The sequence below is a fragment of the Pantoea sp. X-Soil-MYKO-1785 genome, from assembly GCF_059730675.1.
Map to the genome: position 1 here is coordinate 2,742,071 of NZ_AP036000.1, position 57,671 is coordinate 2,799,741.

Annotated in this window: 41 protein-coding genes (2 of these 41 running past the window's edge); 11 read left to right on the forward strand and 30 right to left on the reverse strand. The window is 54.4% G+C overall.

Going from position 1 to position 57,671, the window contains the following annotated elements; all coding sequences use genetic code 11:
- From AC6I8D_RS13195 to wbaP, 25 genes are all read right to left on the reverse strand, one after another.
- Nucleotides 1–746: the 5' portion of a hypothetical protein gene (locus AC6I8D_RS13195; RefSeq protein ID WP_497820327.1), read on the reverse strand. 457 nt of this gene lie to the left of the window's left edge; 746 of the gene's 1,203 nt are visible here — the first part of the coding sequence; its start codon is at nt 744–746; its stop codon lies beyond the left edge, outside the window.
- Nucleotides 743–2,110: a glycosyltransferase gene (locus AC6I8D_RS13200; RefSeq protein ID WP_312055496.1), complete on the reverse strand. Its 1,368-nt coding sequence runs from the start codon at nt 2,108–2,110 to the stop codon at nt 743–745. The genes AC6I8D_RS13195 and AC6I8D_RS13200 overlap by 4 nt, the downstream gene beginning before the upstream one ends.
- A gap of 181 nt (nt 2,111–2,291) precedes the next feature.
- Nucleotides 2,292–3,701: an NADP-dependent phosphogluconate dehydrogenase gene (gene gnd, locus AC6I8D_RS13205; RefSeq protein WP_046288219.1), complete on the reverse strand. Its 1,410-nt coding sequence runs from the start codon at nt 3,699–3,701 to the stop codon at nt 2,292–2,294.
- Nucleotides 3,702–3,841: 140 nt separating this feature from the next.
- On the reverse strand, nt 3,842–4,951 hold the full coding sequence (locus AC6I8D_RS13210; RefSeq protein WP_497820328.1) for a glycosyltransferase family 4 protein: 1,110 nt from the start codon (nt 4,949–4,951) through the stop codon (nt 3,842–3,844).
- On the reverse strand, nt 4,948–6,111 hold the full coding sequence (locus AC6I8D_RS13215) for a glycosyltransferase family 4 protein (protein WP_497820329.1): 1,164 nt from the start codon (nt 6,109–6,111) through the stop codon (nt 4,948–4,950). The genes AC6I8D_RS13210 and AC6I8D_RS13215 overlap by 4 nt, the downstream gene beginning before the upstream one ends.
- The gene (locus tag AC6I8D_RS13220; protein WP_497820330.1) at nt 6,087–6,989 is read right to left on the reverse strand and encodes a GDP-mannose 4,6-dehydratase; all 903 of its coding nucleotides are present in this window, start codon (nt 6,987–6,989) and stop codon (nt 6,087–6,089) included. The genes AC6I8D_RS13215 and AC6I8D_RS13220 overlap by 25 nt, the downstream gene beginning before the upstream one ends.
- 1 nt (nt 6,990) lies before the next feature.
- Nucleotides 6,991–8,031: a GDP-mannose 4,6-dehydratase gene (gene gmd, locus AC6I8D_RS13225; RefSeq protein ID WP_312055492.1), complete on the reverse strand. Its 1,041-nt coding sequence runs from the start codon at nt 8,029–8,031 to the stop codon at nt 6,991–6,993.
- A 48-nt stretch (nt 8,032–8,079) separates the two neighbouring features.
- Complete coding sequence (gene cpsG, locus AC6I8D_RS13230) at nt 8,080–9,462, reverse strand: phosphomannomutase CpsG (RefSeq protein WP_312055491.1); 1,383 nt, start codon at nt 9,460–9,462, stop codon at nt 8,080–8,082.
- A gap of 14 nt (nt 9,463–9,476) precedes the next feature.
- Nucleotides 9,477–10,895 carry a mannose-1-phosphate guanylyltransferase/mannose-6-phosphate isomerase gene (locus tag AC6I8D_RS13235; protein ID WP_312055510.1) on the reverse strand — a complete coding sequence of 473 codons (1,419 nt, stop codon included), beginning with the start codon at nt 10,893–10,895 and terminating at the stop codon, nt 9,477–9,479.
- Between the two features lie 550 nt (nt 10,896–11,445).
- On the reverse strand, nt 11,446–12,459 hold the full coding sequence (gene galE / locus AC6I8D_RS13240; RefSeq protein WP_312055490.1) for a UDP-glucose 4-epimerase GalE: 1,014 nt from the start codon (nt 12,457–12,459) through the stop codon (nt 11,446–11,448).
- A gap of 42 nt (nt 12,460–12,501) precedes the next feature.
- Nucleotides 12,502–13,404 (reverse strand): UTP--glucose-1-phosphate uridylyltransferase GalF, encoded by a 903-nt coding sequence (gene galF, locus AC6I8D_RS13245; protein ID WP_031375337.1) that lies wholly within the window; start codon nt 13,402–13,404, stop codon nt 12,502–12,504.
- Between the two features lie 278 nt (nt 13,405–13,682).
- On the reverse strand, nt 13,683–15,023 hold the full coding sequence (locus tag AC6I8D_RS13250) for a lipopolysaccharide biosynthesis protein (protein ID WP_031375336.1): 1,341 nt from the start codon (nt 15,021–15,023) through the stop codon (nt 13,683–13,685).
- A complete protein-coding gene (locus tag AC6I8D_RS13255; RefSeq protein WP_312055489.1) occupies nt 15,020–16,243 on the reverse strand; it encodes a glycosyltransferase in 1,224 nt (407 codons plus the stop codon). Before AC6I8D_RS13255 ends, AC6I8D_RS13250 begins: the two co-directional genes overlap by 4 nt.
- 4 nt (nt 16,244–16,247) lie before the next feature.
- On the reverse strand, nt 16,248–17,510 hold the full coding sequence (gene wcaK, locus AC6I8D_RS13260) for a colanic acid biosynthesis pyruvyl transferase WcaK (protein WP_031375334.1): 1,263 nt from the start codon (nt 17,508–17,510) through the stop codon (nt 16,248–16,250).
- Nucleotides 17,511–17,684: 174 nt separating this feature from the next.
- On the reverse strand, nt 17,685–19,901 hold the full coding sequence (locus AC6I8D_RS13265) for a phage tailspike protein (protein WP_312760261.1): 2,217 nt from the start codon (nt 19,899–19,901) through the stop codon (nt 17,685–17,687).
- 88 nt (nt 19,902–19,989) lie between these two features.
- The gene (locus tag AC6I8D_RS13270) at nt 19,990–21,024 is read right to left on the reverse strand and encodes a glycosyltransferase (RefSeq protein ID WP_312055487.1); all 1,035 of its coding nucleotides are present in this window, start codon (nt 21,022–21,024) and stop codon (nt 19,990–19,992) included.
- A gap of 46 nt (nt 21,025–21,070) precedes the next feature.
- Nucleotides 21,071–21,823, reverse strand: a complete 753-nt coding sequence (locus AC6I8D_RS13275; protein ID WP_312055486.1) for a glycosyltransferase family 2 protein — start codon at nt 21,821–21,823, stop codon at nt 21,071–21,073.
- A 78-nt stretch (nt 21,824–21,901) separates the two neighbouring features.
- Nucleotides 21,902–22,819 (reverse strand): glycosyltransferase family 2 protein, encoded by a 918-nt coding sequence (locus tag AC6I8D_RS13280; protein WP_312055485.1) that lies wholly within the window; start codon nt 22,817–22,819, stop codon nt 21,902–21,904.
- Between the two features lie 75 nt (nt 22,820–22,894).
- Nucleotides 22,895–24,073 (reverse strand): acyltransferase family protein, encoded by a 1,179-nt coding sequence (locus tag AC6I8D_RS13285; protein WP_497820331.1) that lies wholly within the window; start codon nt 24,071–24,073, stop codon nt 22,895–22,897.
- Nucleotides 24,074–24,108: 35 nt separating this feature from the next.
- Nucleotides 24,109–24,813, reverse strand: a complete 705-nt coding sequence (locus AC6I8D_RS13290; RefSeq protein ID WP_312760269.1) for an SGNH/GDSL hydrolase family protein — start codon at nt 24,811–24,813, stop codon at nt 24,109–24,111.
- A gap of 17 nt (nt 24,814–24,830) precedes the next feature.
- A complete protein-coding gene (locus AC6I8D_RS13295) occupies nt 24,831–25,970 on the reverse strand; it encodes an EpsG family protein (protein WP_312055482.1) in 1,140 nt (379 codons plus the stop codon).
- 280 nt (nt 25,971–26,250) lie between these two features.
- Nucleotides 26,251–28,428, reverse strand: coding sequence for a tyrosine-protein kinase Wzc (wzc, locus tag AC6I8D_RS13300; protein ID WP_312055481.1), 2,178 nt, complete (start codon nt 28,426–28,428; stop codon nt 26,251–26,253).
- A gap of 12 nt (nt 28,429–28,440) precedes the next feature.
- A complete protein-coding gene (locus tag AC6I8D_RS13305) occupies nt 28,441–28,875 on the reverse strand; it encodes an arsenate reductase/protein-tyrosine-phosphatase family protein (protein ID WP_312055480.1) in 435 nt (144 codons plus the stop codon).
- A 9-nt stretch (nt 28,876–28,884) separates the two neighbouring features.
- Nucleotides 28,885–30,024: a polysaccharide export protein gene (locus AC6I8D_RS13310; protein ID WP_031375327.1), complete on the reverse strand. Its 1,140-nt coding sequence runs from the start codon at nt 30,022–30,024 to the stop codon at nt 28,885–28,887.
- Between the two features lie 290 nt (nt 30,025–30,314).
- Nucleotides 30,315–31,748, reverse strand: coding sequence for an undecaprenyl-phosphate galactose phosphotransferase WbaP (gene wbaP / locus AC6I8D_RS13315; RefSeq protein WP_312055479.1), 1,434 nt, complete (start codon nt 31,746–31,748; stop codon nt 30,315–30,317).
- 787 nt (nt 31,749–32,535) lie between these two features.
- On the opposite strand from wbaP, the gene AC6I8D_RS13320 reads away from it, so the two are divergent.
- The gene (locus AC6I8D_RS13320; protein WP_312760272.1) at nt 32,536–34,107 is read left to right on the forward strand and encodes a TerC family protein; all 1,572 of its coding nucleotides are present in this window, start codon (nt 32,536–32,538) and stop codon (nt 34,105–34,107) included.
- A 13-nt stretch (nt 34,108–34,120) separates the two neighbouring features.
- Here AC6I8D_RS13320 and asmA read toward each other — a convergent pair whose 3' ends face one another.
- The 3 genes from asmA to udk all read right to left on the reverse strand — a co-directional run bounded on the left by asmA (nt 34,121) and on the right by udk (nt 37,266).
- Nucleotides 34,121–35,944 (reverse strand): outer membrane assembly protein AsmA, encoded by a 1,824-nt coding sequence (gene asmA, locus AC6I8D_RS13325; protein ID WP_312055477.1) that lies wholly within the window; start codon nt 35,942–35,944, stop codon nt 34,121–34,123.
- A gap of 15 nt (nt 35,945–35,959) precedes the next feature.
- Nucleotides 35,960–36,541, reverse strand: a complete 582-nt coding sequence (gene dcd, locus AC6I8D_RS13330) for a dCTP deaminase (RefSeq protein ID WP_031375323.1) — start codon at nt 36,539–36,541, stop codon at nt 35,960–35,962.
- A gap of 83 nt (nt 36,542–36,624) precedes the next feature.
- The gene (gene udk / locus AC6I8D_RS13335) at nt 36,625–37,266 is read right to left on the reverse strand and encodes a uridine kinase (protein WP_312055476.1); all 642 of its coding nucleotides are present in this window, start codon (nt 37,264–37,266) and stop codon (nt 36,625–36,627) included.
- Nucleotides 37,267–37,423: 157 nt separating this feature from the next.
- Here udk and AC6I8D_RS13340 point away from each other — a divergent pair, with 157 nt between their 5' ends.
- The 3 genes from AC6I8D_RS13340 (at nt 37,424) to yegD (ending at nt 43,077) form a co-directional block, all read left to right on the forward strand.
- On the forward strand, nt 37,424–38,158 hold the full coding sequence (locus AC6I8D_RS13340; RefSeq protein WP_497820332.1) for a phosphatase PAP2 family protein: 735 nt from the start codon (nt 37,424–37,426) through the stop codon (nt 38,156–38,158).
- Between the two features lie 155 nt (nt 38,159–38,313).
- Nucleotides 38,314–41,649 carry a diguanylate cyclase gene (locus AC6I8D_RS13345; protein ID WP_497820333.1) on the forward strand — a complete coding sequence of 1,112 codons (3,336 nt, stop codon included), beginning with the start codon at nt 38,314–38,316 and terminating at the stop codon, nt 41,647–41,649.
- A gap of 75 nt (nt 41,650–41,724) precedes the next feature.
- Nucleotides 41,725–43,077, forward strand: coding sequence for a molecular chaperone (yegD, locus tag AC6I8D_RS13350; protein WP_497820334.1), 1,353 nt, complete (start codon nt 41,725–41,727; stop codon nt 43,075–43,077).
- 60 nt (nt 43,078–43,137) lie between these two features.
- Here the strand turns inward: yegD and AC6I8D_RS13355 are convergent, their stop codons facing one another.
- Together AC6I8D_RS13355 and AC6I8D_RS13360 are read right to left on the reverse strand one after the other, a co-directional pair.
- Nucleotides 43,138–44,481 carry a carbohydrate porin gene (locus tag AC6I8D_RS13355; RefSeq protein WP_497820683.1) on the reverse strand — a complete coding sequence of 448 codons (1,344 nt, stop codon included), beginning with the start codon at nt 44,479–44,481 and terminating at the stop codon, nt 43,138–43,140.
- 211 nt (nt 44,482–44,692) lie between these two features.
- The gene (locus AC6I8D_RS13360; protein ID WP_497820684.1) at nt 44,693–45,652 is read right to left on the reverse strand and encodes an aldo/keto reductase; all 960 of its coding nucleotides are present in this window, start codon (nt 45,650–45,652) and stop codon (nt 44,693–44,695) included.
- A 240-nt stretch (nt 45,653–45,892) separates the two neighbouring features.
- Between AC6I8D_RS13360 and AC6I8D_RS13365 the strand changes: the two genes are divergently transcribed.
- The 7 genes from AC6I8D_RS13365 to trhP all read left to right on the forward strand — a co-directional run.
- A complete protein-coding gene (locus tag AC6I8D_RS13365; RefSeq protein ID WP_497820335.1) occupies nt 45,893–47,134 on the forward strand; it encodes an MdtA/MuxA family multidrug efflux RND transporter periplasmic adaptor subunit in 1,242 nt (413 codons plus the stop codon).
- Entirely contained in the window at nt 47,134–50,256 is a 3,123-nt protein-coding gene (locus AC6I8D_RS13370; protein WP_497820336.1) for an MdtB/MuxB family multidrug efflux RND transporter permease subunit, read from the forward strand. Before AC6I8D_RS13365 ends, AC6I8D_RS13370 begins: the two co-directional genes overlap by 1 nt.
- Complete coding sequence (mdtC, locus tag AC6I8D_RS13375; RefSeq protein WP_497820337.1) at nt 50,253–53,327, forward strand: multidrug efflux RND transporter permease subunit MdtC; 3,075 nt, start codon at nt 50,253–50,255, stop codon at nt 53,325–53,327. The genes AC6I8D_RS13370 and mdtC overlap by 4 nt, the downstream gene beginning before the upstream one ends.
- A gap of 67 nt (nt 53,328–53,394) precedes the next feature.
- A complete protein-coding gene (locus AC6I8D_RS13380) occupies nt 53,395–54,801 on the forward strand; it encodes an MFS transporter (protein ID WP_312055468.1) in 1,407 nt (468 codons plus the stop codon).
- The gene (gene baeS / locus AC6I8D_RS13385; RefSeq protein ID WP_312760289.1) at nt 54,798–56,186 is read left to right on the forward strand and encodes an envelope stress sensor histidine kinase BaeS; all 1,389 of its coding nucleotides are present in this window, start codon (nt 54,798–54,800) and stop codon (nt 56,184–56,186) included. The genes AC6I8D_RS13380 and baeS overlap by 4 nt, the downstream gene beginning before the upstream one ends.
- A 6-nt stretch (nt 56,187–56,192) precedes the next feature.
- Nucleotides 56,193–56,900 (forward strand): envelope stress response regulator BaeR, encoded by a 708-nt coding sequence (baeR, locus tag AC6I8D_RS13390; protein WP_031377173.1) that lies wholly within the window; start codon nt 56,193–56,195, stop codon nt 56,898–56,900.
- A 126-nt stretch (nt 56,901–57,026) separates the two neighbouring features.
- On the forward strand, nt 57,027–57,671 hold the beginning of the coding sequence (gene trhP, locus AC6I8D_RS13395; protein ID WP_497820338.1) for a prephenate-dependent tRNA uridine(34) hydroxylase TrhP. 738 nt of this gene lie beyond the right edge of the window; the window shows 645 of its 1,383 coding nt (coding positions 1–645); the start codon lies at nt 57,027–57,029; its stop codon lies off the right edge, out of view.

The following is a 57,671-nucleotide window of genomic DNA, read 5'->3' on the forward strand; positions in this document are numbered from 1 at the left end:
CCCGTGTCATTCAATATCTGCTTAACCACGCAAATATCAAAGTCATGATTAATGCGATCGAATGCCTTGATAAAATTTGCATCTAGTTTATATCTGTTGTGTGCAATGCAAATATTTTCAAATTTAGCCTGGCTTATGATGATATTTTTCTTTCTTGAAATATTGGCATATTTCTCTGTATCGTTGTCAGCCTCTACAATCGTATGATCCAGCGCTATCTCAAAAGTTGGTCGTGGACCACAGATAATTATCTCCGTTAATGCGCCTGAGTTAGCTAAATTCGCTACACTATCAACGTAGCTACGAAGATATTCCTCATTTTTCCCGTCCCATAAAATGCCGAATGACCAGTTTCTGCCAATATCAAAGCGTCGCCGCGTTGCGGTGAAGGTTACGATGAAACCGTCATTTTTTTCAGCACGCTCAAGGCTTACAAACTCTACGCTACCTGCTGAAAGGTTATGAATTTGCTTATAAAACTTAGGTGTTGAGAAAACAGGTGAGGAAACACGGAAACGAATCTTGAACGTCGTCTTTCCTTTAGATAATTTGAATAACTCGTCAATTATAAATGGCCAGTTGCCATAATTTGATATTGGCGCTTCAGTAAATACAACTTCTGAATATTTGCTGTAATGCTCTGATGATAAACGCGTATCCGGATTGTTAATAAAATGAGTACTTAAACAAGTAAATTTCTCTGGCGCATTCTTTCCAAACCATATAGCTTTATCAGCTTCACTCATTGAATTTCCTCTTCATGAATAAATATTTTCTTTATATCTGTCGAGAAATCCTTCCAGCTGCGAAGTTTGTCCTTATTAGCTGCAATATGATTAACTTGCTCATAGTAATAGGCGTCATCGCTCATTAACCTATTGAACTCTAGATTGAATTTTTTATAGTCTGGATAATCTACTGCAACCGTCAAACCATACCCTGCTTCTTTCAAAGAAGACGTATCAAAGTGTAAGCAAGGTTTTCCTAAAGCTAAAGACTCACCTAGCGGCAGACCCCACCCTTCATAATGTGACGGATAAACTGTAAAGCGACAATTACGATAAATCTCGCCGATTTCGGCGTCTGAAGCATCCTGCATAACAATGACGCTGCCAAAAACGTTTCCAGAATGATGTAACTGATGCGCGAATTCTTCAGTATCCCAAAGCCATTTTCCAGCAATAACCAATTTTTGATTTGCATACTCTGGAGAGTTAAAAAATTTAATCCAGGTCAGTATTAAATTAACATGGTTTTTCCTGGACTCAATTGAGCCCACGCAAAATGCGTACTGTTCATTTTTTAATTTTCTTACGCGCAATGGAAATTCATAATCACTTTCTTCCGGTATTTTTGCCGCGCCTTCAGGCAGTTTATGCGATAGATGAACGACCTCGATGACGGGTACGTCCGTGCCTCGCTCAAGGCAATATCTGGTTAGATCGTTTTTACAACTGTGAGAATTGACGATGATTTTATCTGCATGTTCCAATACAAAAGGAATATACTTTTTGAACATTGCCTTAAGTTCATCAGGCACATAAGGTGATACGATTGGGATCATATCGTAAACCATAAAAATTTTACGAAGATCGTACCATTTCCTTTCTATCAACTCCTGATACTTGCTCTGAAAATTCCACACACCACCAAATAATGCGACAGAAGCATTATCTTCAAATTTCTCAATTTCAGATACGGAAAGCCCCGGGTAAAGCGCAAGGCGACTTTTTAAATATCTGAAGATGGCTTTATGACTACTCTTTTTAATAACTGGAACTTTCGATAAAAGAAAATAGGTATCGCTAACCACTTTTTTCTTGCGACCAAGCGTCCGGATCTTCTCAAAGTATTTATCTATATTACCGCTGGATTTTGAAATGTAGATATCAGAATAGATCCAAAGGTTAATAAATGGCGTCAAATCATTAAGCTCGATATTTTCCAGCCCGTCGACTTTATAAGTACGGCCAGTAATAGGGCTCATGAAAAATATTGTATAATCACCATCAAGTCCTTTCAGTCCCTCAAGTACAACACGTTGAATCCCGCTAACCTTGGTCGAAAACTTTGAGTGATTAATAATATCGGTAATATCGTAGTAAATCATTTCTCGTCCTTTGCAAGCAATAGTAAGGCTATAACCTTTACTATTACGTTTTATCATCCAAACAGTAGATTCAAAGCATTAATTAAAATGAGGGTTTTGATGGAGAAAAGAATAAAGCACATCATTGATGTGCTTTTCTTTATTCAACGCTAAAATATTACCCAGATATAATGATTATCGATTAATCAAGCCATTCTGTATGGAACACACCGTCTTTATCAATGCGCTTGTAGGTATGCGCACCAAAGTAGTCACGCTGCGCCTGAATCAGGTTGGCAGGCAGCACTTCTGAACGGTAGCTGTCGTAGTAAGCAATCGCCGCAGAGAAGGTAGGCGTTGGGATACCGTTCTGAATCGCGTAAGAAACAACATCACGCAGCGCCTGCTGATACTGATCGGCGATATCTTTGAAGTACGGTGCCAACAGCAGGTTAGCAATGCTTGCATCTTCAGCGTAGGCATCGGTAATTTTCTGCAGGAACTGGGCACGGATGATGCAGCCAGCACGGAAGATCTTGGCGATTTCACCGTAGTGCAGATCCCAGTTGTTCTCTTCTGAAGCCGCACGCAATTGTGAGAAGCCCTGCGCATAAGAGACGATTTTACCGAGGTAGAGTGCGCGACGCACTTTTTCGATAAACTCCGCTTTATCACCAGTGAAGGCTTGAGCCTGTGGGCCGCTCAGAACTTTGGAAGCCGCAACACGCTGGGTTTTCAGCGAAGAGAGGTAGCGAGCAAACACTGATTCAGTGATCAGTGAAAGTGGCTCGCCCAGATCCAGTGAACTCTGGCTGGTCCATTTACCGGTACCTTTGTTGGCCGCTTCATCCAGAATCACATCAACCAGATAGTTACCCTCTTCATCTTTCTTAGTGAAGATATCTTTGGTGATGTCGATCAGGTAGCTGCTCAGCTCGCCGTTGTTCCACTCGGTGAAGGTTTCTGCCAGCTCTTCGTTGTTCAGACCCAGCGCACCTTTCAGCAACGCATAAGCTTCGGCGATCAGCTGCATATCGCCATATTCGATGCCGTTGTGCACCATCTTCACGTAGTGACCCGCACCGTCCGGACCGATGTAAGCTACGCAGGCTTCGCCATCTTCTGCACGTGCCGCAATCTTGTCCAGAATTGGAGCAACCAGCTCATAGGCTTCTTTCTGGCCGCCCGGCATAATAGATGGGCCTTTCAGCGCGCCCTCTTCACCGCCGGATACGCCGGTACCGATGAAGTTGAAGCCCTGGTCTGACAGCTCTTTGTTACGACGAATGGTGTCTTTATAGAAGGTGTTACCGCCATCGATCAGAATGTCGCCTTTATCGAGGTGTGGCGTCAGTGAGGCGATGGTTTTGTCGGTCGCTTCCCCTGCCTGAACCATCAGCAGGATACGACGTGGTTTTTCCAGCGATTCGACAAACTCTTCAACGGTGTAAAAAGGAGCAAGCTTCTTGCCCTGGTTCTCCGCGATGACTTCATCCGTCTTTTCGCGTGAACGGTTAAAGATAGAAACAGTGTAACCGCGGCTCTCAATGTTAAGAGCCAAGTTGCGGCCCATCACTGCCATACCTACAACGCCGATCTGTTGCTTGGACATTACATACTCCTGTCTGTGGTCTCGCATGGTGTTACCAGTAACACCACTTTATAAGTGAACACTATGTTAACTCAGGATAGCTGATAAAAGGTAATGAATGGTGCGATAGTCAGATGAAATAATCTGAAAAAAAATCACAATTATAACAAAGACTTATAAAGCTTTGTGTAGCTATTAATCATTTTTTCAGCGGTAAATAGCGACTCGAAACGTTCAAGAGCAGCTGCACCATAACTGCGGGCTAGTGGTGGATTGTCCCATATTTCATCCATCGCTTTACGCAGAGCAACAGGATCTGACGGGGGAACGACTAAACCGGTTATCCGATCGATATTGATAAAGGTTGTACCTGTACCTATCTCGCTTGATATGAGCGGCTTAGAATACAGAGCCCCTTCCAGTAGCGAGATCCCAAAAGCTTCTGAGCGCAGATGTGATGGAAATACCAGACAGGTAGACAGCTGAAGTAAGGCAGACTTTTCACTGTCTTCTAGCGCACCCAGGAAATGGATATTATCTACACCTAACTGTTGTGCCTGAGATTTTAACTCTGCTTCAATCGGACCTGCGCCTACCACTACGATCGGATAACGGCTATTCTTCGCCGCCTCTATCAGGATATGCAGGCCTTTGTAATAACGGAATGTGCCAATAAAAAGAAAGAAGCCGTCAGGAAATTTTGCCTGCCATTTTTGCAAAACGGCAGGATCATTATTTTGATAAAACTTTTTATCAAGACCGTACGGGATCACTTCAACTTTATCTTTAAATTGTTGCAGCACCGGGCTACTCTCAACATAATTAGGAGACGCGGCAACTATTCTGTCTACACTGGAAAGAAAGCGATTCATTAACGGAGCATAAAGCTTCAATAATAATTTTTGTTTAACAATATCGGAATGATAGCTTACTACTGAAGGTTTTTTTATTTTTGCTGTAAAATGCATTAAATCCATAAAAGGATAAGGAAAATGATAATGGATGATATCTGCTTCCTTTGCCAGCTTTTTGAATTGACTTATTGCTGCAAAAGAAAACGGTGTCGATGCATATTCACACTGCGTTTTGACCCGATAAATAAGATGGTTGTCGAGTTGCTTTTTTTTCTCTATAAAATTCGGGCTATGAGTAAACACTACTGATTGGATATTTTCCTTGATGCCACCTTCCGCAAGCTGGTATATAACTTGTTCAATGCCGCCAAAAGTATCGGGATAGTAGGTTTTATAACAGTGTAAAACTTTAATCATATAAATTTCGCGACCTGCTCGTAAGCATCAATGGTTTTATCCGCACAAAATGACCATGAAAATTGGCGGGCGCGAGCTAGTCCCGTATCTATCATGCGTTGCTTTTCATAAGCATTACCGATCATCATTTGGATAGAAGTGGTTAAGGCATCGACATCTTTTGGATCATGCATTAATGCTGCATCACCTGCAACTTCGGGAAGTGATGTTGCATTAGAGCAAATCACAGGGGTACCTGAGGCCATTGCTTCAAGTACGGGTAAACCGAATCCTTCATATATTGAAGGAAAAACAAAACTGGTAGCAGCACTGAATAAGCAAGGCAGTTCTTTACCCGGCACAAAGCCTAAATATTTTAGCCAGCCCTCTCTTTCACCCTTATCAAAAAGCCTGAATAGCTGCTCGTTTTCCCATCCTTTATAACCGCTGACGACGAGAGGAAAATTCGATTTTTCATGAGGGGTTAAACGATCATAAGCTTGCAATAATGTCAGTATGTTTTTTCTTGGTTCTATTGTACCGGTATATAGTAGATATCGACGCCAGTGAAGGTTATATTTTTCAAGAACGCTTTTGACTTCAATTTCATTCCGTGGATGAAACTCATCATTGCAGGCTAATGGGGACACGCAAATTTTATTATCTTCCAATCCAAAAAAATCCATCAACTCAGTTTTAGTATAATCAGAATCAGTTATCAACATCGCCGAGCGCGATACGGTTTTTCTTAGCTCTTTCTGCATTAAATGAACGCGCCCAGCCGGATGAAATTGCGGCCAGTGGAAAACAGAAAGATCATGGAATGTAGCCACGCAATGTTTAACACGTGGTGGTAAATAATAATTAGGACTGTGAAAAACGTGATCTTTGAATTTTCTTAACGCAATTGTTTTCATTACCGGAAAAGTGAGACGGTAAACTTCACTAACGGCTTTACTTTTTTGCAATCTGCGTTTTAAGGATTGTACCGACTGTGCTGATTCACTGGCGACTATCAGCGAATCACGCTTACTCGTACCATGAAGAAATGTTAAGGCAATTTCTTCTTTCTTCTGAAGCTGTTTAGCAAGTTCAAACGCGTAACGGCCTATCCCAGTTAAAGGATATTTAATGCAATCCGTAGAAAATACAACGTTTATTTTTTTGCTTCCAGCATCCATTTGAGCGTATCTCTAAAAGGAATTTTCAATGTATCATCACCAATCAAACTGCTTAACAGGCTGATATCACCGCAGAGTTCTTTTATTTCATTTGGTCTCACAAATGCAGGATTAACTTCGATACGAATATCGCGGCCCGTTAACTCCTGGCAAAGATCAATTACCTCACGTAATGAGTGCATCGTTCCTGAAGCAACATTGACAACCTTACCAAATGAGGACGTTTGCAATAATGCCAAATAGCATTTAACAACATTTCGCACATCAGAAAAGTCGCGCCAGACATCGATATTACCCAGTTCAATGACTTCTTTTCGTTCGCGAAAATGTTTAACAATTTTAGGAATCAGGAAATTTTCTGCCTGACCTACTCCGGTATAGTTGAATGGTCGGGTAATGACAATAGGTAGCTTTTCGTAAAACAGGCTTGCCATATACTCCATCGACAGTTTGCTTACGGCATAGTCGTTTGCTGGCCTTGCCAGAGTAGTCTCTGATAATCTTCCCGGTGTATTGTTGCCATAAACGTTAGCGCTGCTGGCAATTAATACAGCATCCAGGGATTTTTTAGATTCGATTAAAGCCTGTAGTAAATTACGAGTGCCGCCTACATTAACATTGTAAAAAGCGTTGGGATCGGCATGACCGACAAAAGCAATTGCAGCGAGATGAATGACAACGTCGGGTTGAATATCATCTACAGCATGCATTACCTGGACCAGGTTGGTAAGATCGACCTGATAATAATTTGAGGATCCCAGAGCAGGGGATGAACCGAAACCAAATACTTCATATCCGGCAGCGGATAATTCCGCTGCCATATACTGGCCGGTAAAGCCCTTGATCCCAGTGATCAATGCTTTTTTGCCATTATTCATATCAGAAGGAGAACCCTTGTTTATTGCGGCGTAGATCTTCTTCTACCATCATCGCGCACAACTCTTCGAGCGTGGTTTTAGGTTCCCAGCCCAGAATGTCTTTTGCACGCTGTGGGTTGCCAATCAACAATTCTACTTCAGCAGGACGATAGAACTTAGGATTGACCTTAACAACCACTTTATTAGTGGCTACATCGATTGCAACTTCCTGGTCATCTTTGCCTTCAAAGCGCAGTTCAATGCCAGCCGCTTTGAACGCCATTGACACGAAGTCGCGGACTGTTTCTGTGCGGTTGGTTGCCAGGACAAAAGTATCTGGCTCATCAGCCTGCAGCATGCGCCACATGCCTTCAACATATTCCTTAGCAAAACCCCAGTCACGCTTGGCGTCCATGTTACCTAACTCAAGCACATCCAGCTTGCCGAGCTTAATTTTCGCTACTGAATCGGTGATCTTACGGGTTACAAACTCCTGTCCACGCAGTGGTGATTCGTGGTTAAACAGAATGCCGCTTGATGCGAAGATGTTGTAGCTCTCACGGTAGTTAATGGTCATCCAGTGTGCATACAACTTGGCAACGCCATACGGGCTACGCGGATAGAATGGCGTGTCTTCTTTCTGTGGGATGGCCTGCACTTTACCAAACATTTCTGAAGTCGATGCCTGATAGAAGCGAATTTCAGGGTTAACAATGCGAATAGCTTCTAACAGGTTTACCGGACCAATACCTGTAATTTCAGCGGTGGTCAGTGGCTGGTCAAAAGAAACACCTACAAAGCTCTGAGCCGCAAGGTTGTAAACTTCGGTCGCTTTGCTTTCCTGAAGTAAACGAATGCTTGATGACAGGTCAGTCAGGTCATATTCGACGAGATGCAAAGAGGGGTTTGATTTGATACCCAACTCTTCAATGCGCCAGAAGTTGACCGAACTGGTACGGCGATAGGTTCCATAAACCGTATAGCCTTTATCTAAGAGTAATTCAGCAAGATAAGCGCCATCCTGCCCAGTAATTCCTGTAATAATTGCAATCTTATTCGTCATTCTTAAACCCATCATTTGGAAAATTAATATTATCAACTATAGGTGAAATTAAACTGTCGTAGCTTTAATAACAGAGTCGATTTCTTTCAATATTTTACTCAAGGCTTCAATATTGCCTTCAGTTTCGACGTTGAGTCGCAGTAAAGGTTCCGTATTGGAAGTTCTTACATTGAATCTCCAGCCCTGGCAGTCCAGGCTAATGCCGTCGGTATTATCTTCGGTTATTGCACTACTACGATATTTTTCTTTTAACGCCACGATAACTGACTTTGCATCAGACACTTTGTAGTTAATCTCACCACTGCAAGGAAACGCCTTCATTCTTTCCGAAACCAGTCCGGAAAGTGTCTCCCCTTTCACCGCCAGCAGTTCAGCCACCAGCAGCCAGGGGATCATGCCGCTATCACAGTAAGCAAAGTCACGGAAGTAGTGGTGTGCACTCATCTCGCCGCCATAAACTGCATCTTCTTCGCGCATGCGCTCTTTGATGAAAGCATGGCCGGTTTTGGACATCACCGGAATACCACCCGCCTTGGTTACCACATCAATGGTGTTCCAGGTCAGACGCGGGTCATGGATGATTTTTGCGCCAGGCTCCTTTTTAAGGAATGCCTCGGCTAACAGCCCAACGATATAATAGCCTTCGATGAATTCTGCATTCTCATCAAACAGGAAGCAACGATCGAAATCGCCGTCGAACGCAATCCCCATGTCAGCCTGATACTCACGTACTGCGTCAGAGGTATCTTTACGGCATTCCGGCAGCAATGGGTTAGGGATACCGTTCGGGAAAGTTCCATCCGCCTGATGATGCACTTTGATAAAGGTCACAGGTGCATTAGCCTGTTGAAAACGCTTCTCAATCTCATCAATAACGTGGCCAGCAGCCCCATTACCTGAGTTGATCACCAGCTTCATCGGCTTAGTGAAGTTATTCAGGTCGATGTAGCCCATCAGATGCTCAACATAGGCATCTAAAACGGTAATCTGTTTATAGCTGCCGCGTTTACTCTCATCGACCGGAGCAAAATCATTAGCTTCAGCCAGTCGCTGGACGTCACGCAGTCCGGTATCTCCGCTGATGGGACGCGCACCTTCGCGCACTAACTTCATGCCGTTATAGTTCATCGGGTTATGGCTGGCGGTCACTTCAATGCCGCCATCAATCCCTAAATGAAAAGTCGCGAAGTAGATCTCTTCCGTTCCGCTCATACCGATGTCCAGTACATCGGTACCTGCATCCCTGAGACCATTTGCCAGCGCCAGCTTGAGTGATTCACTGGTCTGACGAACATCGCCACCCACCACAATGGTTTTAGGTCGGATAAACTCGCCATAAGCGCGACCAATGCGGTAAGCAATATCGTCATTGAGTTCAGTGCCCAGCTCACCACGAATGTCATAAGCTTTAAAACAGGTCAGTGCTGCCATGATCTTGTCTGTCCTTACTTACTTACTGCAAACTGTTGTTTAATCAAAATGAGGTCGTCATCGCCAAGGTAGGATCCCGACTGAATTTCCAACAGCTCTAATGGAATTTTGCCTGGGTTTTCTAAGGTATGTGGATGACCAATTGGGATAAAGGTTGACTGATTCTCGGTCAGCAGCAGGGTTTTATCCTGGATGGTAACTTTTGCGGTACCCGACAGGATGACCCAGTGCTCAGTGCGGTGATAGTGCATCTGCAGTTCAAAGGCTTCACCTGGTTTTACGGTGATACGGTTGACGTTGAATCGACCGGTGTTCACCACCAGATCACAGCGTCCCCATGGCCAGTAGGTTTCACGGTGACGACGGTATTCGCTGCGGCATTCGCCTTTCAGGAACTCAACGACGCGCTTCACATCCTGAACCTGATCTTTACGCGCGACCAATACGGCATCCTTGGTATTCACAATCACCAGGTTTTCCACTCCGATTGCCGCGACCAGCTGGTCTTCACTGTTGATATAACAGTTTTGGGTATTGTGCAGGAAGGTATCACCTTTCAGTGAATTGCCGTAACTATCTTTATCGTTCACTTCCCACAGCGCCGACCAGGAACCGACGTCGCTCCATCCTGCTGCCAGCGGAACCACTACCGCAGCATCAGTTTGTTCCATTACTGCATAGTCAACTGACTCGTCCGGGCAGGCGATGAAGTCGTCTTTATCAATGCTGATAAAATCATTGCCTTCCTTAACGTTGTCCATCGCGCGACGACAGGCCTCAAGGATATCCGGGCGGAATTTTTCCAGCTCTTGCAGATAGCGTTTCGCGCGAAACATAAACATGCCGCTGTTCCAGTAATACTCACCAGATTCAAGGTACTCCTCAGCAGTGCTCTGGTTCGGCTTTTCGACAAAGCGCTGGACCAGATATGGACCGTTCTCGGCACCTGGCAGTGCTTCACCACGCTGAATATAGCCATATCCTGTTTCCGGGCCGGTCGGCACGATGCCAAAGGTGACCAGCTTGCCCTGTTTGGCATGGGCGGTCGCCACCTTGATCGCCTGATGGAAGGCCGCACGATCTTCAATGACGTGATCCGCAGCCAGCACCAGTAGCACCGGATCATCGCCCTGCTCCACAGCATTAAGAGCGGCAAGCGCAATGGCCGGTGCTGTGTTACGCCCGACAGGCTCAAGAATAATGTTATGAGATAGCTTGTTAATTTGTCGCAACTGCTCGGCCACCAGAAAGCGATGCTCTTCGTTGCAAATTACCATCGGTGCACGGGCTTCAATGCCCGTCAGACGTTTAACAGTCTCCTGCAGCATTGAGTGCTCGCCGTGAAGGCAAATGAACTGCTTAGGATAAAGTTCGCGGGAAAGGGGCCATAAGCGGCTGCCGGTTCCTCCGGCCATGATTACGGGAAGTAACATTCCACATCCTCTAACAAATTTAAACATGCTATTGCATATAAAGCGGGTCAATTTTTATTCATTATGAATAAACAGCCACGCTACCGCCCTTGGCTTGCAGCAACCAATATGCTGTGTGATAGCAATCATGCTTTCACAGGTTAACTTGTCAGTACGCTGATGATATTTTATTCAACCGCATACGGGTTCTGAGACCACCGCAAATAGTACAATTTGTGCGGCAAAAATAATATGCCTATTCTTTCATTGTGCCAGAAGAAACTTAAGTTTAACTAAACAATGTTCAGGATGCGCTTCAGATAAGGTAATCATTGGCAAAACAGCATAGTAGCGCCATCTACACTCTCCCTTTCCTCTGTTAATGCCATGCGCCAGCGCTCGATTGTGTTTAAAATGAACAGCTATCACGCCAGGATTAATCCGTATTAACTGCATTGGATGTCAGTAACAAATCTGCCATGGGCTAATGTTTAGCCTATATGTGCAATTCTGCTTAACGCAGACATAAAAAAACCCGGCATTAGCCGGGTTTTTTGAATTTCATCGCAGATTAATTAAACCCATTCGGGTTCTTGCTCTGCCAGTTCCAGGTATCACGCATCATCTCGTCGATGCCGCGCGTCACGCGCCAGTCGAGTTCACGGTTGGCCAGCGAGGCGTCGGCCCAGAAGGCCGGCAGGTCGCCATCGCGACGCGGTTTGATCTCGAAAGGAATCGCTTTGCCTGACGCCTTCTCAAACGCTTTGATCATCTCCAGCACCGAGAAGCCTTTACCGCCGCCGAGGTTGAAAGCGGTATAGCCTTCAACCTTGTTCAGATGGTCCAGCGCCTTCAGGTGCCCTTCCGCCAGGTCGACCACATGGATGTAGTCGCGCAGGCAGGTGCCATCTGGCGTATCGTAATCACCGCCAAACACACCCAGCTTTTCCAGACGACCAATCGCGACCTGAGCAATGTACGGCAACAGGTTGTTCGGGATGCCGGCAGGATCTTCACCAATTTCACCCGACTCGTGCGCGCCGACCGGGTTGAAGTAACGCAAGGCGATCGCCTTGAACTTCGGTTCGGCTTTAGCGAAGTCACGCATCACCAGCTCGATCATCAGCTTGGAGGTGCCATAAGGACTGGTGGTGCCGCCAATCGGCGTGGTCTCAACGTACGGTACCGGCGCATCGGCACCGTATACGGTCGCGGAAGAGCTGAAGATAAAGTTCCAGACGCCCGCTTCGCGCATCTCTTCCAGCAGCACCACGGTTCCCGCGACGTTGTTCTCGTAATACTCGAGCGGCATGCGGGTTGATTCACCCACCGCTTTCAACGCAGCGAAGTGGATCACGGCAGAAATGCTGTTTGAGGCGAACAGGTCACGCAGACAGGCGCGATCGCGGATGTCACCTTCAACGAAGGTTGCTTTCTTACCCGCCAGCTTCTCGACGCGGTTAATGGCTTCCCGCGAGGCATTGCACAGGTTATCCAGTACCACAACGTCATCACCGCGCTGCAACAGCGCCAGCACCGTGTGGGAGCCGATATACCCCGCTCCACCCGTTACCAAAATAGCCATGTGAACTCCTTTCTCTCTGCCGCGGGGTGCGCGGCGAATCTGTTAGTGTTGTTTGGCGAGAATCTTCTGAATCGCTTCGCGGAAATCACGGCCCTGAGCGTTGCTGCGCAGTCCGTAAGAGACAAACGCCTGCATGTAACCCAGTTTACGACCGCAGTCGAAGCTGTGGCCGGTCAGCAGCGAGACATCTACCGTTTTATGCTTGCTCAGGCTGGCGATCGCATCGGTCAGCTGGATACGGCCCCACGCGCCTGGCTCAGTGCGCTCCAGCTCCGCCCAGATATCAGCAGACAGCACATAGCGGCCTACTGCTGCCAGGTCAGAGTTCAGCTCAGCAGGATGCTCTGGCTTCTCAACAAAGTTAGTGATGCTGCTGATGTCGCCTGGGTGATCGATCGGCTCTTCGGTGGTGATCACCGAGTACTCAGAGAGATCGGAAGTCGGCATGTGCTGCGCCAGCACCTGGCTGTGGCCGGTCTCTTCAAAACGGGCCACCATCGCCGCAAGGTTATAACGCATATGGTCAGCGGTGGAATCATCCAGCAGCACGTCCGGCAGCACCACGACAAATGGATTGTCGCCAATCATCGGGCGGGCACACAGGATAGAGTGGCCAAGGCCCAGCGGCTGTGCCTGACGCACGTTCATGATGGTCACGCCTGGCGGGCAGATAGACTGCACTTCGCTCAGCAGCTGGCGCTTCACGCGCGCTTCAAGCAGCGCTTCCAGCTCGTAGGTGGTGTCGAAGTGGTTTTCCACCGCATTTTTAGAGGCATGGGTGACCAGCACAATCTCTTTAATGCCCGCAGCCACACACTCGTCAATGATGTACTGAATCATCGGTTTGTCGACGACAGGCAGCATCTCTTTCGGAATGGCTTTAGTCGCAGGGAGCATATGCATACCGAGACCCGCAACCGGGATTACTGCTTTAAGCTTGGTCATATTTATTCCGTTTAATAAAATGAAGATGTGGGTCGATTATGCAGGATCGGCCAGAACAGCAAGTATAATCTTTATCTGAAAATCGGACACTAACTCTCTGTCACACCATGGAAATTCGGCATTTTGCCCATTGCCAGCGACAGCAGAAACTGAATAAAGACAATCAGTAAACGTGATCGGCATTAGCTATTTCGGCTGCCGTTGCGCAACCGGCTGAGGCCAGCGATAAATGAAAACGGGCGACCCTGAGGCCGCCCGTTACTGTCACTGCTGCTGGCTTACAGCCAGCCTTCAAACCACTCAGGCATCACGAACAGATTGAAGTGATTAACCAGCATCATCACGCCGACAAACACCGCTGAAACCGCAACCCACTGGCGGGCATACGGCATAAACCGAATGCCAATCACCGGCTTGATAAAGAACGGATGCGCCAGCGCTGAGATCAGAATCTGCGAGATGGAGAGCGTCAGCGCCACGTAAAGCACGTTCGGCCAGATAAAGGTGGTCGCCAGCACCGCCAGTACCACCAGACTTGCCACGATGTTCCAGTAGAACTCGACGTTGGTGCGCCCGTTAGCCTGCGAGATCGCCCCGGTCAGGCCCCCCATCGGCCGCAGCATACCAAACAGCAGCATCAGCGGAATCAGGTGATAGACCTGCTCATGCGCCGGTCCATACAGCACCCGCACAATCACCGGCGAGAAGATGCCAATCACCAGGTACATCGCGCTGCTGAACAGCATGATCCCCAGCGTGCCTTTGAGGAACAGTTTCTTCAGCTGTTCTGCATCGTGCTGCTTCTCGGCGAAACGCGGCAGCGCCAGGCGGTTAATCACCGGCGTGACCAGCTTCAGCGGTTGCAGCACCAGCTCTTTCGCCAGCGAGTAGACACCCAGCATCTCAGCGCCCATCACCTTACCGACCACTAACGCATCGGCCTGGGTACGCAGCTGATTAATGGTCTGCGAGCCCAGCTGGTAGCTGCCGTAACGAATGGCACCAAAAAAGGTCGCTTTATCGAACTCCCAGGTCGGACGCCACGACTTCTCACCCAGCGCAATCATGCACAGGATACGGGTAAAGGCGTTGATAAACAGACCCAGAATCGCTGCGGCCACCGTCAGAGAGGTGAACTCCAGCATCGCCACTACGCAGAGAAAGGCAAACAGCTTGGTGCCCATCTCAATCTTCGCCAGCGACACCATCCGCTTGGTTTTGATGTAGTGCGCCTGATACTGCGACAGATGTCCCAGCACCAGGAAGTTGAGGCTGGTCAGCATGATCAGCCCGACCAGCTCAGGCAGATGATAGAACCAGGCGACCGGGAAGGCGATCAGCAGCATGATCAGACCGGTACACAAGCTCAGCGAGACGTTGACCCAGTAGATGGTGCTCTGCTCGCGGCGGGTGATGTTCTGGCGATGCACCAGATAGCTACTCATCCCCATATCCTGCAGCACGCCGGCCACCGCCAGAATGGCGTTGATAATCGCTAACAGCCCCAGCTCGTGGGTTTCCAGTTTGCGGGCGAGAAAGCTGAGCTGCGCTACCTGCAGCACCGCAGAAAAGCAGGTGCTGCCGAACAGCCAGATCGCCTGTGACTTAAATCCACTCACGCCAGTCGCTCCAGAATCTGTGCCAGTTCGCCGTAGGCGATATGCTGATTGAATTCAGTTTCAACTTTATGGCGCGCCGCCGCGACCACCGGGGCGACGTCAACTTCACCCTGCGACAGCTTCAGCAGCGTTTCGGCCAGCGCCTCAGGATCGTCCTCTTCCACCAGCCAGCCGGAAACGTTGTTCTCAATCAGCTCCGGGATACCGCTGTGGAAAGTCGAGACCACTGGCAGACCAACCGCCATCGCTTCCATCAGCGCTACCGGAATGCCTTCCATATCGCCATCAGCCGCGGTTTTAGACGGCAGCAGGAAGATATCCGCTTCACTTAAGGCGCGGCGGATTTCGTCCTGCGGCTTGAAGCCCGGCATGCTGACGCAGTCTTCCATTCCCTCACGGGTGATGAAATCACGCATCATCTCATCCTGATCGCCGTTACCAATAATGGTGTACTGGAACTGACCGCCACGCTGTTTCAGGATCGCACTGGCTTTCACCGCCACATCCAGCCCTTTTTTCTCGGTCAGACGTGCCACCGAGACGATACGCAACGGTGAGTGAAACGCCTGGCGTGGCTGGAAGTTAAACTTCTCCGGCTCAATTCCCATGCGCGTAACGTGAATTTTTTCCGGCGGACAGCCCATCTCGATCAGCTTGTTCTGCCACAAATGGCTGATCGGTAACATCAGCTCACTCTGGCGAAACAGATTAACGTAATCGAGCTTGTGCTCTTCCAGGATGTGACGACGGGAAATGTCCGCCCCATGGAACACGGTTGCCTGCTTGCCCTTCAGCACACCCAACTCACGCAGTTTATTCGCCAGCGCACCGGCATAGCCGAAGTGCACCAGGAAAACGTCCGCGGTGAAGGTCTGGCTGGCGTTGGCAACAATCGACGGCAGCAGCAGCTTGCTCGACTGTGCGCCATAGCGGCGCACGTTAAGCGAACGAAGCAGCGATGGCTTAGTGATCTTCGGCAGCACCAGCCGCAAACGCTGGTTTAGCTTATCAACGAGCGAGACCTTCTCTTCCGGCAGCAGATAGTGCGTCTTTGCCGCCAGGCCATACTCATCAAAGGCGGCATGCCGGTTGACTAAATCACCGGGAAAGACCGAAATAATCTCCACCTCGTAACCAGCATCAATAAAATGGGTCACCTGATTTAGTACGAATGTCTCAGAGGCAACCGGGAAACGCATGGTGAAAAAAGTCAGTTTCATCACATTACCCTAATACTTTGAGAATCTCTGCAGTGATCCGATTGCCAATTTCCCTTTCATTCGCAACGGCCGTGTCGACCTTTTGCTTGATGTTGTCGTAATCGGCGAGGACCGTCTGGACCTTGTCGATCAGCGAGCCATCCATCAGGCTTTTCACATCAGTTGCCATCTGCGGCAGACCCAACTGGTTCATCACACCCATCGACTTGTGCTCGTAGTTAATCGCCACGGCCGGGGTGCCAAAGTTCATGGAAATAATCGCGGAGTGCAGACGAGTTCCAATGGTCAGATGACAATGACTCAGCAGAATGCCCAGCTCCAGATCGTTAAATTCGTCCATGATAACGTGATAATGCTCAGGTTGAGCCACGTGGTCACGCAGCGTCAGCGCCACCATGCGGTCATCCTTGGCGTAGCTGTCGATCCCGGTACAGGTCGAGAACGCGACGACCTGATAGCCGTCGGCGATCATCGCATTGATCACCCGGCCAAAGGCGGCTTCGTACTCTTTCTGGGTGACGCCCAGACGTTTATCAAACGGCGCCAGTTCACGCACGGTGATAGCGATAGTTTTGCGACCGCTGATAATGCCCTGCCAGTGCAGCAGGTTATGGCTTGGGTTTTCCACCTCACGCGCCCGCACCAGGAAGGCGGTGTCTACCCCGGCAGCCACTTTAGAGCTGGTCACGCCATCGCGCTTCATCAGATCAAGGCTGACGGACTCACGCAGCACCAGGCTGTCGACGCGATCGAACACAAAGTTAGCCAGCGCATTCACGCGCGGGTTCTGGAACGGGCCGACGGAGTGACCAATCAGGTAGATCGGCTTTTTCGCCATCAGCGCACACAGCGCGTGGTCAAACTGGGTCACGCCATACAGGTCGACGAAGAACGATCCGCCCACCTGAATAATCGCATCATATTTCGCCAGGCTTTCGGTAAACGCCTTCAGATGTGGCGGCACGGCGAACGACTTGTACAGGCCGCCCTTGCCCAGATGCGCCATCATAATGTCGGGCATCAAACGGTTCGCCACTTTACGCTTGAACGAACCGACCAAACCTTTGGCTGACTTGCTATTGTGCAGAAACAGCGAATCCTGCTGAATATCCTGCTGCAGCAAATAACCGGAGCTGGTTGGATAACGGCTAATCACATCAATGTCTAAATCACTGCGTGCAGACTTCATTGAATCAATCAGTCCACGAAGAATCGCGCCATCCCCACGATTCCCACACGTATGGTTACCCACCAATAAAATTTTCATAACAACTCCGAATGAATTTTTTTAATTCTGCAAGCCGCCCAGATCCGCAACGGGCAAAATGAACTCTGTTTAAATAACTGCAATACGGGATAACGCACCCAAAGGGTCCTGCTCCTGTTAAGACCGGCCGCCTCCTTTATGGCGGCCGTCATGCATCGGTGATAACTGAATCGGTTACGACTTGATGGCGAAGTAAGGCAGCGCAACCTGTTTGCCGTTGATCACTACCGAGACAAAACCTTCCGGCTTGCTGGTATCAACCTGTTCGGCCGACAGCGGCCGCGACGCCATCAGCAGGTCGCCCTGCTCGTTGGCCCCGATACCGGCTTTGCCGTTGTGCAGGCTGAAGCGCTGCGGTGCCCGTTTGGTGGCATCACCAGCCGGCGGATTACCCGGCTGCATCCGGGCATTAACCCGCGCACAGCGTCCGGTAACAAAGCGGTCTTTGCCGGTGGTTTTCACCAGCACCGCCGCCGCCGGGGTCCAGCCCGCCAGTTTGATAAAGATCCGTACGTCGGTGTCATGCTCAGCCACATAGCGCACGTCGACCACCGGCGAACTGCCTTCGGCAGACCAGCTCGCTTCCGAGCGCCCTTTCTTGCGCTGAACGTGGATCACCGCGCGGCCACCGGTGGTTTTGTCGCTGATCAGGTTCATCAGCGGCTTATCGCCACTGCCGTTGCTGAACTGCGCCTGACCAAAAATTTCAATCTCCCACGAATCTCCCACCGTCGGTGAGTAGAGGCTGCCGAGATCGAACCAGGTTTCCTGATTGGTGTTGTTCTCTAACCGCCAGCGCGAGGTGATGTAGTTGTACTTCAGGCTGCCATCCAGCGCGACGCCGTACGACTCCACACGGGTTGAGCCCATCTCCCAGATGCTGAGCAGCCGATCGCCCTGGCTGGAGTTGTCAATCCAGCTGCCTGACTGCAGGCTGGTCTGACGCATATTCAGCCGGGTGTTGTGGGCGATCAGTGGATTCTTACAATCTTCAAGGCTCAGCGCATCGACGATCCACTGGCCGTTGGAGATGTCGCCCGGGTTGTCGCAGTGCTCAATCCAGCCGTTGTGAATAATCGACTGACCGCAGCGCGGCAGATTCAGCACCTTACCGCCGCGGCAGTGCTGGGCATTGAAGTTAGATAACTCAATCGCGGTACTGTGGTCCCACTTGCCCTGCTTCTGTCCTGACCAGCCGGATTTGATCACGTCACCGCTGCAGCGCGAGGCGTACCACTGGTCGATTTTACAATCCAGCGTATCCTGCAGGCTGATGGCGGTGCCGCCGACAAAATTGAAACGCAGGCAGGCACCACGGAAGTACTGACCGCCAGGACAGGTATTGTGGAAGAAGCCCTGTTTGTTCGGGTTCTTGTCACTGTTACCGTTGAAAATCAGGTTAGAAAGCTCAACCCGGCGCGCATTCATCGAGAAGATGAAGTCTGACTTACCGTCAGAGACCACGGTGGTGGCCGGGAAATAGCCGAAGTTGACCATCGCGCCTGACACGCGGAAGAAGTTCAGATATTTATCGCCAAAGTCGCAGACTGAGACAAAAAAGGTGCCGGCCGGAAACTGGACGCAGATTTGCTGGTTAGCCTGCTGCGACCAGGTAAACATCGCCATGATCGCCGGTGCGGTATCGGTTTTGCCGTCGGCAATCGCGCCGAAATCAAACAGGGTCAGGCGGTTGAAATCCTCAACCACCCGACGCCAGTGGAAACCCTGGCCGGCGAAGTTAACGCCGCCATCATCCTGCGCCGGCTGAAAGCTGCCGACAAACTCGCCGCCGCCGACTTCGAAGCCGTCGTGCCAGCTTTTCAGCTTCACTTTAGCCCCTTCAAACAGCGGACGGGTTTTACGTAACTCTTCCACTGACGGGATTTCACCAATCAGCTGGTAACCGGCAGGCTGCGCCAGACGCTGGCTGAAATCTGCCGCGCCGGGACGGCTGACGTCGGTAATGTTAAACAGCATCTGGCCGTTATTGTCTTCAACCGCCATCGAGTGCGACGGATCGGCGATCAGCGCCGCATTATCTTTAATAAACTGCGAAAAGTTGCCTTTGTTCAGCGCTACCGGCTGGGCGATCTGCGACACTTTGCCGCTGGCATCGCGCAGGTAGACCGGGATCTGGTTGCCCGGCTTGCTGGCGTCGGTGCCGGCTTTACCGATCCACAGTTTGCCTTCAAAGCCCTGCCAGAACTGCGGCGGCATGGCGTAAACGTTTTCCGGCGTCAGGATCGGCACATCACCTTTCGGTACATCGGTGGCATCAACCGGCTTTAGGGCGATACCGTTACTTTTAGCAGCGTAGCTGGAAAAGGTGCTCACGGAGAGAGCCCCCACCAGAGCGGAGGCGGCGGTCTGTAAAACTTCTCTTCTTTTCATGCATCAATTCCCGTAGTCAATAAGGCCGGATGATCGGCCATGGCGGTGTCCCTGAGGCACGTCGCAAGGGCGCTTTTCCAGCACCGAATTACACCAACGCCAGCCAGCTTTGCTTGATTTGATTACCGTCGAATTTCAGCGCGGTCTGTTTTGTTTTTTCGCTCATGGCATAGAACAGGGCGTCGTCGCTGGCGAGTTGTTCCATCCGCGCCAGAAAGGTGCTTTTGTCATTCATCGGCACCAGGAAGCCATCTTCACCGTGATTGATGATCTCCTGCGGCCCGGTCGGGCAGTCATACGCCACTACCGGCAATGACCAGGATTTGGCTTCCAGCAGCACCAGCGGCAGACCTTCATAGCGTGAAGTCATCAGCGCCATGTCGCTGTCGCGGTAGTAATCGTTAATGTTGCTGACCTTGCCGACAAACTTCACGCTGTCGGTAATGCCCAGCACCGCAGCCTGATCGTGCAACTGCTGACGCAGTTCGCCGTCACCGGCAATCACCAGCGTCCAGTCAGGATGAGAACCGGCAAAGTCGCGCCAGATATCCAGCATCAAATCAAAGCCTTTCTGATTATCCAGACGCCCCACGGCCAGCGCCTGACGATGACGCGTCTGGCGTTGATAGCCTTTATAAACCACCGGATTCGGGATTTGCTTGCTGGGAATGCGCCAGCGGTTGAACACCTGATGATCTTTTTCGGTCAGAACAATCACGCGGTCGTAGTAGCGCAGCAGCAGAAACTTGAGGAACTTGATCGGTTTGCTGAAGGAGTTAATGGCGATATGTTCGCAGGCGTAGGCTTTGCCCCGCTTTTTCTTCATCGCCAGCAGGTTCCAGAAGGCGAACATCACGCTGAGGCGACCCATGCTGATCAGGAAAACGGTGTCGAAACCCTCTTCATGAATGCGCGCCACCGCGCTCTTGATCGGGTTGCTCTGCCCTTCAAAGCTGACGATCTGTTTGACGTGCTCAAACGGATAGAAGGTTTTTCCGCTGCCTTCCAGCGAGTAAATGGTGACGTCGTGCGTTTCGCCAAGACACTCTGACATGAAGTTACAGATGTTCTCGGTGCCCGCATACGAGTAGGCATCTTTGATCACCAGGACAATTTTTTTCATGAAACGCTATCCACCTCAAATAATAAAGACAATCCTGCCGATTGGCTTAACGATGCTTCAGGGTAAACAGCACGCCATTCACCATATACCAGCCGTAATAGTAATAGATTTTTAAAGGATTGTTTTTATAGATAATTCTTAATAATTCGAGGTGCCATTTCGCCGCTTTGTTCTTATTGCGGGAAAGGGAATCACCTAATTCGTAATAATTGACCAGAATGGTCTGAATCACGCGCGCCTGCCGGTAGCGGGTGAACAGTTCATACAGAAACAGGAAGTCTTCGTGGCCCTTACGCTGGAAGAAGATGCCCTCAGGCGGACGACGGAAACAGACCGACGAAAAGCAGACGCGATACTGCTTCTTCACAAAGTTTTCCTGCTGCAGATAGGGCTTGCTGTAGGTGATATCGTGGTCGGCATTGCGGGTTTTGTAGTGATATTCGGTGATAACAAAGTTGTCACCCGCGGCGATTGCCGCCACCTGCTGCGCCAGTTTGTCGGCGTGCCATTCGTCGTCACTGTCGAGAAACGCGATGATCTCTTCGCTGGCGGCCCGCAGCCCGACGTTACGGGTTTCGGCGGCGCCCATGTTAACCGCGTTGTCCAGAATGGTTATGCGCGGGTCCTGACACTGTTCCTGCACCCAGGCGAGTGAATCGTCGGTCGACTTATCGTTGATCAGGTAAAGGTGCCAGTCGGCGTAACTTTGATTGATAACCGATTGCACGGCGCGTAATACCGTCTGACGTGCGTTATACATAGGCATGACAATGCCGACGGTTCCAACGTGATTATTCATCTTTAACCCAGAATAATAAGCAAAATAGAGAGAGAGAGCTGCTCCTGGCGTCAGGAGCAAAGAGAACCAGACTGCGCATCAGGAGAGCGCTTTTTCACCGCCAAAACGCGCCCGGAGCTTGTCTTTGACCCGGTTCATAAAGTAAGCGCGGTTATCCTGGTTGGTGAGGAAGAAGTAGCGGGCAAACGTCAGGCTCGCCATCATTCCCTTGCCGTCCATCTTATAGCGCAGCGGCAGCTTAAAGGCTTTGTAGGTGTGGATGTCACGCGGGGTCAGGTGCGGCTTCATCGCGTCGAGCCAGAACATCGAGTAATTCACCGACTCGCCTTTGTGCTTCGAGCCGAACTTCGTCACCAGATGGTAATTGGCCAGCGGCGCGGCGATCATCACGAACTCATAGCCCATGCGATCGGCACGAATACAGAAGTCGTAATCCTGATGGCGGATATAGCGGGTATCGAACTGAATTTTTGCTGCATCTTCGCGTTTCAGCACAATGGTGCTGGTCTGAATAAAGCCGTAGCAGCCGAACAGATACTCGGCGACGGTTTCATTTTTACCCGGTGGCTGCATCGGCATCACTTTCAGAAAAGCACCATCCTGATAGATGTTCACCTGGCTGAAAATCACCACGTTCTGCTTGCCCTGGGCGTCCAGCTGCGCAATTTTTTCGCTCACCTGACGCAGTTTATCGGCGTGCCACTCGTCGTCGGCGTCGAGGAAACTGACGTAATCGCCGGTTGCCAGCTCAATACCTTTGTTACGCGCGCCTGCGCCGTTGAGCTTAACCTCGGAGAGCACCAGGTTAATATTCAGGTCCTGATAGCGCTCACTGCGCACCACTTCAGCCAGAGCGGCCGCATCGGCGGACTTATCATCAACGATGATCACTTCAAAATTGCGATACGTCTGCGCTTTAACGCAATCCAGCGTCGTCACAATCGATTCTGACGCATTATAAGCAGGAATTACGATGGAGAAGCGAATGTCCTTCATTGCCAGCACCTCATTAAAAACAGTTCCAATTTCAAAGATATAACGTTTGGACGTAGCAGGGTAACCGGTGATGTCCTAATTTGTCGGCGAGGTTTCGATCGCCACTTTTTTCTTATTGCTGCTGCCGATAAACGGTTTTTCCACATACAGGTAAGTCAGTTTTGCCACGTAAAACGACACCACAAAAAACAGCGTGGAAAGCGCGGTATAAAGAACAAAATCGTGCTGCAGTGCGGGTAGCGGCAGCTGCTTAATGAAATAGAGCACCACGCCGTGCATCAGATAGAGGCTATAACTCACTTCGCCAACCGACATCAGGGTCTTATTTTCCAGCAGACCAAAAAGCGCATTGCCGCTGCTGACGATGAAAAACACCAGCGCCAGACAGCAGAGAAAGATCAGGTAGAAAAACTCGCTGCTGGTAAAGAACAGCGCCACCACGGCGAGCACAATCGCCAGACCCGCTGCCTGAGCGGAGTTGCGGCCCGCTACCCAGCGGTCGCGGTACTGCCAGGCCAGATAGCCCATCGCGAACCCGAGCACCGGACGCGGATCGGTATAGGCGGTGCCCCGCAACCGCAACGCCACCGCAACCACAAAAATCACCCCAATCGAGCCGAGGATCAGCCACGTTTTGTAGCGGCCACCGGTCACGCGGTTAAGCAGGTAATTGAGCGGAATCGACAAATAGAGCAGCCATTCCAGCCGCAGCGTCCATTCGACGCCAGCGTTAACGTTGGCGGTCATAAATGAGCCAATATGATAATTGCCGACAAACAGCAGCCACAGCAGCGCCTGCTTCAGCGACGTCAGGTTCAGCAGCAGGTCGCCGTGTAACCAGCCAATCGTCACCACCACCAGTCCCGAAAACCAGAACATTGGCGCGATGCGGCGCAAACGCGATTTCATCAGCTTGTGGGTCAGCTCGCCGGAGGTCAGACGGTCGTTATCCAGCCAGCGGTAAAACAAAAAGGCCGAGATCATAAAAAACAGCGCCACGCCAAACTTGCCGCTGTTGACAAAAAAGTTGCCCTGAGAAAGCAGGGAAAAATAGTCTTTATCAAATATCCAGTCATGATCGCGTGCGTAGACATAATGCGCGAAGTGCGAAAATGCCACGATGCTGGCCAGCAGCGCACGCAATCCGGAAATGCTTTTAATACCGCTTTCGTTGTAAATGCCACGATGGAAAGAGAAAGCCCGCAATACCAGCAGCGCCAGTCCCAGTGAAAGCACCATCATCAGTACGTACATACCGCCCTGCTCCTGAAGTCCATAAAATCATTACGTTAGCTGGTGGTTTTAAACACGCTGTCAAATTGCTGGCTGAGCAGCTCAAAAGTCTGTTCAGCTTTCTTTTTATACAGCGTTTTAGTCGGGTGAATACAGTCGGCAGACATTTCGCTGCGCCAGTCACCCTGCTGCTTAATCAGCTGATACTGTCGGACAATCGGCACCTGCTGCTGCTGTGCCACCTGGTTCAGCTGGTAAACATAGGGCCAGACGTTCCAGCGCTCCGCCCGCCCACACAGCGGATTCGGCTGTTGCAGCACCACCTGTTTATGGTGCGCTCGGGCGGTTTTAATCAGGCTGGTCAGGGTACGATTAAAATCCGCAGGGCTTTCTGCCCCGGCCGGCCGATTTTTAGCCGAGTAGACGCGCGCATCGTTAATCGCGTAATTGATCAGGATGATACGCGCATCGGACTGCGCCATGCGCTGCTCCCAGCTGACCGGCGACCTGCTCAGCTCGGTGAGCTGAGCACCGGGCGAGCCGTGATTTTCAATGCGCACCGCCGGACCATATTTCTGCTGCAACATCTGCTGCAGATAACTGATTTCGTTCTCTTTGCTGATGATGTTGCGCCCGCCTGACGAGGTCACGCCAGCGGTGGTGGAATCGCCATAGGCCGCGATAACAATCGCGGCCGGCGCGCTCGCCGCCTGCACCAGCAGCGGCGAAGCGATCAGCAACAGCGGCAGACAGCGTTTCATTGCCAGCCCCGGTTTCATCAGTGAACCAGTTTAAATTCGCGTGCCACCTCGTACCCCACCACTGCCTGCTTCAGGGAGATGGTGTTGTAGTAGAGGTAGTACATCTGGAAGAAGACAAACATGGCAAACATCGCCGGCTTCCAGACCCGTTTCGACTGGTAAATCAACAGCGTCAGAATGACCGGCTCCACCTGCAGCAGGTAGTTCGACAGACGCGCGCCGGAGGAGTAGTTATAGAAGAAGATCCTGATGCCGCCACCGATGGCAAAGGTGATGATCAACAGGTAGTTCATCCGCCACGCATCGTAGTTATCACGCTTGAGCTGGTTGCTCAGCATGAAATAAACAAAGATGAACACCAGCGCGACGTTCTTCAGGTTGGAAACCGAGAAAACGCTACCGGTGGTCGCCGCTGCAGAGTTGTCGTTGTTGTAGTTGGCTGCCCTTTCACCCAGTGCCCCGAGATGGCCGGCAATCACCGACACGAAGCCCATCCCGCCGACTTTAGAGGCCGGGATACTCAGCACAATAATCGCAATCGGCCACCAGCGACGTTCACGCATAAACAGGAACGGGATCAGCGTAACCACCATTACGGCGGTGTTGTGGCTGAGGAATGACAGCACAAAGAAGCCGGTTGCCAGCCAGTAGCGCCGCAGGTAGAGCGCCCAGATCACCCCGAGAAACAGAGCCGAGCTGAGACCAAAGCGAATCTGGTTCATATCTTTGTTAATGAAGATATGCGCCGAGTAGAGCGCCAGCGCCATCACCGGATACGGCGACAGCTTTTTGAAGAAGATTGCGTTGGTGCCCACCGCCAGGATGGAAAAAACAAACAGGAAGGTGCTGGCGTTATGGGAGATCAGGCTGGTCAGGGTGGCGATCGCAAAAATCAGCGGTTCGTAGCGGAAGAATGCCACGGTATTGAAGAAGCCGTTGACCTGGATACGCCGGATAAAATCTTCGAAGAAGTTGCGGTATTGGTAGTCATCCATCCCGGTGCCGAGACCGCGTATGCCGCCGAAGACAATCAGCGTTACGGTCGCGATGCAGAGCAGATAAGTCAGAAGATGGTTGGTTCGTTCGTCTTTTTTCAGCAGGAGTTCAACCAGCGACATCACCAGTAAAAACCCTGATACATACCAATATGGAGCCATGGTGTGATTCCTTAATTCCACAAGTTCTCATGCCAACAGTCGGCGACGCTGATTGCCTTCCCGGCTGACGTCTCAGCGTGCCCGGCGCGCTGACCCTTCCGGGCGGGCGACAGGCTGATGCCATGCTGGTGATGAATTCTGTTGAGTGACGCTCGCCATGCGATTTATACCTTCATCGCTTTTGTTGGTTATATACAGAATCACCTGTGTAAATTGATGCGTGTCGTCATTCAAAGGTGCGATAAAAAGGGGCGGTCAGACCGCCCCTGCAACTCAGTGATTAGCTTTTGGTTGGTTTACCGTATTCGTAATCGTAATAGTCATAACCATAGCCATACGCATTGGCTGCTTTACGCACCACGGCGTTGAGGATCACACCTTTAATCTCAATACCGTTCTGGGCAAAGCGTTTGAAGCTGACATCCACTTCTTTAGTGGTGTTGGCCTCGAAACGCGCCACCATCAGCGAGGTGCCGGCCAGCTTACCGATAATTGACGCATCGGTAACCGCCAGAATCGGTGGCGTATCGATTAACACCAGGTCGTAGTTCTTGCTCGCCCAATCCAGCAGCTCACCCATGCGACGATGCATCAGCAGTTCAGACGGGTTCGGCGGGACCTGGCCACGTGGCAGGAAGTCGAAACCGTAAACGCCATGCTGAATCAGCGCCGGGCTGAACTCCGTTTTACCGGACAGCACGTTGGAGAGGCCTGATTTGTTATCCGCGCCCAGCAGTTCGTGGGTGTAACCACGACGCATGTCGCCATCGATAAACAGCACGCGTTGACCCGCTTTCGCCACCAGAGTGGCCAGGTTGGCACAGATAAAGGTTTTACCAATACCCGGGCTGGCGCCGGTGATCATCAGGATGTTGTTTTTGGCTTCCATCATCGCGAAGTGCAGGCTGGTACGCAGGCTACGAATCGCTTCAATGGAGAGGTCAGTCGGATTACCCAGCGCCAGCAGCGTTTCGTGCGGATCGCTTTTCACCTTGTTACCGCGACGTGCCAGGGCTTCGGTGTCCTTCTTACGCTGCCACTCTGACAGTGGAACACTGGCGTAGACATTCATGCCCAGCTCTTCCAGCTGATCCGGGTTTTCGATGCCGTGATGCAGCAGCGCTTTCAGCAGAACCAGGCCGACCGACACGAACAGACCTAACAGCAGGCTGGCGGCGATAATCAGCATTTTCTTCGGTGCTACCGGCGAGTTAGCGGTTTCGGCGCCATCGATGATGCGAACATCACCCACGGTGCTGGCTTTGCTAATGCCCAGCTCTTGCTGACGGTTCAGCAGCTGCATGTAGATCTCCTGACCGGACTGCACGTCACGGGTCAGACGCAGGATTTCCTGCTGAGTCTGTGGCATACCAGAGATTTTCTTGTTCAGCTGAGCCTGCTCACCTTCCAGCGTTTTGCGTTTTTCCAGCAGCGCGCGGTAAGTCGGGTGATCTTTGGTGAACAGCTGAGACACTTCGGCTTCACGGAACGTCAGTTCGTTCAACTGGCTCTGCACGCTGACCGACGAGTCGAGCGCTGATTTCGCTTCCAGTGACAGGTCAACCGATTCGTTCTGACGACGGAAGGTGTTCAGCTTGTCTTCTGCTTCATCCAGTTTGGCGCGAACCTGCGGTAACTGAGTGCGTAAGAACTGCAGGCTCTTCTCTGCCTGCTCAGACTTGCGCTCAACGTTCTGCAACAGATAGTTGTTGACGATCTGGTTCAGCACTTTGCTGATCTGCTCGGGATCTTCACCCAGATACTCCAGACCCAGCACGCCGGTGTCTTTACCTTTGTCGGCAACGGTCAGGTTAGACAGCACCGAACGGATCGCCTGCAGATTGTTCAGCTTGGTCACGGTGAAGCTGGTGCCTTCATCGGCGTGAATCTCGCTCACCAGCATGGTGATATCGCCGTGCGACTCCAGCTGACCGACTTTACCTTTGAACAGTTCATCGCCATCTTTCGACACGGTGTAGCTGTCCGGACCGGTGACTTCCAGTTCAACGTTACGCTTGTCGATAGTGCGTGGGATTTCCAGCCGCGAAATCGCGATGTTTGATGGCTTGTTGCCCATCAGGCGTGACAGACCTTTACCGATCACCGGGAAGTAGTTCTGCTCAACCACGGTGTCCAGACCCAGATCGTCAACGGTTTTGCCGATCACCATGCGCGATTCAAGAATCTCGATCTCAGTATCTGAGGCAGGTGTTGGTGGCAGAATGCTGTCCAGTTCGTTCAGAACGGTGCTGGCATTCTTCTGCTCAACCTGGACTAAGGCATCGGCGCTATAAATCGGTGTCGCAAACAGTGTGTAGAGCGTGCCCGCCAGCATAAAGAAAGCGGTAACGGCAACAATGATCCAGCGATGATCAATAAGCTGTCCCACAAGATGCGCCAGATCCCATCCATTCGAATCCTCTCCCGGCGCGGTTCTAACCTTGTTTTTTATATTCATGGATAATCCCAACTATCGGCTTAATACGTTGACCCATTTCTGGGTAGCGTTTTCCAGTAACCCGTAAACCTCTTCAAAGGCCTCACGGCTTTTTCTGTACGGATCCGCAATTTCTCTCTGATTGAGCCAGTGCCCAAGCAGCATGGTTTTGCCACGCGCGGCCGGGTCAATGCGATTCACCTGTTCAATCTGACGCTTCTCCATCACCAGAATCAGGTCAACGTTGCGGCACATCTCTGCCGTCAGCTGTTGTGCCTGATGTCCTTCCAGCGACAGGCCATGTGCGGCCGCCACGTCGCTGGCGGTCTGGTCAGCCGGACGCCCTACCAGGGCGCCCAGACCGGCCGAACTGACCTGAGTATTGGGAAGCGCGCGTTTAAACAGGCGCTCTCCGGTGGGAGAGCGGCAGATGTTGCCGACGCATACGACTAACACGGACGTAATCATGGTGAAACCTTAGTTTGACCAGTTGCGGATACGCAGTGCGCTCTCGCTCACATCGTTGATACCCGCAATGGTTGGCAGTAACTGCGAGATCACACGGTTCCAGCGCGTAAGCGGCGTGGAGGTGACATAGACGATGTCGTACGGTTCCAGTTGGAATTCAGTACCCATGACCATTGATGCCGCATCTTTGGTATTCAACTGATAGATGTTGGCAATCTTGTTGCGATCGGTGCCGCGCAGTGGACGGATAACGAACACGCCGGTGGCGTCAGAGGTGGTTTGATCCATCCCGGCCGCGTTGCCCAGCGCTTCAGCCAGCGTCATGCCGCTGCGATCCATTTTCAGGGTCGCCTGCTGCTTCACTTCGCCCATCACAAACACTTTCAGATCGTCATTACGCGGAACGTAAAGGATATCGCCTGGGTAGAGCAGATGGTTCTGGCTCAGGTCGCCGTTCTGCATCAGTGCCTGCAGTGAGACGCGCTGTTCGCGACCGTTGTGCGTCAGCACCACGTTGCGCCAGTCCGCATCCGCTGCCAGACCGCCTGCGGCGTTGATGGCATCCAGAATCGTCAACGGCACGTTGGTAATCGGCTGCTGACCTGAGGTGGTCACCGAACCGGTCACGTAGGTCTTCTGCGATTTGAACGAGGCGATACTGACATCAACCTGCGGGCTTTCGATGTACTGCGCCAGGCGACGGGCGATTTCATTACGCACTTCGCCGACGGTACGGCCTGCTACGCGGACTTTACCAATGTATGGGTAGAAAATCGTACCATCTGAATGTACCCAGTTACCGGTGTCGCTGGCGCTACGGTACTGACCGGCCGGCGTGGTTAACTCAGGGTGATCCCAGACGGTTACGGTCAGAACGTCGCCGATACCGATACGGTATTCATAGTTCTGAATTTCGTTCTGCAGAGAAGGGTTCGCCTGAGCCACCAGTGGCTTAGGACGCATTTTCTCGACCAGCGTTGGGGTTAACGGAAAGACATTGACGTACTTATCGATGTCAAAGTTGCTGTCCTGCTGCTCAATGACATCTTTTCCCGATGTGGAAAGGCGCTGACCTGGTTCGATCGTACACCCGCTAAGAAAAGTGGCGGATACCAGCAAGGGTATCAATTTCATTTTGATTGTAATCATTTAGATCTTCGCTATCAGTTATTGATTGATAGAGGCGAATACGCCGCTGTGTAAGCGTCCAACAAAAAGTAAAACTAACTTAATTAAGCACTGAACCTGTCGTTCATTATCCTTTGCTCCAATTGTTATAAGTAGTAACCATCTATCAGGGCGGAATAACAGTAGCAGAGGATTACGCAACGGTAATGACAATCTACTTTCTCCCTGACGATGGTCGCTAACAACGACACGCCTGACAACGGCACCGAACCACGAGAGCGCGCGGTTAACGCGCTCTTATCGCCTCACAATCAATACGCACCGTCTCGCTTCAACACCACACCGACTGTTTTAAACAGAATGGCGATGTCATTCCACAGTGACCAGTTTTTCACGTACCACGAGTCGAAATAGACGCGGGTTTCGTAGTCAACATCATTACGACCGCTGACCTGCCACAATCCCGTCATGCCTGGCTTTGCCATCAGGTAATAATCAACATCACCGGCATAACGACAGAGTTCATCTTCAATAACCGGACGGGGACCGACCAGGCTCATGTCGCCGCGCACCACGTTCCACAGCTGCGGCAACTCATCAAGACTGGTTTTCCGGATAAAATGGCCCACTTTGGTAATGCGCGGGTCATTTTTCAGTTTGAAATCTTTGTCCCACTCCGCGCGCGCCACCGGGTCGGTACGCAGCACTTCTTCCAGCACTTCTTTAGAATTAATCACCATCGAGCGGAACTTCAGGCATTTGAATTTGCGGCCATTCATGCCGACACGCTCGTGTCCATAAATTGGCGGTCCACCGTCGCGGCCGACCAGGAAGCCCAGTACCAGCAGCGCCGGCATCAGCATCAGAATAATCGACAGAGCACCGACGATATCAAAGGCGCGCTTCAGGAAACGCGAGGTGCGTTTCGCCAGATTGTTCTGTACGCGTAAAATCATCACTTCGTGGCTGAAGATATACGCCATATCGGTGCCGTACAGCGGAACGCCGCGTAATGTCGGGATGACCGATACCGAACGGCAATTGTGCATCGCCAGCGATTTCAGCCATTTATCACGATACTGGCTCTGCTCAAACTCCACCGCCACGATAAACTGGGTTTCGCTATTGGTCAGGCTCCACAGCTCCTGCTCATCGCGCAGCACCGGCACGCCATCGAGAATGCCTTGCGGACAGGTGCCATCTACGTCGTAGAAGGCGATGACGTCAAAACCCATCACCTCTTCGCTCTGCAGCGCCTGCCAGGCTTCATGGGCATTTTTGCTGCTGCCGATAATAATGGTCTGCTTTTTCCACAACCCGTAATGGTTGAGCACTCGCTTAGAAAGCGCGCGGCAGGTCGGGATGAAAATAAGCGCCAGCAGCCAGGTCAGTAACCAGACAAAACGCGACATCTGCCACTGCGACAATGCGGTAATCGACAGATCAATAACCGAGAATATAAGAATGGTACGAAAAATTTCTTTTAATTCGAACCAGAAAGGTTTGCGGTATGTATAGTGACGCAGCCTGACCCAGAACCAGCCAATACAAATTACTGACAGGCAGATGTGGGTGGCAATTTTTAAATTCATTTCTTTTTCAGAAATATCTGCCAGTGGCGAATCCGACTGCATATTAATTAGCATCATCGCCACAAAGAACGCTGCGTTGAAACAAATTAAGTCTGAGCAAGCCAGCATTAATTTGGTGATAAGACTTTTAAACGTAAATTCTGTATCGCGCATATTTAACTCTTTATTTTATTTCCTTAAACCCGCCACGTCTCTCGCCTGTATATTTATTGAGCGGTATAAATTCTCAGGACTGAGCCGTTTCTGAGGGGAGCTCCTGCGGCCTTTACGCCAACGATCTTAACCATAAAACCAGCATTATTGTGATTAATTCCAACAGATTACTCTGACTTTAACCGACCTGAAAGGCGCTCATTTAATAAACGATAAACGCGATTCAGGCACGCTACCGCCCTTGGCTGTCGCTGCCAATACCGCTGTCATCATTCAAATTGCTCTGCACAGAGCGTCGCATTGACGCTTAATGCATCAGTTATCGGACGAGATCACAATTCACAACATTTGACGTCGATGGGTCACGCGAATTACGACATGGGCGCAGACTTTTGCAAACTCGTTGCTATACTAGTTATTACTGGCTTGTTTACAAGTAGGCCCCGCCATCCCTGGACTATTTTAGGAAAAAGACTACCAGCCATTAGTATTGACGCCTCAGCAGCAGTGCAATCCTTTCTTCATAATTCAGATTAATGCCATGTCACTACCAGGATAAATCGCATAAGCCATACAGCGGGATATCCCTGCATTTGAAAATATCACCCGTCATCTGTGCTGCTGAATCAGTGCGAATTTAATCAAATCATCTCCTGTACGGTGACAAAATTATTGCGGCTGGATTGCTGCCAGCGGTGGATCACCGCCGGCTGCGGCATTTGTACCGGGCGTCACACTCCACTATCATCAGACAAAACTCAATTAAAGACATTCAGGTAAATAACGCATGCTGGAGGTTATTGCAGATCCGTCACTGTGGGCAGGATTAGTCACGCTAATCGTTCTCGAACTGGTTTTGGGTATCGATAATCTGGTGTTCATCGCCATTCTGGTTGAGAAGCTGCCCGCGGCGTTGCGCGACCGCGCCAGGGTGATTGGCCTGCTGATGGCGCTGGTGTGCCGTTTACTGCTGCTGGCCTCGCTTTCCTGGCTGGTTACGCTGACCCAACCGTGGGTGACGCTGGCGGGTCACGCGTTTAGCGCGCGCGATCTGTTACTGCTGTCAGGCGGAATTTTCCTGCTGTTTAAAGCCACAACGGAGTTAAATTCGCGCCTTGAAGGCCATGATGATGACGCCGGTCAACAAAAAGGCGGCGCTAAATTCTGGCCAGTGGTAGCGCAAATCGTGGTTCTGGACGCCATTTTCTCGCTCGATGCGGTGATTACGGCGGTCGGAATGGTCAATGATTTGCCGGTAATGATGATTGCGGTGACCATCGCCATTCTGTTGATGCTGCTGGCCAGTAAACCCCTGACCCGCTTTGTGAACAGTCACCCGACCATTGTCATTCTCTGCTTAAGCTTTTTACTGATGATCGGCTTCAGCCTGGTAGCGGAAGGCTTTGGCTTTGCGATTCCGAAAGGTTACCTCTATGCAGCCATCGGCTTCTCGGTGCTGATTGAGGCGCTGAATCAACTGGCGCAGTTTAACCGTCGGCGGGTGCTCTCGGCTGGCCGGCCGTTACGTCAGCGCACTGCCGAAGCGGTGCTGCGGCTACTGCGCGGCGCGGCGGAACCGGCAGAGCTGGATGCGAAAACCTCTTCGCTGATTGCCGACAGTGACGCGACGATGCTGTTCAACCGCCAGGAACGGGTGATGATTGCCCGGGTACTGGGGCTGGGACAGCGCCACGTTAACAGCATTATGACCTCACGTCATGACGTTGAACATATCGACCTGAGCGACGATCCGGCTGAAATCATGGCGCGCCTCGACCGTAATCAGCACACCCGGATTCTGATGACCGACCACTCCAGCGAACCGCTTGGCGTGGTCCACGTTATCGATCTGCTGCACCAGTCGCTGCATAACAACTCCCTCGATTTGCGGGCGCTGATTCGCCAGCCGCTGGTGTTTCCTGAACGCCTGACGCTGTTGCAGGCGCTGGAGCAGTTTCGCCAGGCGCATACCCATTTTGCCTTTGTGGTGGATGAGTTTGGATCGGTTGAGGGGGTGGTCACCCTGAGTGACGTGATGGAAACCATTGCCGGTAACCTGCCAAATGAGGCGGGCGAAATCGATGCCCGCTACGATATTCAGATTCAGGGTGAAAACCACTGGATAGCCAACGGCCATATGCCGCTGGACGACCTGGCGCTGTATGTGAAATTACCGCTGGAAGAGCAGCGGGATTACCATACCCTGGCCGGCTTACTGATGGACCGGCTGCAACATATTCCGCAGGAAGGGGAAGAGCTGCAGCTGGGAGACTACCTGTTGCGGACGCTACAGGTAGAAAATCACCGGGTGCAGAAAGTCGAAATTCTGCAACAGCCGGTGATGGATTATCAGGTCTGATGCGCTGCGCCGTTTACGGGCGCAGCAGCTTCTGCATATTCTGTTTATTGTCGCTCTCTGGCTGACGTTCGATCCATTTATCTAACCGCGACTTCGCCTCGTTCTGCAGCCGGTCGCGCAATACCGCATCCACCGGTAATGAATATTGCAGATCGTTCCAGCTGCCGTACATCCGCAGCGGGATCGGTTGATCGGAGAGCGCGGCCACCAGCTCTTCATCGCCTTTCCAGCCGCTGATCTTCAGCCCCAGCGTCACGTCAAGCTGCTGCTGCACCATGTTCACTTTGCCCGCGCCCTGCAGCGCCAGATGCTGACCGTTGCCGCTCAGCTGGCTGAAGCTGAGTTCGCCGCGATTCAGCGCCAGCTGGCCGCTGATCTGATCGATGCCCTGATCCGGCTGGTCGTCACTGCTGACGCGGTTACTGGCCCGCGCCACCGCGCGCCGCACCATCTGCTGCAGATTGAGCTGTGCCAGTTTAAGATGGCTGGCGCTGATTGCCGCCCTGCCCTGCCAGCTGCGCTTCGCCTCGGCCACGCTCAGTGTGTCACCCGCCAGGCTGCCGTTCAGGCTCACCGTTCCCTGCAGGCTTTCCGGCAGTTCAAAGGCTTTAAGCAGCGGCTGAATGTCAATCTGACTCAGCTCAGGCTGCAGGCTAACGTGGGTCACTGGCTGGCGGATATCGATGCTGCCCGGAATCGAGAAACTGCCCTGCCCCAGACGGCCTTGCAGGGTGTTAAGCGTCATCAGGCCGCGTTGATTGGTGGCATCAATGGCCAGCCCGGTCAGCGGTAACCCGCGCCACAGCGCCTTATCAGCCTGAACTTTGAGTGTCAGGTCGAGGCTGTTGAGCGGTGAATCGGCGTTACTTTTCTCACGCGGCTGCGCGATTACCGGCGAACGGGTCACCGTCGCCCGCTGTGCGCCCGGCGCGTCAGCGTCCGGCGTATCGGTCAGTAGATTATCCAGATTGAGGTTGCTGGCTTTAAGGTCGAGCGCCAGCCGTTGCGGCATGGCCAGGCGACCATCGGCCTGGCCGGTCAGGGTGCTGTCGTTGGCCGTAAGCTGCAGATTACGCAGGGCGAACTGCTGGCTGTCGGCATTCCAGTCAGCCTGGCCACTCAGCCTGCCTTTGATCCCCTGCGCCGGCATATCCGCACCGGACAGGCTGTAATCGAGCTGCTCTATCTCACCGCTGAGGCGATGCGGATACTGCGCCGCATCCAGCCGGCCCTTCAGGTTCACGGTGACGTTGCGCTGATTGCGCGTCAGGCTGGAACTCAGGGTCAGCGTGGCTTGCTTACGCGCATCCTGTTCCAGATTGAGATTAAAATCGCGGAAGTTATATTCGTCGCCGCCCGGCTGTTGCCAGATCAGCAAACTGTCGGCCACCCGCAGCTGGGCGATGTCAAACGACCAGCCGCTGGACGGCGCAGAAGGCTCGGCGTTACGCGGACCCTGCGGGGCATTTTTTGCCGGTTGCGCGGCGCTGTCGGGCGTCACCCGCACCACCGCATTCTTCAGCATCACCTGGGTTACGCTCAGCTGATGTGACAGCAGCGGCCAGAGATCGACATCCAGCCGCATATTGTCCGCCGTTACCAGCGGCTGGCTGGCACCCGGCGCGGTCAGGCTCATGCGTCCGGCCAGGATGCTGAGTTGCGGCCAGACGTGCCAGCGCAGATCGCCGCTGACCTGAAGCTGATAACCACTGCGTTGTTCAACCTGTTGCACCATATAGGCACGAAAGTCGTTGGGATTTACCAGCAGCACCAGTGCGGTCATTCCCGCTACGACCACCACTAACAGGATGGCCAGCGTGGTTATCACTCTCTTCATTACATCCTCAGTAAATCAGTCTTTGTCGATACGGCTCGCGTCAGCGCCCTGCTGACCGCGGTATTTTGCATCTTCACGCCGGTTATAGGGACGCGCTGCCGGGCCGGAAAGCGGCTCGAAGCTCAGCGCGCCGATTAACATGCCGGGACGCAGCGCCAGCGGCAGTTTACCTGAGTTATAGAACTCCAGCACGATGCGTCCCTGCCAGCCAGGATCGATACGGTGTGCGGTGACATGCACCATCAGGCCGAGTCGCGCCAGTGAGGAGCGCCCGTCCAGCCAGCCGACCAGATCGTCCGGCAGCGTGACCGACTCAAGCGTCACCGCCAGCGCCAGTTCACCGGGATGCAGGAAAAAGGCTTCGCCGTCCGGCAGCACGATTTCATCGCTCATCACCCGGTCCAGCGCCGCGCTCACTTCATGTTTCGGACCACTGAGATCGATATAAGCCGCCGTGTGGCCGCTGAACGTACGAAACTGATTGCCCAGTCGTACATCGACCGTGGCACCATTAATCCGCTCGACGGGCGGGCGTGGCTCAATGGCCAGCTTGCCATTATCCAGCCAGGCTTCAATATCGCGGTCGCATAATCTCATTGCGCTAACTCCATGACGTAAGTGTAGCGAACAGGCGCCCTAGTGGGTGCCGCCTGTGCGCATCACATCCAGACAGACGTGAATTATTCAAAAAACTGATTAATTTTGGCTTTGAGAATATCAATGGCAATGCGGTTTTTCCCGCCGCGCGGCACAATGATATCGGCGTACTGTTTTGAGGGTTCGATGAACTGCAGGAACATCGGACGCACGGTTTTCTGATACTGACTCATCACTGAATCCATCGAACGGCCACGCTCATTAACGTCACGCTTCATGCGGCGCATCAGGCAGATGTCGAGCGGGGTATCAACGAAAATCGAGAAATTCAGTTCCTGACGCAGACGCGCATCGGTTAACAGCAGAATGCCTTCAAGGATAATGACCTTTTTTGGCTTCAGGTGCAGGGTTTCCGTGGTGCGGGTGTGTTCAACATAACTGTAGACCGGTAACTCAATATCCTGGCCGGCTTTAACCGCCTGCAAATGCTGCAACAGCAAATCATGATCCATCGCGCTGGGATGGTCATAATTGGTTTTAACCCTCTCTTCCATGGTGAGGTGACTTTGATCTTTGTAATAAGCATCTTCCGGGATAACCCCGATATGCTCGTCACCTACCTGATCACGGATTTCACGATAGAGCGTGCTGGCAATTAAACTTTTACCGGATGCGGAAGCGCCGGCAATGCCTACAATCACGCACTGATGAGACTTGTCAGTCATACTTTTTTAAGACCTGATAACTGGAGCCTGCCACTGGTCACGCATTACGCGTCCAGATGACGGGCCGAAATGGAGAGGGTGTGTTCGCGCTAAGTATAGGGATTTCGGCGTTTTGATGCCAGAGAAATGGCGCGGCTGACTTTTCAGACTTTCTCCTTTGGACGCCACTCATTTCACCGATAAACTAAGCACACACTGTAATATAAATAAAACCGCCGGCGCGGCGCGCTCAACGCGTGTCTGCCGGGTACGACCGACCGATCCCATCAGGAGTTGTATGCTCTGGAAGACTTTGACTTATTTTGGCGACAGCATGCTGTTGATTCCGACAGCGGTGCTTATTGCGCTGATTTTACCGTGGAAAAGCGATAACCGCCGTACGGTACTCTATTGGGTGGTCGCCTTTGGCCTCGCCGGACTGCTGGTCAGCCTGTCAAAAATTTTGTTTCTCGGCTTTGGTATTGGCAGTGCGCGCTTTAATTTTACCGGTTTCAGCGGGCATAGCGCGATGTCAGCCACCCTGTGGCCGGTGATGCTGTGGCTGATTTCTGGCCGCTGGCCCGCCCTGTGGCGCGGCCTGGCGATTGGCGTCGGCTATATGATCCCCTTGATGGTGGGCTTCTCGCGCCTGGTGATCCACGCCCATTCTAAAAGTGAAGTGGCGACCGGCCTGCTGCTCGGCTTCACGCTGAGCACCGTCTTCCTGATTTCACAGCGTGGTACCGCGCTCAAAGGGTTCAGCTGGCCGCAGGTTGGCGCCGCGCTGTTAGTGCCATTTGTCCTGTTAAGTCATGGCCGGGTAGCCACCACCCAGCAGTTCCTCGAACGGTTTTCCGCCAGCCTGGCCGGTCTGGAAAAGCCTTACACCCGCGCCGATCTTTTCCGCCAGTAATCAAAGGCTAACTTTCTCTGCCCGTCAATTCGCCGAATAACGGGCAACTTTGATTTGCCCCCTTTTTTCTTATCTGAATGTGCTAGCATGCTGAAAGAGAATGACTGGTGCCTGGTTCGCCGTTACGGAACCGCTGCGCCCTGCCGGACGTCTGCATGACCATAGAGATCCCCTACCTGCACAATCGACCGAAAAAGCGCTGGATCTCTGCGCTTTTACTCGGCTGCTCGCTGTTTGCCCTGACGCTGTTCTGCCTCGAGCTGATCGTGGTCAGCGGTAAAATTTCTCCGCTATGGTTTCCGACTGCCGCCATGACGGTGGTGGTTTTCCGCTGCCCGTCACGCCAGCTCCCGCTCTACCTGACGGCCTGCGTGCTCGGCACCGCCTGTGCCAATGCAATCATCATCGGACCGGCCCTCTCTAACATTAAATTTGCCCTGCTTAACCTGCTGCAGGCGGGTCTGGGCGGAATACTGCTGCGGGCGTTCCTCGATCGCCGTGCGCCGCTCAGTTCACTGCATGACTGGGCGCGACTGGTGCTGTCAGTCGGGATTTGTACGCCGCTGATCGGCGGGCTGATGGCGCTGTGGGTACTGCAGGTTAGTGGTCACGCCTCGTTTCCGTTCTTTTATACCTGGGTGATCTCCGAGATTATCGGCATGCTGGTGCTCGGTCCGATGCTGCTGTTGCTGCCGTGGCCGCTGCGCCGTAGCCAGCTGGGCGAACTGCACCTGACGGAATTCTTTTTGACGCTGACGGTGACGCTGGTGGCCAGCTATCTGGCCCTGCGCTATCTGCCGTGGCCGTTCACCTTTATTGTGGTGATTCTGTTCTGGTGCGCCGTCCGGCTGCCCAAACTGCAGGCGTTCGTGCTGTTTTTTCTGAACGCCAGCTTTATGTCAATGCTGCTGGCCTTTGGCCTGGTCAGCGTGGTGAACAATAACGGTGCGCTGGGACCGGTCTCCAGCTGGCTGCCGTTCCTGCTGGTGCTGATCCCCAGCCACATCATGTCGCTGGTGATGGATGCGTTTCGGCGTGAAAAAAATCATATCAGCGAAAGCGAAACCCGCTTTCGCCACGCGATGGAATACTCGGCGATTGGCATGGCGCTGGTCTCACCGCAGGGCAGCTGGCTGCAGGTTAACCACTCACTCTGCCAGACGCTGGGCTATCCGGAAGATGAACTGCGGCGGCTGACCTTTCAGCAGATCACCCATCCTGACGACCTCAGCAACGATCTGCAGCAGCTGAGTAAGCTGCTCGGCGGTGAGATTGACACCTACACGCTGGAAAAGCGTTACTTCCGCAAAGACGGTGAGATTGTCTGGACCCGGCTGACGGTATCGCTGGTGCGCGATCCCGCCCATCTGCCGCTCTACCTGATTGCCCAAATCGTGGATATCTCTGAGCTGAAACAGAGCGAGCAGGTCAACCGCCGGCTGATGGAGCGTATCACGCTGGCCAACGAGGCGGGCGGCATCGGCGTGTGGGAATGGAACCTGCTGACCGGCGAGATGCTCTGGGACAAGCGGATGTATGCGCTGTTTGGCCTGGCGCCACACGAGTCGCCCAGCTATGACTTGTGGGTGCATTTGCTGCATCCTGGCGATCGGGAGCATGCGGCGCTAACGGTGCAGCAGGCGATTGAACTGCGCAGCGCCTTCCATATGGAATACCGGATTGTTAACGCCGAGGGCCAGCGCTGGGTGCGCACGCAGGCCAACCGCATCCTCAGTAAAGAGGGACGGATTGAGCGGATGCTGGGGATTTGTCAGGACATTACCCCGTTACGCAACCTGAACGACGCGCTGTTTCAGGAAAAAGAGCGAATGGCGATCACCCTCGACTCGATCGGTGAGGCGGTGATCAGCACCGATGAAGCGATGCGCGTCGCCTTTATGAATCCGGTGGCCGAGAAGATGAGTGGCTGGTCGCAGCAGCAGGCGGCGGGTAAACCCCTTAGCGATCTGCTGCACATCACCCAGGGCCGTAACGGACCGCAGACTGAAAATCTGCTGCTGTGTCAGCTACCGCGAGAGAAAATCACCCCCGACCTGGATCAGGATCTGGTGCTGCATACGCCGGATGGCGGGCACATCGACATTCATTACAGCATCACCCCGCTACGCTCTGAGGCCGGACTGGAACAGGGTGCGGTGATGGTCATCCAGGACGTCAGTGAATCGCGCAAACTGATGAAGCGCCTGAGCTACAGTGCGCTGCACGACACCCTGACCCGCCTGCCGAACCGCGCCAGCTTCGAGCACCAGCTAAAACGGCTGCTGTATGATGCAGCGGAACATCAGCATCATCACGTGCTGGTGTTTATCGATCTCGACAGATTTAAAGCGGTTAACGATAGCGCCGGTCATGCGGCGGGCGATGCGCTGCTGCGGGAACTGTCCGACCTGATGCAGCATCATCTGCGCAGCAGTGATTTCCTGGCGCGGCTGGGCGGCGATGAATTTGCGTTGCTGATGCCCGACTGTCAGGTTGAGCAGGCCTGTGAGGTGATTCAGCGCATTGTCACCACGGTCAATGACTCCCGCTTCCAGTGGCTGGGCCGCCTCTATCAGGTGGGGGCCAGCGTCGGCGTCACCCAGATTTCACCGGACAACTGCCAGAGCAGTGATGTGCTGTCTCAGGCCGATATCGCCTGTTACAACGCCAAACGCAGCGGTCGCGGCCGCTATGTGGTGTATGAGCAGCACCGGTTGCCGCTGGCGGGCAATCATCAGGGCCTCGACGCCGCGATGATCGACTCGCTGCAGATAGAGCTGCCGGCCTGGGCTGTCGCCCCGCCGAATACGCCACAGTCGGCCTTTCTCTGGCTGCTGGAGGTACAACTGTTAACCCCGGACGGCCTGCTGATTGATGAAACGCTGCTGCGCAATAATCTGCCGGATGAAGTACTGCGCCGTCAGCTGGACAATAAAATTGTTGAGGCCTTGTTCCAGCACGATGTGCAGGGGCTGAATGAAAAAGGCATTGCGGTGGTTCTGCCGCTTAGCGCCCAGGCGTTGCTGGATGCCGATTTTGTCCAGCAGCTGTGTCACCGTTTTGTGGCGGCGGGCCTGAGTGACAGCCGCTGTGGCTTCGCCTTCCCGGCTGCCAGCGTGTTAAGTCAGGGCGATCGGCTGCACAGCGCACTGCTGCAGCTGCGTCAGAGTGGCTGCCGCATCGTGCTGCAGCACTTTGGCCGCAACCTCGACGCCTTCAATCAGCTCAGCGATGAGTGGGTCGACTGTCTGGTGCTGGCACCTGAACTGGTCTCCAATGTGCATAACAATCTGATGGATGAGATGTTGCTGACCATCATCCAGGGCCAGGCGTCGCAGCGCAATATTGCCCTGCTGGCCGGTCCGGTTTCGGTTCCGGCGGTGCTGACTACCCTCGCCAGTCTGGATGTGGACGGTGTCTGGGGCAGCGCGGTCGCCGAACGTCAGCCGCTGAGCGTGCTGGCCGAGGCGCGCTTTTTTGCCATCCGTTAAATCCACCGTTACGCGCTTGCTACCCTGCTAAAGCTGCGCTAAAGTCGCCCCCTTTTTTCCGGCATGGGGGCCAAAATGTTCATAGGATTCGATTACGGCACGGCTAACTGTTCCATAGCCGTCAGTGAAAATGGCGCGCCGCGTCTGTTAACGCTGGAAAACGGTCAGCGCCTGCTGCCGTCGATGATCTGTGCGCCTACCCGTGAGTCGGTCAGTGAATGGCTCTATCGTCATCATCAGGTGGCGACGCCCGACAGTGAAACCACCGCCCTGCTGCAGCGCGCCCTGCGTTTTAACCGCGAAGAAGATATCGAGGTACTGCCCAACAGCGTGCAGTTTGGTCTGACCGCGCTGCAGCATTACATGGTCGACCCGGAAGATGTCTGGTTCGTAAAATCCCCCAAATCCTTTCTCGGTGCCAGCGGTCTGAAACCGCAGCAGATCGCCCTGTTTGAAGATCTGGTCTGCGCCATGATGCTGCACATTCGTCAGCAGGGCGAAAGCCAGCTCGATCAGCCGATCGATCAGGCGGTGATTGGCCGTCCGATTAACTTCCAGGGCTTAGGCAGTGAAGAGGCCAACCAGCAGGCGCAGGGTATTTTACTGCGTGCCGCACAGCGGGCCGGCTTCCGCGAGGTAGAGTTTCAGTTTGAGCCAGTAGCGGCCGGTCTGGATTTTGAAGCCACCCTGCAGCAGGAGACCCGGGTGCTGGTAGTGGATATCGGCGGCGGGACCACCGACTGTTCGATGTTACTGATGGGACCGCAGTGGCGCGACAAAGCCGATCGCCGCGAAAGCCTGCTGGGCCACAGCGGCTGCCGCGTCGGCGGGAACGATCTCGACATTATGCTGGCGTTCAAAACGCTGATGCCGCTGCTCGGTCTCGGCGGTAACACCCAGAAAGGCATCGCCCTGCCCGCCCTGCCGTGGTGGAATGCGGTCGCGATCAACGATGTTCCGGCGCAAAGCGAATTTTACAGCGCCGCCTGCGGTAAGTTGCTGCGCGATTTAGTCCGTGACGCGGAACAGAGTGACGTCGTCGCTCGCCTGCTGAAAGTGTGGCAGCAGAAGCTGAGTTATCGTCTGGTTCGGGCTGCTGAAGAGAGCAAAATCGCGCTGTCAGATCGCGCGGAACATGCGGCGTCGCTCGACTTTATTGCCGGATCGCTGCAGGCCGATCTCAGCGTCAACCTGCTGCAGGAGGCGATCAACCAGCCACTGGAGAAAATCCTTGAGCAGGTCCAGCTGGCGCTGGCCACCAGCCAGATCAAGCCTGATGTGGTCTACCTGACCGGCGGCAGTGCGCGCTCGCCGCTGCTGCGTGCGGCACTGCAGCAGACGCTGCCTGACACGCCGATTGCCGGCGGCGATGATTTCGCCTCGGTAACCGCCGGTTTAGCCCGCTGGGCAGAAGTGATGTTCCGCTAAGCGTGATCTCGCAGCAAAAAAAACGGCGCCCAACGGCGCCGTTACTGTTTTGACAGCCGATCAGAACGCGATATTGGCGCTGATGCCGCCGATAAACGCATCTTTCACTTCGCTGACCGCGCCAGGCGCCACCACATACTGCAGGTTCGGGCGCAGCGACATCCAGTTGGTCACTTTTGCGTTGTAATAGACCTCGTAGTTATACTCCGAGCCATCCTGAATCGGCAGATAGGTCGGGCTGTCAAAGCTGCTCTCGCCGTTAGCCTGATTCTGCTGACGCAGCGAGCGGGTGTAGTCGCTGTTGACGTGAATACGCGCCGCGCCTACGCCAATTTCATCATCAGGACGCGCATCAAACGGCCCTTTCCAGGTAAAGGCGATCGACTGGTAGTTGTCGGTTTTAGAGGTTTTGTGATCGTTCATCACCGCCTGAACCCGCACGCCCAGACCGCGATTCACATCGCCATCCTGCGCCGTCAGCTGTTGCTGCAACAGCAGGTAGCCACCATAGGCGTGATCCTGATCCTGATACGCGCCGTTGCGCCAGCTGCCATAGACATCGCCATTAGCTGAAGAGTAGTAATAGCCGATGCGGTAGTTACCCGGCAGCTTTTGCGCGCCCAGCGTCGGTTTCCAGCCCAGTTCGACCGGCACCAGATTGCCTTCAGAATTGCTGGTATCCAGACGGAAGCCGTCGCCGCGATCGTAGTTAGCCCGGTTCTGGTTATAGAATCCCACCTGGAAGAAAACTTCCGGGGTGATATTCAGTTTGATGCGGCCGCCCCACTGGGAGACCGGCCAGTTAAACCAGCGGTCACCGCGCCAGTTACCGGCCTGGCCGCTGCCCAGCGCCAGGTTCTGGAACAGATTGCCGTCGAAGTTATCGAAGTCCTCACCGACCGTCACCCGGCCAGCTTTCAGATCGACCACGTCGTTAAACAGCCCTTTGCGCAACCAGAACTGGGTCAGACGCCAGGTCTGGCCACGACCATAAACTTCCTGCACCGAAGAGAGCATGCCGGTGCGCTTGTCCGCGACCTGGTCGGACAGGTTTTGTCCGTCACGGTTAGTGATGGTCATCTGGAATTCTGCATCCTGCCAGTCCAGCAGTTTTTCCAGATCGAAATTGGTGCCGAAGGTCCACTGATCGCTGTAACGCATAGTGGTGTTGGTATCGGCGCCGCCGCCTAAGTTGGCCGCGCTTTCCATGGTGTAATTAACGTCAAATTTAATGCCGTCGTTCTGCAACTGCGTTCGGTAACCACCCCAGTCACCAAACATCCACTCTGAATCAGGGCTCAGCGCGTCAGCGGCCATCGCCTGGCCGGTTAACATTGCCAGAATCAGACTGCCGGTTGCCACACGGCGCAGCGGAAAACGCTGCTCTGTTTGTTTGTTTTTCATCATGCTTATTCTTATGTGATTTACGGGAAAAATGACCCGCAGAGGATAGTGCTGAGGAAAGTTCAATTTTTGTAAATACGTGCGCACGATTAGTCAACTAACCAGTTTATTCGCGCAAATGTGAGCTGGATCTCAGAGTGGTTACTGTTTCAGCAGCGGAGGCGAAATATGAAGGGTTTAGCGCAAAACGGGGCGCAGCGGCCCCGTTCTGTTAGCGGCTGGCGTCGGCCAGCTGGTCAATCTGCTGCGGCGTCAGCGTAAGCCGGGTCGCCGCCGCCAGTTCGTCGAGCTGGGCCAGCGAGGTGGCGCTGACAATCGGCGCGGTGATGCTGGGACGGGCGATTTGCCACGCCAGCGCCACCTGCGTCGGCGAGACCTGATGCGCCTCAGCAATGGCATCCAGCGCCGCCAGAATCTTCAGGCCACGCGGGTTAAGGTATTTTTCCACCACGCCCTGGCCGCGCTGACTTTTGCTGGCATCAGCCGGCTGGCGGTATTTGCCGCTCAGGAAACCGCTGGCCAGCGAATAGTAGTTAATCACGCCCAGCCCGTGCTGGCTGACCACCGGCTCCAGCTCTGACTCATAAGGCTGGCGATCGTAGAGGTTATATTCCGGCTGCAGGGTGTCATAACGCGCCAGCCCTTCCGCCTCGCTGATCTCCAGCGCCTGCTGCAGGCGAGCCGCACTGTAGTTAGAGGCACCGATGGCCCGCACTTTGCCCTCTTTAATCAGGCTGTCGAAGGCGCTTAGGGTCTCGGCCAGCGGCGTGTCCTGATCGTCACGGTGCGCCTGGTAGAGATCGATATAATCGGTTTGCAGCCGACGCAGCGAGTCTTCCACCGCCTGCCGGATATACTGCGGTTTTAGTCCGGTTTTCTCCGGCGAAAGCTCCATCCCGACCTTAGTGGCCAGCACGATACTGTCGCGTTTGCCGCTTTTCTTCAGCCATTCGCCGATAATGGTTTCTGATTCGCCGCCTTTATTGCCCGGCGCCCAGCGTGAGTAAACATCGGCGGTGTCGATAAACCACAGCCCTTTTTCCACCAGCGCGTCCAGCAGCGAAAACGAAGTGGGCCGATCCACGGTCCAGCCAAACACGTTGCCACCAAACGTCAGTAGCGGCACAGCAATGCCGCTGTCGCCTAACTGTCGGGTTTCATTCTGACTCATCATCTGCTCCTTCATGGTGTCTCGAAACGGTCTGTCACTGAGCATAGCAAAGCGAAACGGTTTCTTTATGACGATTGTGGTGTGATTAATGTCAGAAAAGGCATACTTACCCCGCCCTGACAGATATCCTTATTTCCTTCAACTTTTGCCCGTCAGAGGCGACTACAATCTGTCGTTTGCAGGCTACCCGTTTGATGCCTGCGCCTGGGACTACATCACTGCTGGAGAGCAAGCAAAATAATGAGCACCCGACATCCTGTTATGAAAAAGAGCCTGATTGTGCTGGTGGTGATTGCCGCTGCCGTCGGCGGATATTACTGGTGGCAGCACTCTGCTGAGCCTCAGGCCGACCAGCAGAGTGGCGCACGCGCGCCGCGTGGCAAAGACAAAGGCGGCGCTGACGGCGCGCGTCGTCCGCTGGCCCCGGTTCAGGCCGCCAGCGCCACCAGCCAGAGCGTCCCGCAGTACCTGAGCGGATTAGGCACCGTCACCGCCGCCAATACCGCCACGGTGCGCAGCCGGGTTAACGGCGATCTGCTGGCGATTCACTTTACCGAAGGCCAGCAGGTCAAAGCAGGCGATTTGCTGGCAGAAGTCGATCCGCGCCCGTATCAGGTAGCCTTAACCCAGGCCCAGGGCCAGCTGGCTAAGGATCAGGCCACGCTGGCGAACGCCCGCCGCGACCTGGCGCGTTTCGAAAAGCTGGCGAAAAGTTCGCTGGTGTCGCAACAGGAGCTGGATACCCAGCGCTCGCTGGTCAGTGAAACCCTCGGCACCCTGAAAGCCGACCAGGGCAGCGTCGCCAGCGCCCAGCTTAATCTGACCTACAGCCGGATTACCGCACCGATCGCCGGCCGGGTCGGTCTGAAGCAGGTTGACGTCGGCAACTACGTCACCAGCGGTGATACCACCGGCATTGTGGTCATCACCCAGACCCAGCCGATTGACGTGGTGTTCACCCTCGCCGAAAACAACATCAGTCAGATTCTGCAGGCGCAGAAAAGCGGTGAGCCGCTGCTGGTTGAAGCCTGGGATCGCAGCAATCAGGCGCTGATTGCCAGCGGTAAACTGCTGAGCCTCGATAATCAGATTGATGTCACCACCGGCACCATTAAGATCAAAGCGCGCTTCGATAATCAGGACGATGCGCTGTTCCCCAATCAGTTCGTTAACGTCCGGCTGAAGGTCAATACCCTGCAGGATGCGGTGGTTATTCCGGCCGCCGCGCTGCAGATGGGCAATGAAGGCCACTTCGTCTGGGTGGTCAACAGCGATAACAAAGTCAGCAAGAAAAGCGTGATTGCCGGCTTGCAGGATAGCCAGAAAGTGGTGATCAGCGCCGGGCTGGAAGCGGGTGAACGGGTGGTGACCGATGGCCTGGATCGCCTGACCGAAGGCGCGAAAGTTGAGATTGTCGCGGCGCAAAGTACCGCACCGCGCAGTAGCCGTGCGGCGCTGCCGTCGAAGGGAGAGCGTGAGTAATGCAGGTAATGCCTCCCGATCACAGCGGTGGACCGTCGCGCCAGTTTATTCTGCGTCCGGTAGCCACCACGCTGTTGATGATTGCCATTCTGCTGGCAGGCGTGCTGGGCTATCGCTTCCTGCCGGTTTCGGCGCTGCCGGAAGTTGATTATCCGACTATTCAGGTGGTCACCCTCTATCCGGGTGCCAGTCCGGATGTCGTCACCTCATCCATTACCGCACCGCTGGAGCGTCAGTTCGGTCAGATGTCGGGCCTGAAGCAGATGGCGTCGCAGAGTTCGGGCGGCGCATCGGTAGTGACGCTGCAGTTCCAGCTCAGCCTGCCGCTCGACGTGGCGGAACAGGAAGTGCAGGCAGCGATTAACTCCGCCACCAACCTGCTGCCCAACGATCTGCCCAACCCGCCGGTCTACAGCAAAGTGAACCCGGCCGATCCGCCGATCATGACGCTGGCCGTTACCACCCGCAGCATGCCGCTGACCCAGGTTCAGGACATGGTGGAAACCCGGGTGGCGCAGAAAATTTCTCAGGTCAGCGGCGTCGGGCTGGTGACCCTGTCCGGCGGTCAGCGTCCGGCGGTGCGGGTCAAAATGAACGCCCAGGCGCTGGCGGCGCTTGGCCTGACCAGCGAGACGGTGCGTACCGCCATCAGCGACGCCAACGTCAATTCGGCTAAAGGCAGCCTGGATGGGCCGACGCGCTCGATTACCCTGTCGGCCAACGACCAGATGAAATCGGCGGAAGATTACCGTCAGTTGATCATCAGCTACAACAACGGCGCGCCGGTGCGGTTGGGTGACGTCGCCACCATTGAGCAAGGCGCAGAGAACAGCTGGCTGGGTGCCTGGGCCAACCGCGACGCCGCGATTGTGCTCAACGTGCAGCGTCAGCCAGGTGCCAACATCATTGCTACCGCCGACAATATTCGCGCCATGCTGCCCGCGCTGACGGCGGCGTTGCCAAAATCGGTCGAGGTCAAACTGCTGACCGACCGCACCACCAATATCCGCGCCTCGGTCAGCGATACCCAGTATGAGCTGATACTGGCGATGGCGCTGGTGGTGATGATCATCTACCTGTTCCTGCGCAACGTGCCCGCCACGCTGATTCCGGCAGTTGCGGTGCCGCTGTCGCTGATCGGCACCTTTGCGGCGATGTATTTTCTCGGCTTTTCGATCAACAACCTGACCTTAATGGCGCTGACCATCGCCACCGGCTTTGTGGTCGATGACGCGATTGTGGTGATTGAGAATATCTCCCGCTACATCGAAAAAGGGGAAAAACCGTTAACCGCGGCGCTGAAAGGCGCAGGCGAAATCGGTTTTACCATCATCTCCCTGACCTTCTCACTGATTGCGGTGCTGATCCCGCTGCTGTTTATGGGCGATGTGATTGGCCGCCTGTTCCGCGAGTTTGCCGTGACGCTGGCGGTGGCGATTCTGATCTCGGCGGTGGTCTCGCTGACCCTGACGCCGATGATGTGCGCCCGGATGCTGAGCGCCGACTCGCTGCGTAAGCAGAACCGTTTCTCACGCGCCAGCGAAGCGATGTTTGAGCGCATCATTGCGGTTTACGGCCGCGGTTTACGCCGGGTGCTTAATCATCGGTGGCTGACCTTATCGGTCGCGCTTGGCACCCTGGTGCTGACCGTGCTGCTGTGGATGATGATTCCGAAAGGCTTTTTCCCGCAGCAGGACAACAGCATTATTCAGGGCACGCTGCAGGCACCGCAGTCGGTCTCCTACGCCAGCATGGCCGAGCGCACCCGCGATGTAGCTTCAATCATCATGAAAGATCCGGCGGTGCAGAGCATGACCTCGTTTGTCGGGGTGGACGGCACCAACGCCTCGCTGAACAGTGCGCGTCTGCAAATCAACCTCAAGCCGCTCGACCAGCGTGAGGACCGGATCCCGGTGATTCAGCAACGGCTGCAACAGCAGGTCAGCGAGATTCCGGGGGTGCAGCTATGGCTGCAGGCGGTACAGGATCTCACCATTGATACCCAGGCGAGCCGCACGCCCTATCAGTTCACGCTGCAGTCGGGTTCGCTGGCCTCACTTTCTACCTGGGTGCCGGCGCTGCTGGCCGAGCTGAATACCCTGCCGCAACTGCGGGATGTCAGCAGCGACTGGCAGGATCAGGGGCTGGAAGCCTATATCAATGTCGATCGCGCCAGCGCCAGCCGGCTGGGTATCAGCATGGCGGACGTGGATAACGCGCTGTATAACGCCTTTGGTCAGCGCCTGATCTCCACCATTTATACCCAGGCCAATCAGTATCGCGTAGTGCTGGAGCAGGACAACCGCGCCACGCCGGGCCTGCAAAGCCTGGAGGGCATTCGTCTGGCCAGCAGCGACGGCGGCAGCGTACCGCTCAGCACCATTGCCCGGATTGAACAGCGTCATACGCCGCTCAGTATCAACCATCTCGATCAGTTCCCGTCGGCGACCTTCTCGTTCAACGTGGGTGACGGCTATTCGCTGGAAGATGCGGTCAAAGCGGTATCGCAGGCAGAAGCGCAGCTCGGTATGCCCGCCGAAATGATGACTCAGTTCCAGGGCAGCACGCTGGCGTTTGAAGCGGCGCTGAGCAGCACCGTCTGGCTGATTGTGGCGGCGATTGTAGCGATGTATATCGTGCTCGGGGTGCTGTATGAGAGCTTTATCCATCCAATCACCATACTGTCGACGCTGCCAACCGCGGGCGTCGGGGCGCTGCTGGCGCTGATGCTCAGCGGCAACGAGCTGGATATTGTGGCGATCATCGGCATCATTCTGCTGATCGGTATCGTGAAAAAGAACGCCATCATGATGATCGACTTCGCGCTGGCGGCTGAGCGTGAACAGGGGATGCAGCCTTACGATGCTATCTATCAGGCCTGCCTGCTGCGTTTCCGGCCGATTCTGATGACCACGCTGGCGGCGCTGCTGGGCGCGTTACCGCTGATGCTCAGTACCGGGGTCGGCGCGGAACTGCGTCACCCGCTGGGGATTGCGATGGTCGGCGGTCTGATTGTCAGTCAGGTGCTGACCCTGTTTACCACGCCGGTGATCTACCTGCTGTTTGATCAGCTGGCGCACGCCACCCGCCGTCGCCTCGGCCGCACGGAGGCCGCAGAGTGAAGTTTTTTGCCCTGTTCATTCATCGGCCGGTCGCCACGACCCTGCTGACGCTGGCGATTGCGCTGGCCGGCATCCTCGGTTTTCGCCTGCTGCCGGTGGCACCGCTGCCGCAGGTCGATTTTCCGGTGATCGTGATTTCGGCCTCGCTGCCTGGCGCTGCGCCGGAAACCATGGCCTCGTCGGTCGCCACGCCGCTTGAACGCTCGCTGGGCCGCATCGCCGGGGTGAGCGAAATGACCTCCACCAGCTCACTCGGCAGCACCCGCATCATTCTGGTGTTCGATTTCGACCGTGACATCAACGGCGCGGCGCGTGATGTGCAGGCAGCGATTAACGCGGCGCAAAGCCTGCTGCCTACCGGGATGCCGTCGCGCCCGACGTATCGCAAAGTGAACCCTTCAGATGCGCCGATTATGATCATGACGCTGACCTCGGACAGCTACAATCCGGGACAGCTGTATGACTACGCCTCGACGCAGCTGGCGCAGAAACTGTCGCAAATCGAGGGCGTCGGTGACGTCACGGTCGGCGGCAGCTCGCTGCCCGCGGTCCGCGTGGCCCTCAATCCACAGGCGCTGTTTAATCAGGGCGTGTCGCTGGATGCGGTGCGCACCGCCATTTCCAACGCCAATCAGCGACGGCCGCAGGGCGCACTGGATGATTCGCAGCAGCGCTGGCAGTTGCGTACCAACGATGCGCTGCAGACCGCCAGTGAGTATCAGCCGCTGATAGTGCATTACAACAACGGCGCGGCGGTCAGGCTGTCGGACGTGGCGACAGTCGAAGACTCGGTTCAGGACGTGCGCAACGCCGGGATGTCGCGCGGTAAACCGGCGGTGCTGCTGCTGATCCGCAAAACGCCTGAAGCAAACGTCATCGATACGGTGGACCGCATCCGCGCCGAAATGCCGCTGCTGCACGAGGTGATCCCGGCCGCTATCGATCTGCAGATCGCTCAGGATCGCTCACCCACCATTCGGGCCTCGCTGCATGAAGTGGAGCAATCGCTGGTGATCGCCGTCGCGCTGGTGATCCTGGTGGTGTTCGCCTTTTTACGGTCGGGTCGCGCCACGCTGATCCCGGCGGTGGCGGTGCCGGTTTCACTGATTGGCACCTTCGCCGCGATGTACCTGTGCGGCTTCAGCCTCAACAACCTGTCGCTGATGGCGCTGACCATCGCCACCGGCTTTGTGGTCGATGATGCGATTGTGGTGCTGGAGAACATCGCCCGCCACGTCGAGGCGGGAATGAAACCGCTGCCCGCGGCGCTGAAAGGGGTACGTGAAGTCGGCTTTACCGTGCTGTCGATGAGTCTGTCACTGATTGCGGTCTTCCTGCCGCTGCTGATGATTGGCGGGCTGATTGGCCGCTTCTTCTCCGAGTTTGCCATCACCCTGTCGGTGGCGATTGTGATCTCACTGTTTATCTCGGTGACCCTGACGCCGATGATGTGTGCATATCTGCTGAAACCGTCGGCACCCGGCAGCCAGCCCCGTCGGCATGGCTCGGGCCGGCTGCTGCTGGCGATTCAGCAGGGCTATGGCCGCTCGCTCAACGTGGTGCTGAACCATGCCCGCTGGGTGCTGCTACTGTTTTTCGCCACCATCGCCCTCACCGTGTGGCTGTTTATCAGCATCCCGAAAACCTTTATGCCGGAGCAGGACACCGGCCGGCTCTCCGGCTTTATCTCGGCCGACCAGAGCATTTCGTTTCAGGCGATGCGCAGTAAGCTGCAGGATTTTATGCAGATCGTCGGTGCCGATCCGGCGGTAGAGAGCGTGGTCGGCTTTACCGGTGGGATGCGCACCAACAGCGGCTCAATGTTTATCTCGCTGAAACCGCTGTCAGAGCGCAAAGAGAACGCGCAGGCGGTCATCGCCCGGCTGCGGGTTAAACTGGCGAAAGAGCCGGGTGCTAACCTCTACCTGAATGCGGTGCAGGATCTGCGGGTCGGCGGCCGTGAATCGAATGCCGGTTATCAGTACTCGCTGCTGTCGGACGATCTCGACGACCTGCGCAGCTGGGAGCCGAAAATCCGTCAGGCGTTCGCCGCCCTGCCGCAGCTGGCGGACGTCAACTCCGATCAGCAGGATAAAGGCAGCGAAATGGCCCTGACCTACGATCGTGAAAGTATGGCGCGACTCGGTATTAACGTCGCTGAAGCGAATGCCTTGCTGAATAACGCCTTTGGTCAGCGTCAGATCTCTACCATTTATCAGCCGCTTAACCAGTACAAGGTGGTGATGGAGGTCGATCCACGCTACACCCAGGATATCAGCGCCCTGTCGCAGATGTTTGTTATCAACAGCGAAGGTAAAGCGATTCCACTGTCGTGGTTTGCGCACTGGCAGCCCGCCAACGCCCCGCTGTCGGTCAATCATGAAGGGCTTTCTGCCGCCTCGACCATCTCGTTTAACCTGCCGGAAGGGGTGTCGCTGTCGCAGGCATCCGAGGCAATTGATCGCACCATGACCTCGCTCGGGGTGCCCTCCAGCGTACGCGGCAGTTTTGCCGGTACTGCCCAGGTGTTCCAGCAGTCACAGAGCAGCCAGCTGTGGCTGATGCTGGCGGCGATTGGCGCGGTCTATATCGTGCTGGGGATGCTGTATGAGAGCTATGTCCATCCGCTCACCATTCTGTCGACGCTGCCGTCGGCCGGGGTTGGCGCACTGCTGGCGCTGGAGTTGTTCGATACGCCGTTCAGCCTGATTGCGCTGATCGGCATTCTGCTGCTGATCGGCATCGTGAAAAAGAACGCTATTATGATGGTAGATTTTGCCCTTGAAGCACAACGCAACGGCCAGCTCAGCGCGCGCGAGGCGATTTTCCAGGCCTGCCTGCTGCGCTTCCGGCCGATTCTGATGACCACGCTGGCGGCGCTGTTTGGCGCGCTGCCGCTGGTGCTGACCAGCGGTGACGGCGCGGAACTGCGGCAGCCGCTCGGCATTACCATCGCCGGCGGCCTGGTGATGAGCCAGTTGCTGACGCTCTACACTACGCCGGTGGTCTACCTGATGATGGATAAGCTGCGGCGTAAAAAGCGTCCGCTGGCGCTGGCGCAACAGCAATAACGGGATGTGCGACGCCGCTGCGTCGCGCCAGGTGAAGAACGAAGCGACGCGATTTCGGGACTGAACGATGAGTACACAGAGCGCAAACGTCCGCTGGCAATTATGGATAGTCGCCATCGGCTTTTTTATGCAGACGCTGGATACCACCATTGTTAACACCGCCATTCCGGCGATGGCGCACGATTTAGGCGTCAGTCCGCTGCACATGCACTCGGTAATTGTCTATTACGTGCTGACGGTGGCGGTCATGCTGCCGGTCAGCGGCTGGCTGGCAGACCGCTTCGGCGTGCGTAACATCTTCTTTAGCGCGATTGTGTTGTTCAGCCTCGGATCGCTGCTGTGCGCGCTCTCTACCACTCTCGACCAGCTGGTGCTGTCGCGGGTGGTGCAGGGCATTGGCGGCGCGATGATGGTGCCGGTCGGTCGCCTGACGGTGATGAAAATCGTGCCGCGCGAGCAGTACATGTCGGCGATGACCTTTGTCACGCTGCCGGGGCAGATCGGTCCGCTGCTGGGGCCGGCGCTGGGCGGCGTGCTGGTGGAGTACGCCAGCTGGCACTGGATTTTCCTGATCAATATTCCGGTCGGCATTGCCGGTGCCGTCGCCACCCTGATGCTGATGCCCAACTACGCGATGCAGACCCGACGATTCGACTTCACCGGCTTTATCCTGCTGGCGGCGGGCATGGCGACCTTAACCCTGGCGCTGGATGGTCAGCGCAGCAGTGGCGGCTCACCGTTGCTGCTCGGGGCGATGATCCTGATCGGCATGTTCTCGCTGCTGTTCTATCTGATGCATGCGCGCAGCAATGACAATGCGCTGTTCAGCCTGAAGCTGTTTGATAACCGCATCTATTCGATTGGCCTGCTCGGCAGCTTTACCGGCCGCATCGGCAGCGGCATGCTACCGTTTATGACGCCGATTTTCCTGCAGGTCGGCATGGGTTACAGCCCGTTTCACGCCGGGCTGATGATGATCCCGATGGTGCTCGGCAACATGGGGATGAAGCGCATTGTGGTGCGCATCGTTAACCTGTTTGGCTATCGCAACGTGCTGGTGGTTTCGACCATTGCACTGGCGCTGGTGGTGCTGCTGTTCCCGCTGGTGGCGATCATGGGCTGGGTCTGGCTGCTGCCGCTGGTGCTGTTTCTGCAGGGGATGGTCAACGCCATTCGCTTCTCCTCAATGAACACCCTGACGCTGAAAGAGTTGCCCGATGAACTCGCCTCCAGCGGCAATAGCCTGCTGTCGATGATTATGCAGCTGTCGATGAGTATCGGCGTGACGCTGGCGGGCTTACTGCTGGGTGCGTTTGCTCAGGATGCCGCCAGCGACAGCAGTGCGGAGCACCAGATGTTTATCTATGCCTATTTGTGCATGTCACTGATCATTATCCTGCCGGCGCTGGTGTTCTGGCGCGTGCCGCAGCAGGTGAGTAAAAACGTCGACTTACGACGCCGGAGAAAGTCATGAGGATTAACCTGCGCCTCGGCATTGGCGCCAAACTGTTTATGGCGATCTTCTCGACCTGCATGCTGATATTGATCACCATGCACTGGGGCGTCCGCCTGAGCTTTGAGCACGGCTTTGTTGACTACATTAAACGCGGCAATGAGCAGCGGTTAAGCCTGCTGAGTGACGCGCTGGCCGATCAGTATCAGCAGCACGGCAACTGGGATTTCCTGCGCCATAACGATCGGCTGGTGTTCAATATTCTGCGTTCGCTGGAGCAGAATCCCGACAGCAATAATCAGCTACCACCGCACGGCTGGCGCACCCAGTTCTGGATCCTCGATCAGCAATATAAAGTGATGGTCGGCCCGCGCTCACCGGTTCCGCCTGAGGGATCGCGGCGTAATATCACCACCAGCACCGGCAAAGTGGTGGGCTGGGTGATCGGCTCGCCGCCGGAGCGGCTGACGCGCAGCACCGACATCAACTTTGATCAACAGCAGCGACGCACCAGCTGGTATATCGTCGCGCTGTCGACGTTGCTGGCCGCGCTGGTCACCTGGCTGATGGCGCGCGGCCTGCTGGCACCGGTTAAACGACTGGTTGATGGGACCCATCATCTGGCAGCCGGTAATTTTGCCACCCGGGTTGAGGTGGGCAGTCAGGATGAACTCGGTCAGCTGGCCGGTGACTTCAACCTGCTGGCCAGTTCGCTGGAAAAAAATGAAAGCATGCGCCGCGCTTTTATGGCGGACATCTCGCACGAGCTGCGCACCCCGCTGGCCATTCTGCGCGGCGAGCTGGAGGCGATGCAGGATGGCGTGCGTAAACTGACGCCGGAAGCGATCGCCTCGCTGCAGAGCGAAGTGGTGGTGCTGACCAAGCTGGTGGACGATCTGCATCAGCTGTCGCTCTCCGATGAGGGTGCCCTCGCCTACCGCAAGCAGGCGACCGATCTGGTGCAGTTGCTGGAGGTAACCGCCGGCAGCTTTGCTGAACGCTATCGCGCCTACGGCTTAAGCCTGAAACTGAGCTTACCGGATGAAGCGCCGTTCTTTGGCGACCCTGACCGGCTGATGCAGCTGTTCACCAACCTGCTGGAAAACAGCCTGCGCTATACCGACAGCGGTGGCCGGGTCGAGGTCAAACTCTGGTATGAAGCCCCTTACTGGCGCATCGATCTGGAAGACAGCGCGCCCGGCGTTGACGGTGAACATCAGAGCCAGATTTTCGAACGCTTCTTCCGCACCGAAGGGTCGCGCAACCGCGCCAGCGGCGGGTCGGGACTGGGGCTGGCGATCTGTAAAAACATCGTTGACGCACACGGCGGGCGCATCGCTGCAGAGCACTCTGATTTAGGTGGACTGAAAATCGCGCTACACTTGCGCTACGTTCCCTCTGTGTAAGCGCTTATGAGCCAGGAAAACCACGACCCGCTGATTCTGGTGGTCGAAGACGAACCCAAACTGGCGCAGTTAATGATCGATTATCTGCACGCCTCGAACTATCGCACTCACCATATTGCCGATGGCAATGCGGTACTGGACTACGTTCGCCAGTCGCCGCCCGATCTGATGCTGCTGGATTTAATGCTGCCCGGCACCGACGGGCTGACGCTGTGCCGCGAGATCCGCCGTCATTCTGAACTGCCGATCATCATGGTTACCGCCCGTACTGAAGAGATTGATCGGCTGCTCGGGCTGGAGATCGGCGCAGATGACTACATCTGCAAGCCGTTCAGCCCGCGCGAAGTGGTGGCGCGGGTGAAAACCATTCTGCGGCGGGTTAAACGCGCCACCGAAGCGGTGCCGGACAGCTCGCTGCTGACGGTGGATGAGGGCCGTTTTGTCGCCAGCTGGCGCGATCGGCCGCTGGATCTGACGCCGGCGGAATTTCGCCTGCTGAAAACCCTGTCGCTGGAGCCGGGCAAAGTCTTTTCGCGCGAGCAGCTGCTCAACCACCTGTATGACGACTATCGGGTAGTGACCGATCGGACCATCGACAGCCACATTAAAAACCTGCGCCGCAAGCTGGAGAGCCTCGACAGTGAACAACCCTTTATCCGCGCCGTCTATGGAATGGGTTATCGCTGGGAAGCTGACGTCTGTCATTTGATCTAGTTTGATCCCGATCAATTTACTTCCGTTTTCTCCCTGCCTACAATTCCGCACCTTTAGCAGGGCCATCAACCGGCCCTGCCGCTGTCGCCTGAGGCGGCATACTGACCTGACATCAGTGAGAACCCGATGAAACCCGAACTGCTTTCCCCTGCCGGCACGCTGAAAAACATGCGTTACGCCTTCGCCTACGGTGCCGATGCGGTCTACGCTGGCCAGCCGCGCTACAGCCTGCGGGTGCGCAACAACGAATTCACCCATGAAAATCTCACCAAAGGGATCGATGAAGCGCACGCGCTGGGCAAAAAGTTTTATGTGGTGGTCAACATTGCACCGCATAACGCCAAGCTGAAAACCTTTATTCGTGATTTAACCCCGGTGGTGGCGATGCAGCCCGATGCGCTGATCATGTCCGATCCGGGCCTGATCATGCTGGTGCGGCAGGCCTTTCCGCAGATGCCGATTCATCTGTCGGTACAGGCTAACGCGGTTAACTGGGCGACGGTAAAATTCTGGCAGCAGATGGGGCTGAGTCGGGTGATTCTGTCGCGCGAACTGTCGCTGGAGGAGATTGCCGAAATCCGTCAGCAGGTGCCGGAGATGGAACTGGAGGTGTTTGTCCACGGCGCGCTCTGCATGGCCTATTCAGGTCGCTGCCTGCTCTCCGGCTACATGAATAAGCGCGATCCCAATCAGGGTACCTGCACCAACGCCTGCCGCTGGGAGTATAAGGTGGCAGAAGGCCAGCAGGATGACGTGGGTAACATCGTCGGT

What these genes read in the sequence shown, in the direction of transcription:
- AC6I8D_RS13275 (WP_312055486.1), bottom strand. Translation starts at nt 21,823, where the DNA reads ATGAATAATCACGTTGGAACCGTCGGCATTGTCATGCCTATGTATAAC.
- AC6I8D_RS13255 (WP_312055489.1), bottom strand. Translation starts at nt 16,243, where the DNA reads ATGAAACTGACTTTTTTCACCATGCGTTTCCCGGTTGCCTCTGAGACA.
- yegD (WP_497820334.1), top strand. Translation starts at nt 41,725, where the DNA reads ATGTTCATAGGATTCGATTACGGCACGGCTAACTGTTCCATAGCCGTC.
- AC6I8D_RS13235 (WP_312055510.1), bottom strand. Translation starts at nt 10,895, where the DNA reads ATGTTACTTCCCGTAATCATGGCCGGAGGAACCGGCAGCCGCTTATGG.
- wzc (WP_312055481.1), bottom strand. Translation starts at nt 28,428, where the DNA reads ATGAATATAAAAAACAAGGTTAGAACCGCGCCGGGAGAGGATTCGAAT.
- AC6I8D_RS13270 (WP_312055487.1), bottom strand. Translation starts at nt 21,024, where the DNA reads ATGAAAAAAATTGTCCTGGTGATCAAAGATGCCTACTCGTATGCGGGC.
- AC6I8D_RS13295 (WP_312055482.1), bottom strand. Translation starts at nt 25,970, where the DNA reads ATGGCTCCATATTGGTATGTATCAGGGTTTTTACTGGTGATGTCGCTG.
- AC6I8D_RS13380 (WP_312055468.1), top strand. Translation starts at nt 53,395, where the DNA reads ATGAGTACACAGAGCGCAAACGTCCGCTGGCAATTATGGATAGTCGCC.
- galF (WP_031375337.1), bottom strand. Translation starts at nt 13,404, where the DNA reads ATGACCAAGCTTAAAGCAGTAATCCCGGTTGCGGGTCTCGGTATGCAT.
- cpsG (WP_312055491.1), bottom strand. Translation starts at nt 9,462, where the DNA reads ATGGCAGCACTGACCTGTTTTAAAGCTTATGACATTCGTGGTGAGCTG.
- wbaP (WP_312055479.1), bottom strand. Translation starts at nt 31,748, where the DNA reads ATGCGCGATACAGAATTTACGTTTAAAAGTCTTATCACCAAATTAATG.
- AC6I8D_RS13360 (WP_497820684.1), bottom strand. Translation starts at nt 45,652, where the DNA reads ATGAGTCAGAATGAAACCCGACAGTTAGGCGACAGCGGCATTGCTGTG.
- AC6I8D_RS13285 (WP_497820331.1), bottom strand. Translation starts at nt 24,073, where the DNA reads ATGTACGTACTGATGATGGTGCTTTCACTGGGACTGGCGCTGCTGGTA.
- gnd (WP_046288219.1), bottom strand. Translation starts at nt 3,701, where the DNA reads ATGTCCAAGCAACAGATCGGCGTTGTAGGTATGGCAGTGATGGGCCGC.
- AC6I8D_RS13365 (WP_497820335.1), top strand. Translation starts at nt 45,893, where the DNA reads ATGAGCACCCGACATCCTGTTATGAAAAAGAGCCTGATTGTGCTGGTG.
- AC6I8D_RS13220 (WP_497820330.1), bottom strand. Translation starts at nt 6,989, where the DNA reads ATGAATAATGGCAAAAAAGCATTGATCACTGGGATCAAGGGCTTTACC.
- gmd (WP_312055492.1), bottom strand. Translation starts at nt 8,031, where the DNA reads ATGACGAATAAGATTGCAATTATTACAGGAATTACTGGGCAGGATGGC.
- AC6I8D_RS13355 (WP_497820683.1), bottom strand. Translation starts at nt 44,481, where the DNA reads ATGAAAAACAAACAAACAGAGCAGCGTTTTCCGCTGCGCCGTGTGGCA.
- AC6I8D_RS13210 (WP_497820328.1), bottom strand. Translation starts at nt 4,951, where the DNA reads ATGATTAAAGTTTTACACTGTTATAAAACCTACTATCCCGATACTTTT.
- asmA (WP_312055477.1), bottom strand. Translation starts at nt 35,944, where the DNA reads ATGAAGAGAGTGATAACCACGCTGGCCATCCTGTTAGTGGTGGTCGTA.
- AC6I8D_RS13305 (WP_312055480.1), bottom strand. Translation starts at nt 28,875, where the DNA reads ATGATTACGTCCGTGTTAGTCGTATGCGTCGGCAACATCTGCCGCTCT.
- AC6I8D_RS13215 (WP_497820329.1), bottom strand. Translation starts at nt 6,111, where the DNA reads ATGGATGCTGGAAGCAAAAAAATAAACGTTGTATTTTCTACGGATTGC.
- AC6I8D_RS13290 (WP_312760269.1), bottom strand. Translation starts at nt 24,813, where the DNA reads ATGAAACGCTGTCTGCCGCTGTTGCTGATCGCTTCGCCGCTGCTGGTG.
- AC6I8D_RS13200 (WP_312055496.1), bottom strand. Translation starts at nt 2,110, where the DNA reads ATGATTTACTACGATATTACCGATATTATTAATCACTCAAAGTTTTCG.
- AC6I8D_RS13280 (WP_312055485.1), bottom strand. Translation starts at nt 22,819, where the DNA reads ATGAAGGACATTCGCTTCTCCATCGTAATTCCTGCTTATAATGCGTCA.
- galE (WP_312055490.1), bottom strand. Translation starts at nt 12,459, where the DNA reads ATGGCTATTTTGGTAACGGGTGGAGCGGGGTATATCGGCTCCCACACG.
- wcaK (WP_031375334.1), bottom strand. Translation starts at nt 17,510, where the DNA reads ATGAAAATTTTATTGGTGGGTAACCATACGTGTGGGAATCGTGGGGAT.
- AC6I8D_RS13370 (WP_497820336.1), top strand. Translation starts at nt 47,134, where the DNA reads ATGCAGGTAATGCCTCCCGATCACAGCGGTGGACCGTCGCGCCAGTTT.
- baeS (WP_312760289.1), top strand. Translation starts at nt 54,798, where the DNA reads ATGAGGATTAACCTGCGCCTCGGCATTGGCGCCAAACTGTTTATGGCG.
- dcd (WP_031375323.1), bottom strand. Translation starts at nt 36,541, where the DNA reads ATGAGATTATGCGACCGCGATATTGAAGCCTGGCTGGATAATGGCAAG.
- udk (WP_312055476.1), bottom strand. Translation starts at nt 37,266, where the DNA reads ATGACTGACAAGTCTCATCAGTGCGTGATTGTAGGCATTGCCGGCGCT.
- AC6I8D_RS13345 (WP_497820333.1), top strand. Translation starts at nt 38,314, where the DNA reads ATGACCATAGAGATCCCCTACCTGCACAATCGACCGAAAAAGCGCTGG.
- baeR (WP_031377173.1), top strand. Translation starts at nt 56,193, where the DNA reads ATGAGCCAGGAAAACCACGACCCGCTGATTCTGGTGGTCGAAGACGAA.
- AC6I8D_RS13310 (WP_031375327.1), bottom strand. Translation starts at nt 30,024, where the DNA reads ATGATTACAATCAAAATGAAATTGATACCCTTGCTGGTATCCGCCACT.
- AC6I8D_RS13265 (WP_312760261.1), bottom strand. Translation starts at nt 19,901, where the DNA reads ATGAAAAGAAGAGAAGTTTTACAGACCGCCGCCTCCGCTCTGGTGGGG.
- AC6I8D_RS13320 (WP_312760272.1), top strand. Translation starts at nt 32,536, where the DNA reads ATGCTGGAGGTTATTGCAGATCCGTCACTGTGGGCAGGATTAGTCACG.